General features: G+C 72.1%; 35 protein-coding genes and 3 pseudogenes. 23 read left to right on the forward strand and 15 right to left on the reverse strand.

Annotated elements, in window-relative coordinates:
* The 3 genes and pseudogenes from AB0F01_RS29615 to AB0F01_RS29625 all read left to right on the forward strand — a co-directional run.
* A pseudogene (locus AB0F01_RS29615) lies at positions 1-84 on the forward strand (IS5/IS1182 family transposase); the annotation flags it as partial.
* Positions 85-473: 389 nt separating this feature from the next.
* The gene (locus AB0F01_RS29620; RefSeq protein WP_362102024.1) at positions 474-1058 is read left to right on the forward strand and encodes an IS110 family transposase; all 585 of its coding nucleotides are present in this window, start codon (positions 474-476) and stop codon (positions 1056-1058) included.
* 14 nt (positions 1059-1072) lie between these two features.
* Positions 1073-2140 (forward strand): acyl-CoA desaturase, encoded by a 1068-nt coding sequence (locus AB0F01_RS29625; RefSeq protein ID WP_362102026.1) that lies wholly within the window; start codon positions 1073-1075, stop codon positions 2138-2140.
* A 469-nt stretch (positions 2141-2609) separates the two neighbouring features.
* Here AB0F01_RS29625 and AB0F01_RS29630 read toward each other — a convergent pair whose 3' ends face one another.
* Entirely contained in the window at positions 2610-3461 is an 852-nt protein-coding gene (locus AB0F01_RS29630; RefSeq protein WP_362102027.1) for a DUF1963 domain-containing protein, read from the reverse strand.
* A 1001-nt stretch (positions 3462-4462) separates the two neighbouring features.
* The gene (locus AB0F01_RS29635) at positions 4463-5866 is read right to left on the reverse strand and encodes an FAD-dependent oxidoreductase (RefSeq protein WP_362102029.1); all 1404 of its coding nucleotides are present in this window, start codon (positions 5864-5866) and stop codon (positions 4463-4465) included.
* Between the two features lie 503 nt (positions 5867-6369).
* Between AB0F01_RS29635 and AB0F01_RS29640 the strand changes: the two genes are divergently transcribed.
* Positions 6370-6786 carry a nuclear transport factor 2 family protein gene (locus AB0F01_RS29640; RefSeq protein WP_362102032.1) on the forward strand — a complete coding sequence of 139 codons (417 nt, stop codon included), beginning with the start codon at positions 6370-6372 and terminating at the stop codon, positions 6784-6786.
* 794 nt (positions 6787-7580) lie between these two features.
* A complete protein-coding gene (locus tag AB0F01_RS29645) occupies positions 7581-7925 on the forward strand; it encodes a MerR family transcriptional regulator (protein ID WP_362102034.1) in 345 nt (114 codons plus the stop codon).
* A 275-nt stretch (positions 7926-8200) separates the two neighbouring features.
* Here the strand turns inward: AB0F01_RS29645 and AB0F01_RS29650 are convergent, their stop codons facing one another.
* Complete coding sequence (locus AB0F01_RS29650; RefSeq protein ID WP_362102037.1) at positions 8201-9154, reverse strand: pirin family protein; 954 nt, start codon at positions 9152-9154, stop codon at positions 8201-8203.
* Between the two features lie 695 nt (positions 9155-9849).
* Positions 9850-11082 (reverse strand): FUSC family protein, encoded by a 1233-nt coding sequence (locus AB0F01_RS29655; protein ID WP_362102040.1) that lies wholly within the window; start codon positions 11080-11082, stop codon positions 9850-9852.
* Positions 11083-11195: 113 nt separating this feature from the next.
* Here AB0F01_RS29655 and AB0F01_RS29660 point away from each other — a divergent pair, with 113 nt between their 5' ends.
* From AB0F01_RS29660 to AB0F01_RS29675, 4 genes and pseudogenes are all read left to right on the forward strand, one after another.
* Positions 11196-12044 carry an SMP-30/gluconolactonase/LRE family protein gene (locus tag AB0F01_RS29660; protein ID WP_362102112.1) on the forward strand — a complete coding sequence of 283 codons (849 nt, stop codon included), beginning with the start codon at positions 11196-11198 and terminating at the stop codon, positions 12042-12044.
* The gene (locus AB0F01_RS29665) at positions 12041-13453 is read left to right on the forward strand and encodes a glucose-6-phosphate dehydrogenase (RefSeq protein WP_362102043.1); all 1413 of its coding nucleotides are present in this window, start codon (positions 12041-12043) and stop codon (positions 13451-13453) included. The genes AB0F01_RS29660 and AB0F01_RS29665 overlap by 4 nt, the downstream gene beginning before the upstream one ends.
* Positions 13454-13539: 86 nt before the next feature.
* Positions 13540-14073 (forward strand): annotated as a pseudogene (locus tag AB0F01_RS29670) (MFS transporter); the annotation flags it as partial.
* Between the two features lie 106 nt (positions 14074-14179).
* Entirely contained in the window at positions 14180-14902 is a 723-nt protein-coding gene (locus AB0F01_RS29675; RefSeq protein ID WP_362102045.1) for an MFS transporter, read from the forward strand.
* A 370-nt stretch (positions 14903-15272) separates the two neighbouring features.
* On the opposite strand, the gene AB0F01_RS29680 is transcribed toward AB0F01_RS29675, so the two are convergent.
* The 3 genes from AB0F01_RS29680 to AB0F01_RS29690 form a co-directional block, all read right to left on the reverse strand.
* Positions 15273-15797: a gluconokinase gene (locus AB0F01_RS29680; protein ID WP_362102048.1), complete on the reverse strand. Its 525-nt coding sequence runs from the start codon at positions 15795-15797 to the stop codon at positions 15273-15275.
* Between the two features lie 318 nt (positions 15798-16115).
* A complete protein-coding gene (locus AB0F01_RS29685; protein ID WP_362102051.1) occupies positions 16116-16631 on the reverse strand; it encodes a GNAT family N-acetyltransferase in 516 nt (171 codons plus the stop codon).
* 349 nt (positions 16632-16980) lie between these two features.
* Complete coding sequence (locus tag AB0F01_RS29690; RefSeq protein WP_362102053.1) at positions 16981-18369, reverse strand: hypothetical protein; 1389 nt, start codon at positions 18367-18369, stop codon at positions 16981-16983.
* A gap of 518 nt (positions 18370-18887) precedes the next feature.
* Here AB0F01_RS29690 and AB0F01_RS29695 point away from each other — a divergent pair.
* Positions 18888-19058, forward strand: coding sequence for a hypothetical protein (locus AB0F01_RS29695; RefSeq protein ID WP_362102055.1), 171 nt, complete (start codon positions 18888-18890; stop codon positions 19056-19058).
* Positions 19059-19286: 228 nt separating this feature from the next.
* On the opposite strand, the gene AB0F01_RS29700 is transcribed toward AB0F01_RS29695, so the two are convergent.
* Complete coding sequence (locus AB0F01_RS29700; RefSeq protein ID WP_362102057.1) at positions 19287-20798, reverse strand: alpha/beta fold hydrolase; 1512 nt, start codon at positions 20796-20798, stop codon at positions 19287-19289.
* 212 nt (positions 20799-21010) lie between these two features.
* On the opposite strand from AB0F01_RS29700, the gene AB0F01_RS29705 reads away from it, so the two are divergent.
* Positions 21011-21892 (forward strand): MerR family transcriptional regulator, encoded by an 882-nt coding sequence (locus AB0F01_RS29705; RefSeq protein WP_362102060.1) that lies wholly within the window; start codon positions 21011-21013, stop codon positions 21890-21892.
* A gap of 123 nt (positions 21893-22015) precedes the next feature.
* Here AB0F01_RS29705 and AB0F01_RS29710 read toward each other — a convergent pair whose 3' ends face one another.
* Positions 22016-22999: an alpha/beta hydrolase gene (locus AB0F01_RS29710; RefSeq protein WP_362102063.1), complete on the reverse strand. Its 984-nt coding sequence runs from the start codon at positions 22997-22999 to the stop codon at positions 22016-22018.
* A 305-nt stretch (positions 23000-23304) separates the two neighbouring features.
* Between AB0F01_RS29710 and AB0F01_RS29715 the strand changes: the two genes are divergently transcribed.
* The 3 genes from AB0F01_RS29715 to AB0F01_RS29725 all read left to right on the forward strand — a co-directional run bounded on the left by AB0F01_RS29715 (position 23305) and on the right by AB0F01_RS29725 (position 25759).
* A complete protein-coding gene (locus AB0F01_RS29715) occupies positions 23305-23832 on the forward strand; it encodes a DinB family protein (protein ID WP_362102066.1) in 528 nt (175 codons plus the stop codon).
* A gap of 344 nt (positions 23833-24176) precedes the next feature.
* Entirely contained in the window at positions 24177-24815 is a 639-nt protein-coding gene (locus AB0F01_RS29720; RefSeq protein WP_362102069.1) for a glyoxalase, read from the forward strand.
* Positions 24816-25423: 608 nt separating this feature from the next.
* Entirely contained in the window at positions 25424-25759 is a 336-nt protein-coding gene (locus tag AB0F01_RS29725) for a hypothetical protein (protein ID WP_362102072.1), read from the forward strand.
* A gap of 158 nt (positions 25760-25917) precedes the next feature.
* Here AB0F01_RS29725 and AB0F01_RS29730 read toward each other — a convergent pair whose 3' ends face one another.
* Positions 25918-27141 (reverse strand): hypothetical protein, encoded by a 1224-nt coding sequence (locus AB0F01_RS29730; protein ID WP_362102075.1) that lies wholly within the window; start codon positions 27139-27141, stop codon positions 25918-25920.
* Positions 27142-27520: 379 nt separating this feature from the next.
* On the opposite strand from AB0F01_RS29730, the gene AB0F01_RS29735 reads away from it, so the two are divergent.
* The 3 genes and pseudogenes from AB0F01_RS29735 to AB0F01_RS29745 all read left to right on the forward strand — a co-directional run bounded on the left by AB0F01_RS29735 (position 27521) and on the right by AB0F01_RS29745 (position 31791).
* Positions 27521-29224 (forward strand): glycosyltransferase, encoded by a 1704-nt coding sequence (locus tag AB0F01_RS29735; protein ID WP_362102077.1) that lies wholly within the window; start codon positions 27521-27523, stop codon positions 29222-29224.
* A gap of 39 nt (positions 29225-29263) precedes the next feature.
* A pseudogene (locus AB0F01_RS29740) lies at positions 29264-29554 on the forward strand (hypothetical protein); the annotation flags it as partial.
* An 869-nt stretch (positions 29555-30423) separates the two neighbouring features.
* A complete protein-coding gene (locus AB0F01_RS29745; protein WP_362102079.1) occupies positions 30424-31791 on the forward strand; it encodes a hypothetical protein in 1368 nt (455 codons plus the stop codon).
* 193 nt (positions 31792-31984) lie between these two features.
* Here the strand turns inward: AB0F01_RS29745 and AB0F01_RS29750 are convergent, their stop codons facing one another.
* The 3 genes from AB0F01_RS29750 to AB0F01_RS29760 form a co-directional block, all read right to left on the reverse strand.
* The gene (locus AB0F01_RS29750) at positions 31985-33259 is read right to left on the reverse strand and encodes a hypothetical protein (protein WP_362102081.1); all 1275 of its coding nucleotides are present in this window, start codon (positions 33257-33259) and stop codon (positions 31985-31987) included.
* Complete coding sequence (locus AB0F01_RS29755) at positions 33256-33594, reverse strand: hypothetical protein (protein ID WP_362102084.1); 339 nt, start codon at positions 33592-33594, stop codon at positions 33256-33258. Before AB0F01_RS29755 ends, AB0F01_RS29750 begins: the two co-directional genes overlap by 4 nt.
* A 495-nt stretch (positions 33595-34089) precedes the next feature.
* On the reverse strand, positions 34090-34935 hold the full coding sequence (locus AB0F01_RS29760) for an alpha/beta hydrolase (RefSeq protein ID WP_362102087.1): 846 nt from the start codon (positions 34933-34935) through the stop codon (positions 34090-34092).
* A gap of 138 nt (positions 34936-35073) precedes the next feature.
* Between AB0F01_RS29760 and AB0F01_RS29765 the strand changes: the two genes are divergently transcribed.
* The 3 genes from AB0F01_RS29765 (at position 35074) to AB0F01_RS29775 (ending at position 36957) form a co-directional block, all read left to right on the forward strand.
* Positions 35074-35682 carry a TetR/AcrR family transcriptional regulator gene (locus AB0F01_RS29765; protein ID WP_362102090.1) on the forward strand — a complete coding sequence of 203 codons (609 nt, stop codon included), beginning with the start codon at positions 35074-35076 and terminating at the stop codon, positions 35680-35682.
* 266 nt (positions 35683-35948) lie between these two features.
* Complete coding sequence (locus AB0F01_RS29770) at positions 35949-36269, forward strand: hypothetical protein (protein ID WP_362102092.1); 321 nt, start codon at positions 35949-35951, stop codon at positions 36267-36269.
* 67 nt (positions 36270-36336) lie between these two features.
* Positions 36337-36957, forward strand: a complete 621-nt coding sequence (locus AB0F01_RS29775) for a dihydrofolate reductase family protein (protein WP_362102095.1) — start codon at positions 36337-36339, stop codon at positions 36955-36957.
* 146 nt (positions 36958-37103) lie between these two features.
* Here the strand turns inward: AB0F01_RS29775 and AB0F01_RS29780 are convergent, their stop codons facing one another.
* Positions 37104-37538 carry an MmpS family transport accessory protein gene (locus AB0F01_RS29780; RefSeq protein ID WP_362102098.1) on the reverse strand — a complete coding sequence of 145 codons (435 nt, stop codon included), beginning with the start codon at positions 37536-37538 and terminating at the stop codon, positions 37104-37106.
* A gap of 403 nt (positions 37539-37941) precedes the next feature.
* Here AB0F01_RS29780 and AB0F01_RS29785 point away from each other — a divergent pair, with 403 nt between their 5' ends.
* From AB0F01_RS29785 to AB0F01_RS29795, 3 genes are all read left to right on the forward strand, one after another.
* Positions 37942-38682 (forward strand): VOC family protein, encoded by a 741-nt coding sequence (locus tag AB0F01_RS29785; RefSeq protein ID WP_362102101.1) that lies wholly within the window; start codon positions 37942-37944, stop codon positions 38680-38682.
* A 135-nt stretch (positions 38683-38817) separates the two neighbouring features.
* Positions 38818-39780, forward strand: a complete 963-nt coding sequence (locus tag AB0F01_RS29790; protein ID WP_362102103.1) for a DUF5996 family protein — start codon at positions 38818-38820, stop codon at positions 39778-39780.
* A gap of 224 nt (positions 39781-40004) precedes the next feature.
* Positions 40005-40742, forward strand: coding sequence for a nitroreductase family protein (locus tag AB0F01_RS29795; RefSeq protein ID WP_362102106.1), 738 nt, complete (start codon positions 40005-40007; stop codon positions 40740-40742).
* A gap of 272 nt (positions 40743-41014) precedes the next feature.
* On the opposite strand, the gene AB0F01_RS29800 is transcribed toward AB0F01_RS29795, so the two are convergent.
* On the reverse strand, positions 41015-41932 hold the full coding sequence (locus tag AB0F01_RS29800) for a class I SAM-dependent methyltransferase (RefSeq protein WP_362102109.1): 918 nt from the start codon (positions 41930-41932) through the stop codon (positions 41015-41017).
* Positions 41933-42746: the final 814 nt, after the last annotated feature.

The raw sequence follows: 42746 nt of genomic DNA on the forward strand, positions 1-42746 counted from the left end.
CGGATCTTCCGAAGGTCCCGGATCAGCCCCAACCGCATGACGTCAGTCACCAAAGCCGTCCTCACCCTGGAGAGGCAGCGCTGAAAACGCTCACTGTCTCCAGGTCGGCGCCGACGGCATGGGAGTCTTACCTCTCGTGGGATTGCTCTGTCCCTCCAACACACCGCGCGGACTACCCGACCGTCGCGCCCTGACGGCGCCCGGTCGCCCCCGTTATCTTCTTCGCGGTCCTGCAAGAGGGCCGCTGGCCTCCGGGCCCGGCATGACTGTTGCCCCCTGTCGATGGGATGACTTGGGGGGTAGTGTCACCGGGCCCGAGGGGTGCCGTCGGAGACGCTGATCAGAGGTCCGACCACCGTCCGACCGGGTGCAATGCCTGGCCACTCGCGGGCGGCAGGTCTGCATAACGTGGATGCGCGAGTACGACACCGGCGCCGAGGCCGGCACGGTCGACACCTCTGGGGAAGGGCGCGATGTTCGAGATCGAAGACGTGGGCGTCTTCCTGGGCCTGGACGTCGGCAAGACGGCCCACCACGGCCACGGACTCACCCCGGCCGGGAAGAAGGTCTTCGACAAGCCGCTGCCCAGCAGCGAACCGAAACTGCGGGCCGCCTTCGACAAACCGGCCGGGAAGTGCGGCACCGTCCTGGTGATCGTGGACCAGCCCGCCTCGATCGGCGCTCTGCCGCTGACCGTGGCCCGGGATGCGGGCTGCCAGGTCGCCTACCTGCCCGGACTAGCCATGCGCCGGATCGCCGACCTCTACCCCGGCGAGGCCAAGACCGACGCCAGGGAAGCGGCCGTGATCGCGGACGCGGCCCGCACCATGCCGCACACCCTGCGCTCGCTGGAGCTGACGCCACGGGCAGGGGGCGGCCTCCGAAGCCTCCGTGAGGCTTTTTGCGGAGGCGACTCGGCCCAGCACACAGCTCCGGACGCACCGGCGAATGCGCAGCTCAGGAAGCACAGAGGTAGGGACAACCCCCTGAGCCTGAGGGGGCTCGGCCCCTCTACGAGGCCTACGGCTGACAGGCTGGTGGCGGTGGGGCGGCCGTAGCCAGACTCGCCTGCATGACGATTCCTACCGACGCCACGGTCACGACGGCCCCGGCCGCCTCGCGGCCTCGCCCCGGCACCGGCAGTGACTTCGCCCGGCTGTCGCAGCGCATCACCGAGGCGGGTCTACTACGGCGGCGCCCCGGCTACTACACGGTGCGGCTCGCTCTGGTGAGCGGACTGCTGGCAGCGGGCTGGACCGCCTTCGTCACGCTGGGCGACACGTGGTGGCAGCTGGCGGTCGCCGCCTTTCTGGCCCTGATGTTCGGCCAAGTGGCTCTGGTGGCACATGACTTGGCGCACCGGCAGATCTTCCCGAAGCGCCGGGCGAGCGCGGTTTGGGGCCAACTCTTCGGCAACCTCGGCATCGGCATGAGTTACGGCTGGTGGATGAACAAGCACACCCGCCATCACGCCAACCCCAACCACGAGGAACTCGACCCCGATGTCGCCCCGGACATCCTGGTGTGGTCCACCGAGCAGGCCCGCAACAGCAATGGTCTGGCCCGCTTCATCGGCGGCCACCAGGCGTTCTTGTTCCTCCCGCTGCTGACGCTGGAGGGCTTCAACCTGCACGTGGCGAGCGTGCGGGCGCTGCGCTCACCGACGATGAAGAACCGCCTGCTGGAGGGCACACTGCTTCTCCTGCACATGGCGGCCTACCTCTCCGCGCTGTTCCTGGTGCTCTCCCCCGGCAAGGCCGTGGCGTTCCTCGCCGTGCACCAGTGCCTGTTCGGTGTGTATCTCGGCTGCACGTTCGCCCCGAACCACAAGGGCATGCCCACCCTCACCGGCGACGACCGCCCCGACTTCCTGCGCCGTCAGGTACTCACCTCCCGCAACGTACGGGGCGGCCGGCTCTCCGACGTGATGCTCGGCGGGCTCAACTACCAGATCGAGCACCACCTGTTCCCGAGCATGCCCACTCCTCATCTACGGCGGGCCCAGGCCGTCGTACGCGCCTACTGCGCGGAAATCGACGTGCCGTACCACGAAACCAGCCTGATCCAGTCCTACCGCGAGGCACTCACCCACCTGCACCGAGTGGGCGAGCCCATCAGACGTCAACACAAGGCGTCGTGACGGCAGGACGACAGAAGGCGGGTGAACAGCGCATCGGCCCACGTCGGATCCTCACCCATCGTGCTCCCGCCTTGCGCCATGGTCGTCACGACGCCGACGGACAGCGATCCGTTCCCAAGGCCCCGGCCTCCCGCCGTTCCGGTCCCGCTACGTCCGGGCGGTGGCGGAGGGCGGCGAGGCACAGCACTCCGAGGGCCGTGCAAGCCAGTAAGGCCAGCACGGCCGCGGGAGGGGGCTTCGCGTCGTTCCCGGTGGACGCGAGACCTCGGTGGGAGGAACCGCACAGGGCCGCGGCGGCTGAGGCCGGCCGATCGCGTGGACGGGCAGCGCGTCCGACGACTGGTGAACCGCAGCGATGGCTGCCGGCGACAGAGCCGCCGGGAGCCGCAGGTGAGCGGCGGTTCTCATTGACTCGGAGGCCTGCCGGGGGTGGTCAGGGGCGGGCCGACGGTGACCCGCCTCCGTGGGGTCACGGGTTCCAGGTCATGGTGGCGTGGACCCGGTCGAAGCGCCGCGCGGCCAGGTCCTGCCGGGAGATCGACCAGGAGTAGAAGGCCGCCTCCAGGCCGCGGAGGCTGTGATGCCACTGGGCGAGGCACACCCAGTCCTCGGGGCGTATGCCCGGCTCGGCCGGGGATCTCTCGCCCCGTATCTCCCGTCGCTCCGCCTCCCGTCCGGCTGCCACGCTGGGGTCCTCCACGTCGTTCTCGTCCGCGGCGTACCCGCCCAGCTGGATCCCGGTGTGGATGTCGTCGTGGGGCAGGGCCGTCCACACGTCGCGCAGCTCGCCGGCACGGGGGTGTTCGGGGAGGGGCTTGCAGTCGAAGGGGGACCCGGGGTCGTAGACCGAGGTGTGGAAGGGCAGGGAGACACTGGTCCTCAGGTGGAGTGGGCCTTCCGGGAAGTTGGCTTCGTCCGAGACGTTCCTCCATCCCGCATCGAAGTCGGGCCGGCGTTCCTCGACGGCCGTGCCCGCGGGGATGTGAAGTGCGGTGCCGAGGTTCTCCTCGTCGATCCCGTCGGGGTCCGGGTCGGCGAAGAGCAGAAGGTGGCCGTCGGCGGGCAGACCGAGGTCGGTCGCTCCCGCGGGCAGGGCGGCGAGGTCGACAGTGGCGGCCAGCTCGCACCACGGGTCGGGGACGTCGGCGGGAAGCATGAGAGGTCCGCCGAGCCGGCCCACCACCGGCCCCTCTCCTCGGGTGTCCAGGAGGGCGCAGGGGCGGGCGAGGCCCGTCCACCGCTGGATGTCGTCCGGCGGGATGCCCGCGGCGAGGGCGTTCTCACGGAACGCGTCCAGTCGGTCCAGCATCTCGGGGGTCATGGGGCTCCTGTGTTCGGGCGAGACGTTGCAACTTCCGCCCGTGTTCCCGGCGGGAGCCGATGGTGTCATGGGAGGGACTGTACGGATCGGGTGTGACAACGGGTGCGGAGCGGGCGCCGGTCGGGCCGGCCTCAGGTCCGGCACCCCCACCGGGGTCGGTTCGATGCCGCGGCCCGCTTGTAGGTCACCCACCGGCGTTGTCGTGCGAGCGAGGAGTGCCTCGTTGAGGTCGGTGCCCGTCGGTGCCCGGTGTGGTCGCTCGCCTGTCCGGCGAGGGGAGGTGGTGCGTCTGGGCGATGCCGCACATGGCGTGATGGGGGCCGGAGCACCGCGCATCGGCGGGGAGAACCGTTTCCGCGTCCGCTGGTGATCTCAAGCGGCGGAACATCCGCCATGACGGGGAGGACGCGCTGCCGCAGGGCGCGGCGCCGACCCGTCACGGACGGTTCCCGTCCTTCCCGTCACGGACGATCCCCGTCCTTCCACTCCCCGCGCGCGCTGTGAGGTGCTCCACGATGGTGCTCCGCAGCGCCACGGAAGGAGTTTCCGTGCACGGCCGTGGGTGGGAAGACGGACGGCCCGGGAGTTGGCTCGAACTGCCTGCCGTCGGTCGGTCGGTCGGTCGAGGTTGGACGGCCGGCACACCCTTCCGGCCTCGGCTTCGACGAGGACGAGGACCAGGTCGACGACGATGTCGTCCATGCCGGGAAGGCGCTTGTGCCGCTCCTTCACGATCTCCGACGCGAAGGGGGTTCCGCAAAGGGGCCTCGCGAAGGGGCCCCTCGCGAGCGCGGGCACGGCCATCCGGATCGGGCCGACAGCGGTCCGCACAGTCGCCACGGGTTCCGTTGCGGCTGTTGCCCCGGTACTTCCCGGCCGGATCGTGCTTGTCATGGCCGAGTGGTCGGTGAACTCGCCCCCCCACCACCGTGACGGCAACGGCAGTTGCCGTCTGGCGGGAACACCGGCTCGACTCAGGGGTCGTGAGCGCTTCCGTCCACTCACCCGCGCGCCGTGTCGGCGTCCAGGGTGTCGAAGAGCAGGTTGAGGCCCTCCGCCATGGTCGGGTGGGTGAAGATCGCGTCGCGGACCTCCCGGTAGGGCAGTCCGCCGAGCATGGCCATCTGCACGGCGGAGAGAACCTCCCCGGCGTGGCGGCCCAGCAGGGCGACACCGAGAATCCGGTCCGTGTCGGCGTCGACGACGGCCTTCCAGGTACCGGCCTGGTCGTGCAGCGTCTTCGCGCGCGGGATGGCGGCGACCGGGAGGCGGGCCACCTTCACGTCGTACCCCTGTGATCGGGCTTCGGCCTCCGTGAGTCCGATGCGAGCGAGTTCGGGCGTGGTGAAGACGGTGTAGGGCACGGTCCGGTCGGTGGTGACGGCGTCGTCACCGGTGAGGTTCGCGCGCAGGACCCGGAAGTCGTGCCACGAGGCGTGGGTGAACTGGGGACTGCCGGCGACGTCTCCGGCGGCCCACACGCCGTCGGCGGTGGTGCGCAGGTGATCGTCGACGACGTAACCACGGTCCGTCAGCCGTACGCCCGCCGCTCCCGGTGCGAGGCCGGCGGTGACCGGTGTCCGGCCGGTGGCGACGAGCAGCTCCTGCCCGCGCACCTCGGAGCCGTCGTCCAGGGTGACGACGATGTCGCCGTGGCCGTCCTCTCTGCGTACGGAGCTCGCACGTGCGCGGAGCCGCACCTCGACGCCCTGCGCGGTGAGCAGGCGGGCCACCTCGTCGGCCACGTCCCGGTCCTCACGCGGCAGCAACTGGTCCCGGCCCTGCAGCAACGTCACGCGGGTACCGAAGACGGCGAACATCGAGGCGAATTCGGCTCCGACGTATCCTCCGCCCAGGATCAGCAGCGTCTCGGGCAGCCGTTCCAGACGCAGGATCGTCTCCGAGTTCCACACCTCTGCCCCGGCGATGCCGGGCAGGTCCGGCATCGCCGGGGTGGTTCCGGTGTTGATGACGACGTCCCGGCCGCGTACCGTACGCGTGGATCCGTCGGCGGTGGTGATCTCGACGGTTCGTTCCCCGGTGAAGCGGGCGGAGCCGAGGACGAAGTCCATGCCGGAGGCGGCGAAAAGCTTCTGGTGGGCTCCGACCATTCCGCCCACCACGTTCTCCTTGTGTGCGCGCAGCGCCTCCAGGTCGACGGCGGGCTCAGCTCCGGTCCGGACCCCCATCCGGGCGGCGTGGCGCGCGGTGAGCAGGGTGCGGGCCGAACCCACGAGCGCCTTGGTGGGAATGCAGGCGACGTTGATGCACGTACCACCGATCTTGTCCCGCTCCACCATGACGACCGTCCAGCCGCCCTTGGCACGGTCCATCGCCAGGGACTTGCCCGCCTTGCCCCCTCCGATCACCAGCAGGTCGACGTTCTGGACGTCCTTCTCGCTCATGGAGCCTTCCACCTCTTCGCTCGCGCGGTACTCACCGGCTTCCCCTTTTTCGATCGCGTGGTACTCACCGGCTGACCTGGGCCACGCCCGGGACCGATCGTGCGCCGGCCCCGCGGACGCGGCGGGACCACTGCGGCCGAACCGCCCCTCATCGTGGGCTCCTCCCGACGCGGTGGTGCGGGATGCCCGTTGTCGGACTGATCGGGCGGAGACACCGACGGTGGTGACCGGTCCGTGGGACACCAGACCTCTTTCGGCGCCTTCTTTCGAAGCTCCGGTGCTCCGGTGCTCCGATGTTCCGTGAGTCAAAGATGGGCTCGGTGCGGTCGTGCGGCACTCGGGGCGTCACCACCGCCGCTGCGCAGTCAGCCCGAGGGAGCAGGTCGGGCACCGTGCGGCCGGGGAGTCACGGCTCGTTGGCGTCGGTCGGTGAGGCACAACTCGTGGGCGTCGGTCGGTTCCGGGGAAGGGTGACGGCCGGAATCAGCGTTTAGATTGGGACGATGGGCGACATCGGTGGCGTGCCCCATGAAGCATCCGAGAGCGACCCGGTCCACACCCGGCTCGTTGAGCTGGCCACGGGCTGGGCGGATGCCATCGTGTCCAATGATCCCGTCCGCATCGGTGGCTTCATGGCCGACGAGTGGGTCATCGTCTCCGAGTCCGGCGCCTCCGACAGGGGGCGGTTCCTGTCGCTCGTCGAATCCGGGGAGTTGACACACTCGGCCATGCGGAGCGTCAGCCGGCCGAGGATCCGGGTGTACGGCGACACCGCGGTCTCCACGGCGCGGGTGACGAACACGGCCCACTACAAGGGCCGACACTTCGAGGCCGACGAGTGGACGACCGATGTGTTCGTGAAGCGGAACGGCCGCTGGTTGTGCGTGCTGAGCCACATCACCGCGGCAGCCCCGGGCTGAGGACGCACACCGAGCACGGTGCGCAGGCTCTCGTGCACCACCCCGACGCACCGCCGACACGCGCGGGGGTCCCGTGACCTTGACGGAGTTCGATATCAGCCGTTCTCCCCCATGACCGGTTCAGCAGGGACCTGGAGACACGTGCACCGGTCACGCGGCGCCGACCCCCGCCTCAACCCGGCCCCCTGCCTCTCCATGGCCCTTGCTTGCATGGCCCTACCGGGACGTCCTTGCCTGGATCGGTCGCGGGGCCCGGGCGGGTCGTCCCGGAGAAGACTGGAGGGCTGGAGGCCTGGAGGGCTCCAGTCGGCGTCGCACCCTTCCGGCTCCGTGTGGGGCAGAGCTGCTCATGCAGGCGTGCATGAAAATCTGTGGTGTTCGCAGTAGACATTCATGCGCCGCGGGGATATCGTCGTGCACGTACCCAAGAGGGTCGAGAGTCGAGAAAGGTGCGGCGGACAGGAACGGCCGCACAGACAGGTCGAGCGGGACGTGACTCGGAGGTCGCGAGCACTACCCGCGTCATCCCGCAGTACACACCGTGTTACCGAAGGTAAGGAGCCAAGACGCCATCAGGATCGCCCGGGCCGGCCAGGCCGCCCGAGTACCGCAGGCCCCGGATTGGAAGGTGGTCCCCGGTCACGCATCCGCGATCCCCGCAGCCCCGCCCTCCCGGGCGGTACCTGCGACACAGAGAACCGGCGTCACGCGCCGGCAGATGGTGTTGAAAGCTCGGGGTCCGGGCGCCGTGTGGCGCCCGGGCCCCTCGATGCGTGTCCCGGAAGAAGAGGTCTATGCCCCCTGCCGTATCCCGTCCCATCGACAATCTCGACGATGACGACTACCCCGCCTACACCATGGGTCGGGCCGCCGAGATGCTCGGCACCACCCCCGCGTTCCTCCGCGCCCTGGGGGAACACCGCCTGATCACCCCCCTGCGTTCCGAGGGCGGCCACCGCCGCTATTCGCGGTACCAGTTGCGCATCGCCGCGCGCGCCCGCGAGCTCGTCGACCAGGGCACCGCCATCGAGGCCGCCTGCCGCATCGTCATCCTCGAAGACCAACTCGAGGAGGCTCAGCGCATCAACGAGCAACTGCGCGCACATGGTCACCGGCCGCAGCCGAAGCCGTCGGCCTGAGCCGGGGCGCACGTCCGTGGCATGCCCTGCCGAACGGCTCGGAGTGACCGTCTCGAACCCGAAGGTGACGCGTCGGACGACATAGCGGCACGGGCACGGGCACTGGAGCGTGCGCGGGAGCGCGAGCAGCCGGCGGGCCGGAGGCAGGTGGGCCGGAGGCAGGCGGGCGTCGTGGTGCGGGCGTCCGGCCCGGCTCGCGTGGCCGGGCCGCGCCTCCCGCGGACGTCGACCGGGCCCTGGGTCGGAACGTCGACCGGGCCCCGTCGGGCCCGCGGTCACTGGTTCTCTGACGTCCGCTGCCAGAAAGGGGCGGGGGCCGGGATGTAGGGCAGGGAGGTGTCCACCCGTCCGAAGCGGTCGTCCCGGCGGGCCCAGGAGGCGTGGGCGGCGTCGATCTCTTCGCGGCCTCGGCCGACGAAGTTCCACCACATCAGGATCGGTTCGGGGAAGGGCTCCCCGCCGATGAGCATGAGGCAGGTGGGTTCGCGTACGTCGAGGGGCAGCTCCTCCCGGCCCTCCCCCAGGTAGCCGAGGCGCCCCGGGTGCAAGGGCTGGCCACGCAGGGCCACGGCGCCCTGGAGGACGACCAGTGCGTACTCCCAGTCGGGTCGCAGTGGGACCGTGACCGGGGCCCGCAGGTCCAGTTCTGCTCCGACGAGCGGGGTGTCGCGGCGGGCGGGGCTGGTCAGGCCGTAGAAGTCGCCCATCAACACCGTCGCGGCACCCGCGCCGCCGTCGAGGTCGGTGCGCGGCAGCTCCGCGTGGTGCTCGAACGCCGGTGCACCGTGGCGGGTGGCTTCGGGCAGCGCGGTCCACAACTGGATGCCCTCCAGGGTGCCGCGGTAGTGGCCGGTGGCCTCCTCCGCGTGGGAGACGGCGTTTCCGGAGGTCATCAGGTTGAGCTGGCCGGGCTTGATGACCTGTTCGGAGCCGAGGCTGTCGCGGTGCAGTACCTGCCCGTCGGTCAGCCAGGTGACCGTCTGCAGACCGATGTGCGGGTGCGGGCCGACGTCGAGTCCACTGTTCTCGGTGACATCGGCCGGTCCCATGTGGTCGGCGAAGCACCAGGCCCCGACCGTGCGGCGGCCCCGGCGCGGCAGGGCCCGGCGTACGCGGATGGCGCCCACGGTCGCCTCCCGGCTGTCGGTCACCTCCAGGCACGGCGGTTCGGGATGGCCGGTGTCCGCCTGATCGGCAGGCGCGTCGACGGTGCTGACCGGTCCGCTCATCGCAAGGCCTTTCTCTCCGTGTCGTACAGGGGTGCTCCCCAGGATGGGCTTCCGGGCGGTCGCACGGCGCCCGGGACGCGCGGGTGATGCAAGTCGCCGTCTCCGCGGCTCAGGAGTCCCGAGGATGTCCCGCCCCACGGATGCGCCTTCCCCGCGGATGACCTTTCCACGACGAACGACGAGGTCTCTCCCCGCAGATGTCTGCCGTCCCACGGAATACGTGGACGGCTTCTGCATGGCCGGGGTCTCGTTCGTGCCGTACGGCGGGCCGGGCGGCTCCCCGCCCTCCTCACCCGGATGGAGGGCGGGGGCGACGAGGTGCCGTCCCGGCGACGCGCCGGAACTCGTTCGACGGCTGGTCGGAGGGCCGGTCACGCACGCCGACAGGTGGGGCGGAAGGCCGTCGGCACGCGCGCCGGGGCTTGTTCCGTCCGCGGGACGGGTCCGGCCCGCCCCGCGGCCAGGCGTGATCTTTTGCAGCGTCTCCCCTCGATCTCCCGGGCGGTGGGGTGAAGATGCGGGGGTCCGCGGCGCGGGTGACCATCGGACGGGTGGTGGCCGTGCGCCTGTCGTCCGCGAGCCACCCCGCACCTCTCAGCCCCCTTCACGCACCCTCCTACGCGCACGCCCCGGACGGAGTCACGATGCCTCGGAGTACCGGAGCACATCCCGCCCTCCCGGTCCGGCGGCCGTTGTCACGGCCCGCCGCTCCGAGTGGACGCGCGGCCGATCCTGTCCCGGACCCGTTTCGACCAGTTGACGACCCGGCCGCCCCAGCGGCGGAGTCGGCCGGGTGGCACCGCCGCAGGGGGCACCCGGCGGTCCAGGGCGCCCGTGCGGATCGCCTCGAGAGCGTCTGCGAGGTCCACGCCCGCGAAGGTGATGACGTCGGTGGCGACCGTACGCAGGCTGTAGGCCAGGAAGGTGCGCTCGGAGTCGGCCGGCCCGGACTCCGCGGTGATCCGCGTGGCGAGTTCCAGCGAGCGGTCCGCGGCGCGCTGACGCACCGTGCGGTCGTCGAGTCCGTCGGCCAGCGAGCCGACGACGTCCGCCAGGCCGCGCACCGGTTGCTCCAGCCGGCCGCGGGTGTCGGCGTCGGCCGAGGTGAGCAGGCGTGCGAAGAGCAGGCAGCTGGCGCCGAGCAGGTCGAGGTGTTCCGCGTTCTCCTTCTCACGCACGACGATCTTGTCCCCTCGCGCGAGGGCGCGCCGTGTGACGCGGGTGTTGGTCCGGCCGGCCCGGCGCAGGTCCTGGAGGCGGTCCAGGACCTGGCGGAGTTCCCCGACCGCTTGCCGGGCGAGCGTGTCGTCGTCGCGGGCGACGGCGGTGGCCAGGGTGGACAGCCCGCCGGCGATGGCCTTGAGCGCGGCCCGCTCGGCCCGGCGCAGCAGGGTGAGGGGTTCGGGCGGGAAGAGGACCTGCGAGAACACCAGGGCGATGCCGGCACCGGTCAGGGCGTCCAGCAGGCGCTGGACACCGTTCGCCTGGTCTCCCAGCGCCACGACGAGGATGGCGCTCACCGCGGCCTGGACGAGGACGATCTGTGCGCCCCGCAGCATCCGGGCGGCGGCGAGGGAGACGAAGACCGCAAGGGTCATCGTGCCCGGACCGATCCCCAGGGTGGCGAGCACGATCTGCCCGATCAGCAGTCCGAGGAACACGCCGAGGAGGAGCCGCATCGCGTGCAGGCCGCGTTCGCCGAGGTTCGCGGTCAGTGCGATGACCGCCGTGATGGGCGCGAAGTACGGGGCAGGGTGGTCGAGTGCGTAACGAGCCACCAGCCATGCCGCCCCGGCGCCGACGGTGGCCTGGAGGAGCAGCCACACGTCCAGGGCGGCCCGGCGGCAGCCGGCCACGAACCGCGATGCCGCTCGGCGGGCCGGTGCGCGCGCGGCGAACACTTTCGTGCGGGTTCGCGGCGCGCTCACCCGGCCCACTATGCCAGCCGGCCGCCTCGTACACCCGGCGGCGGCTGCCCCGGGCGAGCCGGGCCCCGGGACGGGCCCGTGCTGCGGCGCGCGGTGGAAAGGACGTGGTGATGGTGAAGGTCGACCAGGTCACCGAGCCGCTGGCGTATCACGCCGAAGGACCCGTCTGGTCCGAGGCGTGGGGCGGACTGCGGTGGCTGGACATGCTGGCGGGCGACGTGTTGTCGCTCGCCCCGGACCACAGCGTGACCCGGCGGCACATCGACACCGTCGTGGCCGCGGTCCGGCCCCGACGAGGAGGGGGTGCCGTGATCGGTGTCGAGCGCGGCTTCGCCCTCGAGGACACGAACGGAACGGTGACGGTCTTGGATTCCCTGTGGAGCGACGAAGGCGTCCGTATGAACGAGGGGGGATGCGACCCCGACGGACGCTTCTACTGCGGTTCGATGGCCTACGACGGCCGTGAGGGGGCCGGCTCGCTGTACCGCCTGGACGCGGACGGCTCGACGACGACGGTCCTGGACGAGGTGACGGTCTCCAACGGTCTGGAGTGGAGCCCGGACGGGGACCGCGCGTACTACGCGGACACCGCGACGGGGCGCGTCGACGTCTTCGACTACGACCGCGGGACGGGGCTGAGCGGGAGGCGTCCGTTCGCCTCCGTGCCGGACGGCGACGGCGGTCCGGACGGGTTGACGGTGGATGCGGAGGGCGGGGTGTGGGTCGCGCTGTACGGCGGTTCCGCGGTGCGGCGGTACGCGCCCGACGGCACCCTGGACGAGGTCGTGGAGCTGCCGGTCAGCAAGGTCACGGCGTGCACGTTCGGCGGGCCCGGCCTCGACCGGCTGTTCGTCACCACGTCGCGTGAGCACCTCGAGCCCGGGGCCGAACCGGAGGCGGGCGCGTTGTTCGCGTGCACGCCAGGGGTGCGGGGCGTGCCGGTGAGGGAGTTCGCCGGATGAGCGCCCCCGACACCCCCGCGGCGGACACGGCCGACGGGCGGACCCAGACACTGCTTATTCTCGGCGCGGGCGGTGACCTGACCCAGCGGCTGCTCCTGCCCGGCCTGGGCAACCTCGTCGCGTCGTCGGGGCTGACCGGTCTCCACCTGGTCGGCAGTGACCGGGGAGAGAGCAGTGACGAGGAGTGGCGGACGCTGGTGGCGCGGGCGTTCGAGGCGGGCGGGGCGGAGGGGCCGGCCGTCGACGCCGTCGTCCGCGACACGCGTTACGTCGTCGCGGACGCCACCGCCGAGGACGACCTGCGCCGTGTGATGGCCTCCTGCCGGGGCCGTCTGACCCTGTACTTCGCGTTGCCGCCGGCCGTCACCGTGGAGGTGTGCCGGGTGCTGGCCCGGACCGGTGTGCCCGCCGGGACGCGCCTGGTGCTCGAGAAGCCCTTCGGCACGGACGCGGCCAGCGCCACCGCGCTGAACGAACTGCTGCACGGTTTCGTGCCCGAGGACCACGTGCATCGCGTCGACCACTTCCTGGGGATGTCGACGGTGCTCAACATCCTGGGTGTCCGGTTCGCCAACCGGGTCATCGAGCCCCTGCTGACCTCGGAGCACGTCGCGGCGGTGGACATCGTGTTCGACGAGACGCTCGGTCTGGAGGGCCGGGCCGGCTTCTACGACACGACGGGCGCGCTGCGCGACATGATCCAGAGCCATCTGCTCCAGGTGCTGTCGCTGGTGGCGATGCCCGCGCCGAGCAGACTGGACCCGGTCGACGTGCGGGACGCCAAGGCGCACGTGCTGCGCGCCACGCACGTCTGGGACGACCGTCCCGAGCGGTTCAGCCGGCGTGCCCGCTACACCGCCGGAACGGTCGACGGGCGCTCGTTGCCCTCCTACACCGACGAGCCGGGCATCGACCCCGCCCGGGAGACCGAGACGCTCGCCGAGGTGGTGTTCGCGGTCGACACCTGGCAGTGGGCGGGTGTCCCGTTCCGGGTCCGTTCGGGCAAGGCGATCGGTTCGCCACGGCAGGAGGTCACCTTCTGGTTCAAGGCCCCGCAGCACGTGCCGGACGGGCTCGTCGGTGACGTGCCCGACAACCGGCTGCGTCTGGGTATCGGTCCGCACCGTCTGCAACTGGACCTGAACGTCAACGGCCCCGGCGACCCGTCGACCATTTCCCCGGTCACCCTCGACACCACGTTCGGGCCGGGCGAGCTGCTGGAGTACGGGGAGGTGCTCCGGGGCGTCCTGGAGGACGAGAAGCCGCTGTCGGTGCGCGACGACATGTCGGTGGAGTCGTGGCGCATCGTGGAACCGGTGCTGGACGCCTGGAGCGACGGGCGTGTCCCCCTCGACGAGTATCCGGCCGGCAGTGCCGGACCCGCGCATTGGGAGCAACTGCCGTCATGAGCGAACCACTGGACACACGTCCCTCGGCGCAGAGCCGGTTCGTACAGCTCACGCCGAAGGGGCTCGGGATCGTCCGCCGCTGGGCGATGGCCATCACCATCGGCAGCTTCCTGTTCGGCTTCGACACCGGGATCATCTCCGGCGCGCTGCTGTTCATCCGCGACGAGTTCGAACTGACCTCCTTCGAGCAGAGCTCGGTGGTCAGCGTCCTGCTGCTCGGTGCGGTCGCCGGTGCGCTGGGCAGCGGGAAGGTCTCGGACCGCTACGGGCGGCGTCCGCTCCTCGCCGGTCTCGGCGTGCTGTTCCTCCTCGGGATCATCGTCGCCGCGGTGGCCAATGGTTACTGGATGCTGATGCTCGGCCGCATCATCATGGGTCTCGCCGTCGGCGGGGTGTCGGCGACGGTGCCGACCTATCTCGGCGAGATGGCTCCGGCCCAGATCCGGGGCCGGGTGCTCAGTCTGAACCAGCTGCTCATCACCCTGGGCCTGCTCGCCTCCTACCTCGTGAACTGGGCGTTCGCCGACTCCGAGCAGTGGCGCGCGATGTTCTGGGTCGGCGGCATCCCCTCCGCGCTGCTGGTGCTGGTGTGCCTGTGGCTGCCCGAATCCCCGGTGTGGCAGATCAACAACGGCAAGACGGACCGGGCCCGCCGGACGCTCGACCGGGTCACCGAACCGGGCGGCGCGGACCTCGTCGTCTCCCGCTACGACGACACCGACACCGGTGGCGGGGGCAGTGGCGGTGACGGTGACGGTGACGATCGCGGTGGCGGTGGCGGAACCGGGACGGGGGGGCATGCGGGCCCTGTGGGTCCCCGCCGTACGACCCGCGCTGCTGGTGGGCGTCATCCTCGCCGCACTGCAGCAGTTCTCCGGCATCAACACGATCCTTTACTACGCGCCGACCATCATGGGCCAGGCCGGACTGTCCGCCTCGAACGCGATCTATTACTCCGTCTTCATCGGCATCGTGAACGTCATCATCACCGTGGTCTCGCTCGGCCTCGTCGACCGGATCGGGCGTCGGCCACTGCTGATCGGTTCCCTGGGCGGCATGGCGGTCTCCATCGCCCTGCTGGGGATCGCGTTCGTCGCGGATCTCAGCCCGCTCGTCATGCTCATCGCCATGATGCTGTACATCGTGGCCTTCGGGATCGGCCTGGGGCCGGTCTTCTGGGTCCTGCTCGGTGAGATCTTCCCTCCGGCCCAGCGCGCCGAGGGATCCGGTGCGGGCGCCACCGTCAACTGGCTCTCGAACTTCGTGGTGAGTCTGCTGTTCCTGCCGCTGATCTCCGCCATCGGGGAAGGCCCGACGTTCTGGATCTTCGCCGGCATCTGTGTGATCGGCGTGGGGTTCGTCGCCAAGTGGGTTCCCGAGACGCGCGGGCGGCACATCGACGAGGTGGGGCAGGACCTCCACCGGAGGTGGAACGCCCGGGCACGGTGAGGAGGTCGCTCACGGGGGCGTTGCCCGGCGGGTGGGGTACCGGTCGGCGGCGGGCCCGTCGGGGCGGAACGGTTTCGGGGTGCTGCCGTGACGGCGGAGCGGCTCCTCGTCGCGGAGGCTGTCGCCGACGGAAGCCTCCGCCGAGGCAACCGCCGACCAGACATCCCCGCGTGCCGACGAGACAGAGACATCCCCACGCGCCCAGCGGCGTAGTCCCTCAGCGCCGGCAGCGCCCGAAGGGCTCGGTACGCCTCAAGGACGGGGCGAAAGCCCGAGGGAGCCTTCGCGACGCGGGGGCGTCCGGCCCGGTGACGTCCTCGCCGGCCCAAAGCGTCCGCGGGAATGGGAGCGTCCCCGGGAATCGGGGTGCTTACGGTGCGAAGGCGTCGGCGTCCAGCTCGCGCAGCGACTCGACGACGCGGTCGGCGATCTCCTCGGGAGTACCGGACACATCGACCGTCACCCCCTTCTCGTCCGGCTCCAGCGGCTGGAGCTCAGCGATCTGGGAGGCGAGCAGTTTGGTGGGCATGAAGTGCCCCTGACGGCGGGCCAGTCGCTCCTCGATGACTTCGCGGTCTCCCGTGAGGTGCACGAACACGATGTCGGGAGCCGTGGCCCGCACCCGGTCGCGGTAGGCCCTCCGCAGCGCCGAACCGCTGATCATTCCGCCGGATTCGGTCCGGTCGCGGGCCCATTCACCGATGGTGTCCAGCCAGGGCCCGCGGTCCGCGTCGGTGAGCGGAGTGCCGCCCGACATTTTGGCGATGTTGGCCCGCGAGTGGAAGTCGTCGCCCTCGGCGAACGGGACGCCGAACCGGGACGCGAGCAGGACACCGATGGTCGTCTTACCAGTGCCGGTGACCCCCATGACCACCACGACCCGATTGCCGCTCATGATCCCCTCCGTACCAGCACGGGACGGACGGTGGGCATCGGGTGGGGGGTGCGAGGTGTCATGACGCGATCGTCTCAGGGAATCGGGACGCCGGCAGTCCTGGACCGGCTCATCGGGTACCGCGCCTCGCCGGGCCGGCACGGCTGCCGGGCCGGCACGGCTGTCGGGCCGGCACGGCTGTCGGGCGACATTCGTCGCGCTCGATGGGAGGCGCCTGTTCACCCGGCCCGGGTTCTCGTCACCGCGCCTCCCCGGCGCGCCGCACCTCTGCATCCATCTGTGGACGGCGTCCGGAGCGCCGGGGCGGAGGAACGTCGTTCAGTCGGCCGCGTCCACGAAGCCCAGCTTCCGGTTCATGGCAATCGCGGCCGCGTTGGCCGGATGGTGGAACGTGCGGACCCTGCTCGCTCCGCACTCCCGCACGAAGCCCATGGCGAACGTCTTCATGGCGATCGAGATCCCCCGGCCTCGGTACCCGGCTCGCACACCGGTCATCTCGTTGAACACGAAGCCCTCATGCCTCGATGTCGCCGCCATGCCCACCCAGTCGTCGCCCTCCACGGCGATCACGACGCCCCGCGGGTTGTAGGACGCATCCGCGAAGCGCCGCTCGGCGTACTCGTCGATAGAGAAGAACTTCCCTCGTCCCGGTATGTCTGCCGAGCATTCCTTGTTGAGTTCGTACAGTTTCCTGCGATGCTCCGGGGTGTCGCCCAGGTCCGCGAGAGTCGTCAGGCGCAGTCCGTTTAGTTGACACTCCGTCACATACCCCGCGAAACGGTCGTGGTCGAATCCGGCCACGTCGAGTTCGAGTCTCACCCACGTCTCGGACATCCCTGCCTGCCTCCGGTTGGTGCCTCGGTCCTGGTGGTCACCGCCGCGGCGGCCTGATGTGATCCTCCGTCGTGCTGCCGGTCAGGCTCGGCATGCCCGGGGCTCTGCCGGCTCATGCCCGGGCCGACCGGTGGTTCGTAGGGCATCGGGGCTGCTTCCGCTCTCCGCGTGGCTCTGCGGGTGCGGTGCCTCCTCTCGATCACCGATCGCTGCGACGGCAGCCGAGGGCGCCGCCGGTCGTGGCGCGGTCGCTCGGTCCATGGCTCGGTCACCCTGTCCATGGCTCGGTCGCCCGGTCCTCGGGAGTCGCGGCGGGTGGTCGGCGCTTCGCCGGGTCCGGACGGCAGGGTCAGTCCGCACCCTTCGCACTCTTCGCCCCCTCGTCGCCCTCGGCACCCTCGGCTCCGTCCGCGTCGTAGCGGGCGAGTGCGGGGCGTCGCGGCGTGTCGCCCCTGTCCGAGGAGTTCGGGAAGGTGACGACGCCCGCGGCGAGAACGGTCCGGGTACCGGGGATCAGTCGGGTCACGACGGCCTGGAACGGCTGGTCGAAGTCGTACTTGCGTTTCGGCTTCGGCACCTCGGACGGCTCCGGCAGCCGTTCCGGGCCGCGCAGCTTGTGCAGCTTCCCGTCCGGGGTCCGGCGCATCCTCGTGTCCAGGAGCAGGCCGCCGGCCCCGTCGGCGACGCTCGTGGCCGTCGTGAAGACCCGGCCGACGTCTGCGACGACGACCCTCGTCCACGAGGTGCCGTCCCCGGTCAGGACGATCTCCTGACTTTCCGGTTCCTCCTCCACCTCGCCGTGGTTGAAGTCGTGCCTGCCGAGTGCCCACAGGCGGTCGCCCACGGGGTCGTGCACGAGCGCGTCGAGCGAGGCGGACGGCTCCGGCGGCACGGGGTCGGGGAAGCGGTACGTGGGCGTGTCGAGTGGCTGCCAGGCGCCGTCCGACCACCGGGCCGTGGCCGGCTGCGGGTAGCAGATGTCCCGATCGCACCCGGGGTCGTGCCAACCGGCCGCCCAAGCGCGGGGAGTTCCGTCCTCGGCGGGCGCGGCGGCCAGGGCGGTGGCAGCGAAGGGGAGGGCGGGGACGTCCCAGCGTTGCCCGTCCCAGTGCAGCACCTTGCCGTAGTGGTTGACCCACAGGCCGGTTCCGGAGGCCACGCACCAGGCGGCTTCCGTCGGGCTGTACGTCCCCACGTCGCCCCGCACGGCCGGGGGTTCGGGCAGTCGCCGCCACGCTCCTCCCGTGCGGTGGAACACGGCCGGCCCGCCTCCGCCTCCCCCCGCTGCGCGCCGCGCGAGCCAGAGCTCACCGGGTGCTCCCACGGCCAGCGCCCAGGAGGAGGACGGATCGCCCGCCTTCAGTGCGTCGGGCAGTTCGGGAGCGCTCCACCGGGTGCCGTCCCAGTGCTCCAGGAACGGTGCGGAGGAGGACTTCCGTGTGCCCAGCAGCCACACGTCGTCCCGCGACGCGACGGCCATGGCCCGGTAGGACGCGCCGTCCTCCGGGGCGAGGTGCGTGTAGCGCCAGGCGCCGTCCGGCGATGCCGCGGACGCGCTGTCGGCAGCGGGCGGGGCGTCCTCGAGCCGGGCCGGGTCCGTCTGCGGACGGCCGGAAGGCGACTGCTTCTCCCCCTTCCCGCCCGGCTCGTCGCCGGTGGCGCACCCGGTCAGCACCGAGGCTCCGGCAAGTACGGCCAGGCCGAGCAGTGTGCGCCTCGTGGGCGGGGAAGCATTCATGCGCACCGACTGTAGTACCGGCTGTCCGGACGACCCGCGCGCCGGGTCGGAGCGAGCCGGGGCTCGGTGACTGCCCACGGAGAACGTGCTGACGGCGACGGGGGGAGTGTCGGGGCGGCATGATCGGCACGGCACAATGGCCGACCGGCCGTCAGGACCGAGTTCGGGGCAGAGGGGGCGGCACCAGGGTGAGACGGCGAGTTCGAAGCACGGTCCGAGGAGGCCTGGTCACGGCGATGCTGACCGCTGTGACGGCCTGCGCCCCGCCGACACCGCTGCCCCCACGGTTCTCAGGTCCTGCGCTGTCCGCGGACACGGCGGTGTCGGAGGTGCGGTCCGCTCTGGCGGCAGAGGGCGTCCGGGTACGGAGGGAACCGTCGGACGGTTCCGGACGGTGCTTGGAGCAGCTGTCCGGGCGGCATGACCCACGGACCGCGGGTGCCGCGGTGAAGGCCGCTCTCGCCCGTGCCCGTTCCGAGTACGGCTGGCGGTCGGTGCCGGGCACGCATGAGCGGACCGTGACGCTCGAGAAGGGGAACTGGCAGGCGATCGTCTTCCTGCCCGGCACACCCGCCCAGGGCATCGACGCACCGGTCTCCGTCACGCTGCTCTGCGTGGCCGACGGCAGCACGTCCCCGTCGAGCACGACGCCACCGCCCGACGAGGGACCGAGCCGGTCCGGAGCCTGAGGTCGGTCGCCCTCGGCCAACGGGCCCGGTGAACGAGGTCCCTGACTCGGGGAGGGACCGATGTCGGGACGCTGTGGGTGAGCCGGGAACGGCCGCCCCACCGCAGCCTGCGGTCGCGTATCGCCGCGCCCGGGCCCGGTGGCGGGTCGGCGCGAGGGGCGGCGGGCGCCGGGATTCCCGCTGCGAGGAACGGCACGGCGTTCACCGGGTTCACCGGGTTTGCCGGGTTCACCGGGTCAGGTGGGTCACCACCGAGCGCATCGCACGGCACACGGCCGGGCGGACCTCCTCGGGAGCGTCGACGGTCTCGAAGCCGTGGTGACCGTTCGGCACGTCGATCAGTTCGAGGTGCGCTCCGCACGCCTGCGCCTCGGTCACGAACGCGTCGACGGTGGCGGCGATCTCGGGGGTCTCCCGCCCGGCGCGGAGGAGAACGAGAGGCAGGGAGCCCGCGTGCGCGACCGCCCGCGCCGGGTGGAAGCGGCTGTCGGCCAGTCCCCAGTTGGGCATCGGCGCCAGGATCGGGTAGGAGGCGGCCAGGCAGCGCAGCCAGGCCGGGGGCCCGGCCAACCAGTCGGCGGCGAGCGGGCCGCCGCCGGAGAAGAACCACACGGCGATCCGGTCGGCGTCCACCCGGGGATCGGCCCGCACCAGGTCCACCGCGGCGCTGACGTCCTCGGCGGCACGCTCGTAGTCGGTGACGTCGTGGAGCCGGTGGTCCAGAGTGGCGCCGACCACGCCCTCGGCGGCGGCCAGGCGGGCGTATCCCACCAGCACCGGCCAGTCGCGCGGGGTCGGCCGTGCGTCCGCGGGAAGGGGCCCGCCGTGCACGAGGACCACGGCCGGCCGCGGCCCGTCGGCTTCGGGGCCGTACAGGTCGACGTGTCCCCTGCGGTCCCGGGGCACGTCGGGCACGTCCAGCGGGAAGGGGCGGAGGTGGGCGGGCACGGTGCCGGTGCCGGCCGGCCGCAGGCGGCGTCCCTCCCCCGCCGCTGCCCGCATCAGTGCGTCGGCCAGTTCCGTGGGGCGGGAGAGCATGGGCCAGTGTCCGGTGGAGAGTTCGAAGAAGGTGGTGCGGGGGTCGGTCAGGGTGGCCAGGGCCGGATCGCCGAAGTCGACGAGGCGTTGCACCAGGTCGATGCTGAGCCCGTTGAGGGTGCACAGCACTCCGGTGGTGGGCACCGCGGCCGCCCGTCCGGTCAGCCGCAGTGGCTGGAGCAGGGTGCCCAGTGGCTGCGGCGCGGCGAGCGTGGTGAGCCGGTCCAGTGCGGCGTCGGGGACGCCGGCGGTACTCCCCCAGCTCTGCCACCCCTCGCGGGTCGGCGGCGGCAGCACGCCCGCGTGGTCGCCGCGTTCGGCCCGTACGGCCAGTCGTGCGCGCAGAGCCTGGTCGGGGACGGCCGCGAGGGCCGGGGCGCCGTTCTGCGGCACCCCGCAGTCCAGGTGCACCACGCGGGCGACGCGCTCAGGACGCCGGTCCGCCGCCCCGAGCACGGGATGGATGCCGTAGTCGTGACCGACGAGGACGACGTCCCCGCCGGACACCGCGTCGATCGCGGCGGTCACGTCCGCGATGTGTGTCGCCAGATCGACACCTTCCGCAGGGGCGGGGCGGTCCGGGTCGACCGCGGTGAGCGGGACCGCGTGCACCTCGCTGCCTGCCGCGGTCAGCCGGTCGGCCGTCTCCCGCCACACGTGGGCGCCGGTGAACACGCCCGCCACCAGAACGAACACGGTCATGGCTCTCTCCGTAAGTTGTCAGGAAGTTGTCAGGCGGCGGGCGTCCCGCCGTCCGCGTACGCCGTCGCGCGTCGGCCGGGGTACGGCCCGGTCCACGCGTGCCGCTACGGTAGGAACTCCCCCGGAGGGAGGTTCAACTGTCCACCTCGCACGACGCATCGCACGACGCCCTGTGGACCATCGGTGAGCTCGCCGAGCGAGCGGGGGTCACGGTGAAGAGCGTCCGCTTCTACTCCGACCGGGGTCTGCTGCCCGAGGCGGCCCGCAGTGGCGGCGGGCACCGCCGGTACGCCCCGGAGGCACTGGAGCGGCTCCGGTTGATCCGGTCCCTGCGCGCCCTCGATCTGCCGCTGCCCGAGGTGCGCCGCGTGCTGGAGGCCGGGGGCGCGGCGGACCGCGTGCTGGAGGACGCCGTCGCGGGTCGTCTGCGCGCCGTGGGCAACGAGTTGAAGGCGTTGCGCTGGCGGGAGGCCGCGCTGCGGCTGGTGCGAGAGTGCCCGCCCGCGGAGCTGGCCGGACGGCTGCGGCTGGTCGGTTCACTCGACACTCCGCCGAGCACGGCTCCGCTGGCGCGTTTCTGGCGTGCCTGGCTCCCGGCCCGGATGCCCGCCCCGGCGACGGCCGCGTTCCTGGACGTGGCCGTTCCGCAGCCGCCCGACGAGCCGGAGCCGGCCCAGGTCCTCGCCTTCGCCCGGCTCCACGCGATGACGACGGCCCCCTGCCCCGATGGCCGGCAGCCCCGACCCGAGGTGCACCGGGCGGCCGGGGCCGACGGCGCGGCCAGGCTGTACGCGGGGCTCGCTGAGGCGTACGAGATCGCGGGCCCGCAGCTGCGCCAGGCGAAGGACCCGTACCCCGGCGAGGCGTTGGACGCCTATGTGGCGGCGTACGCGAGCGCGTACGGGGACAGGGACACCCGGCAGTTCCGCCGCCTGCTGGCCGCGCGGCTGGCGGCCGAGCCGCGGCTGACCGGGTACTGGGAGCTGACCGCGGTGGTCCGTACGGCTCCGGGCAGCCCCCCGGAGCCGACCCCCGGGCACGCGGACGAGTGGCTGCGCGCGGCACTGGAACGGGACAGCGCCGACAGGGCGTAGGGCACGGGGCGAGGCGCGGGGGCGTCGGAAGCGGGTGCGTGGCAGTTTGCGCCGCGGCACCGTGCGGTACCGGTCGGTGGCCGCGTCCTCCTGCTCGGCCTGGACCGGGTGGTCCACGTGTGGTCAGCCCGTGAGCGTGGCGAGCCAGTCGGTCAGCAGGCGGTTCACCTCATCGGGGCGCTCCTGCTGGACCCAGTGTCCGCAGCCGTCGAGGAGGTGGGATGCGGACAGGCCGGGGAGGGTGGTCGGGTGGGCGGCTACGGCGTCGGCCATCCAGGTGGTGGAGGCGTCCAGCGCGCCGCCGACGAACAGGGCCGGCTGCCTGAGGGGGGCACCGTGGTGGGCGGCGAGGTCCTCCCAGTCCCGGTCCATGCAACGGTAGCGGTTCAGCGCGCCCGTGAGCCCGGTGCGTTCGAACTCCCCGGCGTAGACGTCGAGGTCCTCGTCGCGCAGCCAGGCGGGAGAGGCAGCGGGGAAGCGGTCGCGCAGTCGGCCGCCCCGGACGACGAAGTGCGGGTCGGGCGCGTCCGGGGCCGGCATGGTGTCGGCGGACAAGGCCGCGTAGAAGCCGGCGAGCCAGCCCCGTACATCGGGCTCGATCTCCGCCTCGGCTCGGCCGGGTTCCTGGAAGTAGGAGACGTAGAACTCCTGCTCGGGGCCGCCGACTTGAACGAAGGTGTCGCTGGGCCGAGGGCCGCCGGGTGGCGCGTAGGGGACGCTCAGCAGAGCGACCGCGCGGACGACGTCCGGATGGAGCAGAGCGGTGGCGGCGGCGATGTTGGACCCCCAGTCATGACCGACGAGTACCGCGCTCTCCTCGCCGAGCGCCCGCACGACGGCGACGTTGTCCTCCACCAGCTCGACCATGCGGTAGGCATCGACCGCGGAGGGCTTGGAGGAACGGCCGTATCCGCGGACGTCGATCGCCACAGCCCGGAAACCGGCCGCGGCAAGGACCGGGAGCTGGCGGCGCCAGGAGTACCAGGACTCGGGGAAGCCGTGCAGGAGCAGGACCAGCGGACCGGTGCCCTGTTCCACCAGGTGCACGCGTCCGGCCGGTCCCTCGATGGTGCGGTGGCGTGGTGCGGTGCTCGGCTCTGACAGCACGCGGGCTCATCTCCTCGGTGCGGGGACAGGCGGGACGTTCTGCACCGATCATGCGGGGGGACGCCCGCCGGGCGAGAGGGGAGTTGCCGTTTCGGCAATGCGCCGTGTGGGCACCCTCCCCGCCTTCGGCGATCCGGCCGTGGCGGCCGTGGCGGCCGGCACAGCCGGTCGGGAGGGAGGGCCGTTCCGGGAGGGCTGGGTGAGGGGCGTCGGGAGGGAGCGGGAGGGCCCGGGCCCGGAGGGGTCTGTTCGTCACCGGCGAAGGCGTCTGTGATCCGCCGTCGGCGTTCTGCCAGGCTGTGTCCATGAAGACGACACCTGACGGACGACCGGTCCCGCCCGCGCACGCCGACGAGCGCACCATGCTGGAAGCATGGCTGGACTTCCACCGCGCGACGCTCACCCTGAAGTGTTCCGGCCTCACGGATGCCCAACTGCGGACTGCTGCCGCTTCGCCGTCGTCCATGACGTTGCTCGGCCTCGTGCAGCACATGGCCGAGATCGAACGCAACTGGTTCGCCCGTGTCTTCGCAGGCCAGGCGCTGCCGCCGGTCTTCGGGGAGGACAACCGCGACGGCTTCGCCCTCCGTCCGGAGCGAGGGCTCGACGAGGCGACGGCTGCCTGGCGGGCGGAGGTCGACCGGGGGCGTGCGCTGATCGCCGACGCCTCGCTCGACGACTCCGGCCATCTGTCCGACCAGGAAGCGGGGCACCTCGGCGATCAGGGCGTCTCCCTGCGCTGGATCCTGGTGCACATGATCGAGGAGTACGCACGGCACAACGGCCATGCGGATCTCCTCCGCGAGCAGGTCGACGGGGCCACCGGCGCCTGAACCGTCCGGGTACGGCCGACGGCGGGACGGGGACGAGCAACCGGCCGGGGTGTGCCGGGCCATCGCGTGGGGTCCCGAGAGCCCCGGACGGTTCCGAAGGGCTGATGAGGGCTCCGGGCGAGCACGGCACAGCCCCGGGAGGACAGGGCGCACCGTGGCGGAAGGGGCGCACCGTGGCGGACGGAGCGTCGTGGGCGTCAGCGGGCTCGAGGACCGTCCTCCCTCGGACAGCGGAACAGGCGGGGGCCGGTGCGGCGGCCTCCTCCCCCGGGCGTGGGCAGATCGCCGGTACCGAGCAGGAATCAAGAAGCCACCGCGGGCGGTCCACGACTAGCGTGATCGGCATGAACTCCCTCACCAGCGTCACCCTCGAAGTGGACGACCTCGACGCGGCCTCCCGCTTCTACGCCGCCGCCTTCAGTCTGGGCCCCCAGGTGCGTCTGCGGGCCTCGACCGCCCCCACCTCGGGCTTCCGCGGCTTCACCATGTCGATCACCGTGCCTCAGCCGGCCGACGTCGACAGCTTCCTCGACAGTGCCCTCCAGGCCGGGGCCACCCAGCTGAAACCCGCCGAGAAGTCCCTGTGGGGCTACGGCGGTGTCGTGCAGGCACCCGACGGCACCGTATGGCAGCTCGCCACCTCCACCAAGAAGGGCAGTGGGGCCGCCACGCGCACCATCGAGAGCCTCGTCCTCCTCCTCGGGGTCGAGGACGTCAAGGCGAGCAAGCAGTTCTACACGGAGCAGGGCCTGAAGGTGGGCAAGAGCTTCGGCGGCAAGTACGCGGAGTTCACCTCGCAGGACACCGACGCGGTCAGCCTCGCCCTGTACAAGCGCCGCGGCCTCGCCAAGGTCGCCGGAGTGGACGCGGAGGGCTCCGGCGCGCACCGCGTCATCCTCCACGGACACAGCGGAGAGTTCACCGACCCCGACGGGTTCGCCTGGACCACGAGCCCCGTTCCCGCGCCGGAAACACCGTCCTGAGCCTCGCGCCGTCCCCCGGCGCGCTCTCCGGGCGGGTGACCTGGAGCACGGGCTCGTCCGTCGCCGACGGATCTGTCGGCGCCCTCGGCATGACAGCGCTGGCTTGCCATGGCCGTTGCGAGGTGTGCGGCATCGAGTACTGCCCGGGCGGCAGTTGTTGCTGTGCAGCGCGCGGTCGTCCGTGGAACGCCCGTGACACGATCGACATGTCGCGCCCCCGTTTCCTGCTGCGGGCGGGTTCCGTTTCAGGCGGGTTCCGTTTCTCAGCACGTGACGCGCTACAGCCTCGTGGCCGCGTGGGCCATCGGCGCCGCTCCGCTCCGGCGACGCCCCGGTTCCGTCTCCGTCGCCCCGCCTGTCGTCGCTCCTCCGGTCGCCGCCCCTCCTCCCCCACGTCCTGCGGCGTGCGTCATACGCCCGTCACCGAAACTCGTAGCAGCGGGGGGTGACCGCCGCCGGCGTTCCCACCACTGCCGTACGGTGCGCTACCGCCGCGGTTTACCCGGAAGTCACACCGGCGTCCGACGCCCTCGGCGGGGGCGCTCCGTACCTTCGATGGCGACCACACAGGGTTCCCGTGCGATCGGCACGGGACAGAAGGGGGAAGCATGCTGACGAAGCGATTCGCCACCGTTCTCGGGTCCACGGCCCTCGTCCTGGCCGGCGTCGCCGGTGGGGCGGCTTCGGCGCAGGCGGCGCCAGTGCAGGCCACTCCGGTACAGATCACCGCGGGTGGTACGGCGCCCGCGTGCATCCAGCGGAGCGTCGTGAACACCCCCGACGGCGGCATGCAGGCGTGGGTGTACAACAACTGCGGCAAGACGATGCGGGTCAAGATCGTCGTCAAGAACTGGCGCGACACCTCGTGCAAGACCATCAAGAACAAGAAGAGCGCCTACTTCCGCACCGTCGGCGGCCGCTACGACCGGACGGCGGTCTGCTGATCCGCCTCACCCGTGAGCGGGGGGTGGCCCGGCGCGCAGAGTGCCGGGCCACCCCCTCTTCGTGGTGCGGTACCAACCGTCCCTCAGCGGATCCACAGAGTTACCGAGCTACCGGGCTACCGGGCTACCGGGCTACCGGGCTACCGGGCTACCGCACGCTACGCCTGCGCCCGTAACGGAGGGCACGGGCGGGACGCCCTGGCCACGAAGGGCCGGGACGCGACGGTGATCGTGACCGAAAGGGCGGCGAGAGCGGTGATCGCCACGGCGGGCGCGACGTACTGCGCGAGACCGCCCGCCATCGCCGCTGCGACACCCTGGCACGCCAGTCGGCCCGCCGACTCGACGCCCTGCACCTGCCCGCGTATCGGGGCCGGGGTCAGCGCCAGCAGCCGTTCCTGCAGCGGCAGGGTGGCCGCGAAGCCGGCGCCGGCGAGGAACACGGCGGCCGTGAGCACCGGCATGGGCGGGTGGACGGCGAACAGCAGGTAGGGGACCGCCAGCAGCAGCCGCAGGAGCAACGCTGTCCGGCCTCGCTGAGCTGCGGTGAGCAGCCGCCCGACGGTCAGGTCACCGAGGAGCATGCCCGCCGCGCCGGCGGCCAGCAGCACCCCTGCCCGGTCCGGGGCGTAGGAGATGAACAGGGCCTCGCAGCCGACGATCAGGCCGTTGGGGACCCAGAGGTTCAGCAGCAGGGCCCGGCGGCCGGGGTGGGCGAACAGGGCGGCGTTGTTCCTCCAGGTCTGCCGCGGTCCCGGACGACGGGCCAGGCGGATCGGACGTTCCCGCAGGGTGGTTGCCACGACGAGGAGCCCGGCACCGGTCAGAGCCGTCGCGACGGCGAAGAGGTCACCCGGCGTCGACGAGCGCAGGAGCAGGCCGCCGGCGGCGTAGCCGGCGACCGCGGTGCAGCCCGCCGTGATGTTCATCAACGAACGTGCCAGTGCGTACGCGGAGGCCGGCAGCAACGCGGTGACCAGTCCCATCCGGGTGCCGGTGCCGAGGGACTGGAAGAAGCCGAGCACGAGGAGCAGTCCGAACCGTGCGGCCAGTGGCAGTCCCGGAAGCGCCTGAGCGGCGACACCCGCCAGGGAGACCGACTGGAGCACCACGAGAGTGCGGCGGGGGCGGCTGCCGTCGGCGACCGACATCAGGGTCGTCGCGCCGATCACGGTGGCGAAGGTGGCGCCGTACATGCTCACGGCGGTGAGAAAGGGGGATCCGGTCTCCCGGTCGACCAGGGTGCCGAGCGCGAAGCCCGACAGGGTGCTCGCCGCGACAGTCAGCGCGAAGCTGACGTAGAGGCCCGCGAACTCGCGGTTGCGGAGCAGAGCACGGTAGGTGGTGGGCGGCGTGACGGGGATGGCGACTTCGGAGTGCATGAAAAAAGCCTCCGGGCGCCCTTGTTGGGATGCCGAAGGCCGAGGGGGTCATTCTAGCAGTGCCTGGTGCCTGTTCCACGGGGTGCCTTGCGTGTCATCTCTGGCCGTCGCCGACCCGTGGTCGCCGTTTCCCAGGCCGTCGCCGACCCATGGCCGACGCGCCGGACGCCGACGGGCCGGCCTCGGCCGTGGCGCTCATCCGCCGGTGTTGACCAGCAGGGTTCGCGCTGTCGGGCGGTGGCGCCCCGCCCGCCTCTCAACATCCGCCGCCCCAATCATTCCTTTGGCCGCATATGTGCGACACCATTTCTCCCGTAAGACATCGGTTCACGCGGTTCAAGCGATTCTCGCGGTTCAAGCGGTTCATCCAAGGAGATCAGTGACCAAGGTCAGCATCGTGGTGCCCGTGTACAACGGGGGCCGTTACCTCGAACTCTGCGCTCCGTCCCTGCTCCACCAGAGCCTCGGCGCCGACGCCTACGAGATCGTCTACGTGGACGACGGTTCCACCGACGACTCCCCGCAGCGCCTGGACCGGCTGGCCGCCGAGCACCCCCACGTCCGCGTGATCCACCAGGAGAACTCCGGCTGGCCCGGGAAGCCCCGCAATGTCGGTGTGCGGGCCGCGCGCGGCGAATACGTCCAGTTCGTCGACCAGGACGACGAACTGACCCCGCGGGCCCTCGAACGCCTCTACGACCTCGCCGTCCGCAACAACTCCGACATCGTCATGGGCAAGGTCGCCGGTACGATGCAGGGCCCCAGCAGGGTCTTCAAGCACACGGTCGAGCAGTGCACGGTCGAGGACGCGCCGCTCTTCGAGAGTCTCACCCCGCACAAGATGTTCCGACGCGACTTCCTGCTGGGGCACGGCATCGAGTTCCCGGAAGGGCCGGTCCGCCTGGAGGACCAACTGTTCATGGCCCGGGCCTACGTCCGCGCCAAGATCGTCTCCATTCTCGCGGGTCCTCCCTGCTACATCTGGAACCGCCGCGACGACGGCGGCAACACGAGCAGCCGTGCCACGACACCCGAGGACTACTACGGTCACCTGCGCACCGTCGTCGACGCCGTCAAGGAGGTCATCCCGCCGGGACCGCTCCAGGATCACCTCCTGCGCCGCTCCTACCGTGTCGAACTCCTCCGCCCGGTCAGCGAACCGCGCGTCCTGCAGCGCACCGGGCCGAACCTGGAGCGGTACTTCACCGTCGTTCGCAGCATGGCTCGTGAGAGCTTCCCGCCGGGCGTCAGGGACGGTCTGCCCGCGATCAGCCGGCTGAGGGCGCACCTGCTGGAGGAGGGGCGCCTGGACGACCTGGTCGAGCTCGCCCGCCGGACCGCGAACATCAAGCCGCGGCTCACCGTGGACCGTGTGGGCCGACGGGACGGCCGCCTTCACCTCGACGTCACGGTCGGCATGGTCCGCCCGGACGGCGAGCCCCTGACCCTGGTGGAGCGCCACGGTCGTCTGTATCTCGACCCGGAACTCCTGGCGGGCATTCCCGGCGCCGTGGACTGGGAGGTCCCCCACCCGCTCGGGCACGCGCACGGTGACGTCCTCGTCCACGACACGGCCCGGAACCGCTGGTACTTCACGGACGGTGACCTCCGCCCGTGCATCGAGGCCCTCGGCGACCACCGTCACCGCGTGGTCGTGAGGGGGCGGACCGTCATCGCCCCGGAAACGCTGGCGAACGGCGAGGCGTCGGCGCCGGGCACCTACACGGTGTGGGCCAGCGCCCAACTCCTGGGCGTCGGGCGTCGCTTGCGCGTCACCGGGCCGAACGCCCCGGCTCTGCCCACGGACGGGGTGCCCCGCACGCGGCGCGGAAGGACGGCCGCCGGCCGTTCGCCCCTGCTGGTGGTCCCCGACTGGGGCGGGCCGTCCGGTCAACTGCGCCTGTCCGTCGCCCCCGCCGACCGGACGACGACCTCCCGCCGCATCCTCCTGTCCGCTTCGGCGGCCCCCCGTCTTCGCCGTGGCGCCCGCACCATCGTCAACCACCTGCCGCCCGACGCCCGCGACAAGGTGCGGGCCCTGGCGCGCAAGGCCGATCCCTGGACCAGGGCGGGGAAGAAGTAGGCCCCAGGAGCGGCGGGCGGGCAGGGCCGGGGACGGTCGCTGCCCGCAGCCGAGAGCGTGCCGTTCCTGCTCGACCTGCTCTTCGCCCTCGACCGTCGGCCCCGCCCGTACCACAAGTACCTCGCATGGGAACTCGACCGGTATCCCCTCCCGGGCTGGGACACCGACGAGTTGCTCTCCGCGGTGGACGTCATCTCGACGACGGGTGGTGTGGCAGCACAGCAGCAGCTGTTCGGCCTGGTGGAAACGGCGGCACGACGGGCCGGGCTCGGGGCGGTGCTGGACGCGTGGGGCGAGGACCTCGACCTGCTGCGGGCGGCGCAGGACTGAGCGGGGGTGTTCTCGATGACCCGGGGGCCGAGGGTCGAGGCTGCGCGGCGACCCGACCTGCCGGACGGGCGGACGGACGGGCGGACGGACGGGCGGGTGGGCGGGCCGTGGGCGTCGGCTGACAGGCGGCCGGAGGTGCGGCGCAGCGCCCGCGGGGGCGGGCCGTCGGCGCCCGGACAGGGTGGGGAGGGAGACGGGCGCTCCCCGCACACCGGGCGCCCTCACGTCAACGCCCCGACGTCAACGTCCCACCCGTTGGCAACCTACTCGAACGGGTGAATCAGGGCCTGGGCGGGGAGGCATGGACGGGTCGGCCGTCACCGCCCATGGCGGGCATCCGACGGGGCGACCGTCCGTGGGATCCACCGGGCGGGCCCCGCGATATCACCGGACCGTGGGCCTCCCGGGGCGGTGACGCACGTGTCGGCGCGTCCGGACACCGTGCATCACGCCCTGCGTTCGGCCCTGTTGCACACCCGGAGCAGTTCCGGTACTTCCCCCTGGTGCACGGTCCCGGGCCGACGACGCCCCGTACGGTGGGACGGCGACGCGCGGTGTCCGGGCGTGCGCGAAGCGAGGGTGGGCCGGGGACGCGGAACGCGGGGAGGATGAGAAGGATGGCGGAGGTCGCTGCGAACGAGCCGGTCGAACGGGTCGCCGGCCGTCGGTGGACGGTGCGTCTCGACCCGGCGGGCCGGGGCAGCACGGTGGTGCGCGTCTCGTGCAGCCGCCCGGCCTGTGCGGAGCAGCGCCTGCCGACCCCGGCAGCCGGCCGCGCGGCGGCGGTGGCCCATCTCAAGGCTCACCTCCGTGCGGCCGCCCGGCCGAGGGCTGATGCCGACTGTGCCTGCCGCTCGGAGGGGTGCCGGATGCACCTGAGGCCGACCGACCGGCACGACCGGATGCCGTCCTGGCGGTGCGGCGGTGCGGTCGTCCTGGCCGTCGTCACCGACCGGGAGGGCCGGTGGTGGCAGGTGACGGAGTGCTGTTCGCGCTGTGCGGCCGCGACCCCCGGAGCGCAGGTCGTCGACACCTCTCCGGCCGTGGCACCCCGCACGCCCCCGGGCGCCGCGCCCCGCCCGGCGGGCCCCCGTCCCGCCGGTGATGCCACCGCTCCCCCCGAGCAGCCGTCGGCGGGGCCGGTCGGCGTACCGCAGTTCTCCCACCTCCCCGTGTCCGGGGCCCGCGCGTCCGGGGCCCGCGGGTCCGGGGCCCGCCCCGAGACGGTGCCGGAGCCGCGTTCCGGACCCCCTCGGCGCCGGCCTCCCGCGGGAAGGATCGCGCAGCGCTACATCCCGCACGATCTGCAGCCCGCCGTCCTGCGCGACGAACTCGTGGAGCTCGGCAGCCGGTTCCGCGCCTACCAGCAACGCAGCGAACCGGATCTCTCCCTGCTCGCCGACCTCCACGAGCGCAAGGCGCGCGCCTTCGCGGCCTGGGCCGACGTCAGCGGGGACATCAACCTCCGGCTGGAGGCCCGGCGCGCCGAACAGGCCGCCGCCACGGCGCGGGCGCAGCACCTGCAGCGGACCGGCGAGTCCCTGGACGGCACCACGCCGGCGGTGGCGCGGGTGCTGACCTCGCCGGCGCAGTGGGACCACGCGCGGTCCGTCCTCGCCCACGTCGCACAGCACAGCCCGCTGCCCGGCCCCGACGCGCGGCTCCTGACGCTGATGCTGACCCTGCGCGCCGCCCACTCCGGCCAGGGCAACATCGTCGGCCAGGACGTCAGTTCCCTGGGTCTGACCGGTCCCGAAGAGCTGGTCGAGCAGCTGACCGGCTGCGGCTGGCTGCGTCTTCCCGGCACCGTCGACGACCTGTTCGCCTCACGGCCGGAGAACCCCACCCCCATCACTGTCCCGAGCCTGCTGCCCGGCCCGGACGGGTCCGGCCCCTTCGCGTTCGGCAGGAAGCTGCGGCCGAAGCTGAGCGGCTGGGCGCAGAGGGTGATCTCCGACAAGAAGCTGCGCAAGGCCAAGGCGACCTCTGCGGTGCGCCTGCTCGCCCTGCAACTGGCGACCCGGACCGACGCCGAGGGGCACCTGGACGCGGGCGGGCAGGGCATCCCCCTCGCAGCCGTCTCCGCCTGGGTGGCGACGGATGCCGACGCGCTGCAGCCGATGGTCGACCTGCTGGTGCGGGCGGGGTGGCTCACGGACGACGCCGTCCTCTCCGACACGCATCTCGCCGGCCGGGTGGGCGAACGTGTCCTGCCGTTCACCTGTCCCCTCACCTGATCCGCTCACCTGATCCGCCGTTCCGGGCGGCAGGCAGGGGGACGCGGGTGCGCTCCTCTCTCGGCAAGGCGCGCCACCCTCGGGCTGTGTCTCGTGTGTCTCGGTGGGCCGGGCGCCGCCGGGGTCTGCGTCGCAGTGGCCGGCGCCGCCCGGGGCCGCGTCACGGTGGGCCGGGCGCCGCCCGCGGGCTGCGTCACGGTGCCGGGTACCCCACCTCCACCGGGCCACAGCCGATGCGTTCCGCCTCGGCGCGGACGTAGCGCGGCAGCATGTCCCGTATGAAGCCCTTGCTGTCGGTGCGGTCGACGGTCTCCACGGTCATGACCACCCTGCCCGTCTGACAGGTCAGGTGGTACGTGGCACGGTTCGGGCCGATCACTCCGCTTCCCTTCGTGCCCTTCACCGGGTCACCTCCGCTGCCCAGCTCCCTCGTGTGGATCCCCGAGACTCCCGGGTCGACGATCGTGGACATCCGCACCGCCACGTAGAGGTTCTCGCCCGCGTCGCAGGTCCGTGCCGCCCCGCCCTCACCGCTGACGCGGCTGAACTTCAGCCACTTCCGGTGCGGGGCGGGAAGCGCGAGGCCCTTCACCCCGCAGAAGGTGTCCGGCTGCGTTTCCTCCCATTCGGGCAGGTCGGACAGCTTCCCCGGTGCGGAGTACGAGCCCCGGCAACCGAGTTCACGCATGACTCCGTTGGCCGCGTCGACGACCACGCGCGCCAGGGCCGCGCGGTCTTCCCGGTCGCGCCCGGAACTGTTGTCGAAGTCGTGCTCGCCCCGCGCCACGTCCACCACAGTCGAGCCACCCGACAGGCCCGGCTTCCCCACACAACTCTGCGGCAGGGCGAGCCACGCGCGGGAGGCGGACACCATGCCGGGCAGGTCCGCGCCCAGGGCCACCATGCGGCTGGAGAGGTACTCGGCCGGCCAGATGCGACTGTCCTTGCCGTACGTGGCGTCGAGGGCGTGGACGCGGATGGTGACCTGCTCGCTCGCCTCGTCGCCCTTGAAGCTGGTGATGCGGCACTGGCCGTAATGGAGGGCGGCTCGGCTCGGGTCACGCCGCAGCCGCTGTTCCTCGACCTCCAGACGCCGGTCCCCGAAGAGCGCGGAGACGCTGCCCTCGCGGAGGGAGTCCCAGCAGGGGTCGGGCTTCAGCATCGGCAGGGTGTCGGTGCGCCACGCCACGGTACCGGCGCCCAGCAGGACGCCGACGAGGCCGGCGGCCGTGGCGGTGACGACGGTGCGGTGGCGGAGGACCCGCCGGATCCAGGACGGCCGGGCGACGCTCCGGGGCGGTGGGGCGGGCACGCCCACGCGGGGTGCGGCGGCCGGCCCGGGTGCGGGTGCGGGTTCCCCCTGCGTACCGTCGGCCGGGCGGGTGGCCGGGGCGGTCCCGGCGCCGCCGGCACCGTGCTCGGTCGCCTCGGCGGGCGTGGCGGTGGGGTCGTTGTCGTCCGTGGTCATGCCTTGCCCTCAGTCCTGCATCCGACGCGGTGGCCCACGGATGCGACGAATTTCTCGAACGACCGCTCCACGGCGGCCTTGTTGACGGCGGGGGCCCCGTTGACGCGTCCGTAGAAGACGGTCTCGCGGCCGTCGCACGTGACGCGCGCAAGACCGTCGCGCTTACCCTCCGGCAGCCGGCCGTGCCGCTCCGCGGCGCCCCCGGGCACGGGGCCGTAGTCGACGGTGACCCGTTCCCCGAAGCGCACGGAGGTCCGGGAGGCGCCGCGGTCCGAGGTCGAGGCGTACGGGCCGATCCCGGCCGCGACCAAGGTGCCGGCCGGAATCCCGGCCACGACAGAGAGGCGCTTCCGCGCGCCGGTACTCACGTTGTTCCCCCGTTGAAACAGTGAAGTCAGAGCAAGCACACCGATGTTACGTGCCGCGGTGCGGTGCCCGGGGCCGGGGTGCGGAGGGCCGCCGCACGTGGGTACGGAGGGCACGCAACCGGCCAGGCCCGGGAGGCGCGGTCCCGGGCCCCGCCGACACAAGGGGGGCCCGGGACGGATCACCACCCGCGCGACTGACCTCGATCCTCCAGCACTTCGAGCCTCTTCGGTCCGCGGCCGTCGCGACAGCGAACGCCGGGCCGGCGCTGCGATCGGCCACGGGTGCGGGGCCTGCCGCCGTCGCGCCCGATGTCAGCCGATGCGCGGGCCCCGTCGGCCGGCCGCCGCTCCTCGACGCGATCGCCGGGGCGCCCCGCAGACTCACTGCCCGGAATGCCCGGAGTACACGGAGTGCACGGAGCACCCGGAGGGCCGAGGCGCCTGCGGCGCCGTACGTGGTGACTACGGGGTCGACGTGGCGAGGAAGTCGAGGATCTCGCGCACCAGGCGTTCCGGGGCGTCCTCCATGAGGAAGTGGCCGGCGCCGGGGACGACCACGAGTTCCGCGCCGGGGATGTCGTCACGGAGCCGCTTCGCGTAGTGGAGGGGCTGCCACTGGTCCTCCTCGCCCCAAACGATACGGACGGGCATGGCCAGTCGCCCGAGCCGGTCGCTGATCTCCTCGGTGTACGTGGAGTCGTAGTGGCGGACCTGGTGCTCGAAGAAGGAGACGCGGCCGAGCGGTGAACGGTGGGGGGCCAGGTACGCCTCCAGGACGTCGCCGCTCATGCGTGCCGGGTCGGCTACGGCCATGGTGAGCTGCCCGGTCAGCAGGGTGTCGAACGCGTCCCGCGACATGGCGGTGGCCTCGTCGAGGCGTTCGTCGATGATCTTCTGCCAGGTCGGGGAGGGCCACGAGTCGTAGCTGACGGTGTCCATGATCATGAGCCGGCGCACCTGCCCGGGGTGGGCGAGCGCGAAGCGAAGGGCCACGGCACCGCCGATGTCGTGGGCCACGAGGTTCACCCGGTCGAGGTGCAGCGCGTCCATCAGGTGTCCCAGCAGGTCCGTCTGGGCGGCGACCGAGGTGTCCCGGTCGACCGGCCGCTCGGAGCGCCCGTATCCGAGCAGGTCGTAGGTGACGACCCGGCGTCCGGTCGCCTCGACGTGGGGGACGATGTGGCGCCACTCGTAGGAGTGCGAGGGCGTGCCGTGGATGAAGATCACGGGTTCGCCTCGGCCTCGGTCCCGGTCCCGGTAGGCCAGACGCACTCCGTCGACGACGAGGCTGTCGGTCAGGACGGTCATGGTGCCTTCCTCAGGTTGCTGACGTTCGGACGGAGCGCGGGGATTCCGGCCCCGAGGGGCCGCACCATCCACACTGATTAGGTAGACTAGTCTACCTAGCAGATGGACGCGAGAGGCCGGGGCGAGAGGCGGGTCGGAATGAGTGACGTCAAGCGGGTGCCGGGCACGGGCGGGGGTCGGCGGCGGCCGGCCCGGGAGCGCATCCTGGCCGCGGCGGCACGGCGCTTCTACAGCGACGGCATCACGGCGACCGGCATCGACACGATCACCGCGGACGCCGGTGTCGCCAAGATGAGCCTCTACAACAACTTCTCCTCCAAGGCGGAACTCGTGCGGGCATACCTGGAGGCGCGGCATGCGGCGTGGCGCGAGCGCTACAGCGCGCGGCTGAGCCCCGGTCAGGACCCGCGTGACCGCGTGCTGACCGTCTTCGACACGTACATCGACAGCACGCGTTCGGCCGACCACGAAGACTTCCGCGGGTGTGCGCTGCTCAACGCCGCTGCGGAGATGCCGGTGGGCAACGAGACGCGGGCCCTGGTCGGCCGGCAGAAGCAGGAGGTGGAACAGATCATGGCGGATCACCTCGCCGAGCTGCTGCCCGACCGGCCGGACACGGCCCGGACCACTGCCGCGCACCTGTCCTACCTTCTGGAGGGGGCCATCACCCGCGCCGGCCTGGAGGGTGACAGCCGCTGCCTCCGTCAGGCGCGCGCCCTGGCCTCCGAACTGCTCGACCGGCTGTGAGAACGCCCCTGGGCCTGGACGACCACGAACGTCGGTGAGGGAAGCCCGGGTGGCGCAGGCTCGGGTGGCGCAGGCTCGGGCGGTGCGGGCACCGGCTGGTACGGGCTACGACGAGCGGTGCAGGCTCCGGGCCGGTCGGCCTGTCCGCGTCGGCGGTCCTCGGGTCCGGGGCTGAGAGGGCAGCATCCGCGGGACCGTCGGGGCGGTGACGATTCCGCCGGGGCAGGTTCACCGACTTTGCGGAGCGGTGGGCTTATGGTCACGCCATGCGTCAGATGCCGTCGGCCGACATGGTCAGCCTCATCTCGTTTCTCGCGGTCCTGCTGATCTTCTTCAGCATCGACGTGCGGTCCCGGGATTCGAGCGCGTCGAAACCGTGGCACGCACGCCTTTTCGAGTGGGCTTCCCGGGTGGGGGGAATCGCCACGGCGCTCGCCCTCTCCCTGGGGTGGGTGGACCTCTTTCTGCCCGACGAGAACGACCCGATCCATGTGGTGTTCGTGGCCGTACCCGGTTCCGTCGCCGTGTTGTGTGCCATTGTGCTGGGGCTGGAAATGCTCTGGCAGCGGTGGGATCCCTCGTCGTAGGAACCTCGGCCTCGCGCTGCCCCGCACCCCGCACCCCGCACCCCGCACCCCGACGAGGAGCCACAACATGAACGCGCGCAGCGGCACGGTGCTCTGCAACATCTCGGTCTCGGTGGACGGGTACACGGCCGGCCTCGACCAGTCCGAGGAGCGGCCGTTCGGTGACGACGGCGCCGACGGCACGGGGCGCCTGCTGCACGCCTGGATGTTCGACACGCCCGAGGAGAACCGGGTGGAGGCCGAACGGATGACGCGGGCCGGGGCGTTCATCATGGGCCGTAACATGTTCGGTCCCGTACGTGGCGCGTGGGACCGGCCGTGGAACGGCTGGTGGGGTGATGATCCGCCGTTCCACGCCCCGGTGTTCGTCCTGACCCACCACGCTCGCGCACCGCAGCCGATGGAGGGCGGCACCACCTTCCACTTCGTCACCGACGGCATCGGGTCGGCCCTGGCCCGCGCCCGTTCGGCCGCGGGCGCCGCCGACGTGTCGATCATGGGCGGTGCGACCACGGTCAACCAGTACCTTGCCGCCGGGCTGGTCGACGAACTCCACCTGCACATCGCGCCGTTCACCCTGGGGGCCGGCACCCGTCTCTTCGACGGCGTACCGCCGATGCGGCTGGAGCAGCTGCGGGTGCGGTCGGCACGTCTGGTCACCCACGTGACCTACCGCGTACTGCGGTAACGGCCCGGCCGGCGGGCGCCGGTGCGATGTCCGGGCCGCTGCAAGGCCGGTGCCCCACCGCACGGTTCAGCCGGTTCCCCCGCCGCACCGCGTCATGGACTGCAGGTGCGGTGTCCGGGCGCTGATGGGGCGTCGACGCCGGTGTTTCACTGGGCGATCGGTGACACCGCCACGCAGCCGGCCGCCGACACGGCTCCCGCCCCGGACTTCTCGGCCAGCTTCTTGCCGTCGTGCAGGATCCTGCAGGTGAGCCGGCCGCCCGACGCCTCGTCGGCGTCCACCAGGACAGGGAGGACGGTGGGCGCCTCGATGCCGCGCAGCTTCACCGTCTTCCGCCACGGCAGTTCCGGATCGTCGACCGTCTCGAACTGCGGATCGCTCGCGTCGCCGCCGCCCGCGTTGAACTCGATGAAGTCCGCCTTGTCGCCGGTCACTTCGTAGGTGACCTCGTACTCCTGGTCGATCTGCCGGTCGACCTCCTCGACCAACTCGTCCTCCGCCTTCTTGGCGACCTCGTCACCGACACCGGAGCAGCCGAGCAGCAGGACGACTCCTGCCGTGGCCATGGCTATCGTGCGCATGCGACGGATGGTGCGCATGGTGGGACCCCCCAGGTAGGACGCGGCGTGCATCAGCCCGCGAACATGCTTCGACCTGCGAAGTCTAGCTGCACAGAAGGCTGGTGGGGGCACACCCGTTCGGCCGCCCGCCACGACGCGCGCCGCTCGGCGGGTGCGCCGAAGGGGCTTCCGGGGTGGTCACCGCCGCCCGCGGCACAGCGTCGGCCACGGCGGCGGCGCGGCCGGTTCCCACGGGCCGGGTCTTTTCGCTGCGTCGCTCCCGTGTGCGATCGGATCATGGTCCACGCCCGGTGCGGACATGGGCGCGGCACGGCCGGCGCAGGAGGGCAGGCGCCCGGACAGCCGCCCGGTCGACCACGTTCTCAGGACGGGCCGCCCCGCCGAGCACATAGGGTTACGCACCATGCCTCTTCGTCCCGCGCAGGTGAACATCAAGGCCGTGGATGCCCGGGCGGTCGGACGCTTCTGGGCTGAGGCCCTCGGCTGGAGCGCCTACGACGCCGGCGTGACGACCTACGTCGGTCCCGCCGGCGGCCTGGTCCGGCCGGATCCGACCGGCCTCGGCATCGACGTCGTGCCGGTCCCGGAACGGAAGACGGCCGTGAAGAACCGTGTCCACCTCGACCTCGCCACCATGTCCCGAGAGCATCAGGCGGCCCTGGTGGCCCGGGTGCGGGATCTCGGCGCGACGCCCGTCCAGATCGGCCAGGGCGACGTGCCCTGGGAGGTGCTCGCCGATCCGGAGGGCAACGAGTTCTGTGTGCTGGAGCCCCGGGACGTCTACCGGGACGCCGGGCCGATCGCCGCGGTCGTCGTCGACTGTGCGGATCCCCGGCTCATGGCCCGTTTCTGGGGCGAGGCCCTGGACTGGACGCTGCTCGACGCCACCGATCAGTACGCCGTGTTCCGGTCGGCCACGGGGAGCGGACCGTTCCTGGAGTTCCTCCGCACGCCGGACCGCAAGGCCGCGCCGGACCGGGTCCATCTCGACCTGCTGCCGGGGCCCGGCCACGACATGGCCGCCGAGGTGGCCCGCGCGCGGGGTCTCGGTGCCACCGACCTCGACCTGGGCCAGGGCGATGTCCCCTGGGTGTGCCTGTCCGACCCGGAGGACCACGAGTTCTGCGTCCTCGGGCCGCACTGAGACGCGCGGTTCCCCTCCGTTCCCCGGCGCCGCTGTCCTCGGCCGCGAACGTGCCGCAGCCGAGGGCAGCGCCCATCATGGTCGTGAGGGCCCGTCCGGCCGTCACCGAAGCCGCCGGGGGAGGAAGGGACGACCATGGAACTGTTTCCGCCCATCCCGTTCGACGAGTGGCGCGACACCAAGGAGACCCTGCACCGTTTCGCGCAGGTCGTGGGGAAGATCCGGCTCGCCTCGAGCGTCCGACGGAACCACTGGTGGAACGTGACGTTCCGCCTCACCGGGCGCGGAACCACCACCTCTCCGATGGGACAGGTGGACGGCAACCCGATCTTCACCATCGACTTCGACTTCGTCGCGCACCGCCTGGCCGTGTCCTCCCTGGACGGCCGGGAGATCTCGTTCCCGCTCGCCGGACAGTCCGTCGCGTCGTTCTACGCAGCGGTCGTGGAGGCCCTCACCACGCTGGGCGTGCGGACGCGGCCCGCACAGCCCACGCCCTTCGATCTGCCGGACTCCGGGCGGCCGTTCGGCGACGACATGGAGCACGCCACCTACGATCCCGAGCAGGCCAACCGCTACTGGCGCGTCCTCAGTCAAGTGGCCTCCGTACTGGAGGAGTTCGCCGCCGGATACTCGGGCAAGGTCAGCCCGGTGCACCACTTCTGGCACACCTTCGACATCGCCCACACCCGCTTCTCCGAGAGGCGCGTCCCACAGCCCGCGCAGACGGATCCGGTCACCCGGGAGGCGTACTCCCGTGAAGTGATCAGCTTCGGTTTCTGGTTCGGGGACGACACCTTCCCCGAGCCCGCCTTCTACGCGTACGCGGCACCCGAGCCCGCGGGTCTCGCCGACGATCCGCTGGAGCCCGCGGCGGCCCACTGGCTCGACCGGGGCAGCAGTCACCTCGCCGTGCTGCGCTACGACGACGTCCGCAAGGAGAGCGACCGGCGTGCTGCGGTGCTGGCCTTCTACGAGAGCGCCTACCGGGCCGCCGCCCGCCGCGCGGGCTGGGACGTCGATGCGCTGGCCTGCCCGGGCGGGGTCACGGACCCCGGCCTCCGGCCGTACGGGCAGGCGGGCCGGACCGCGGGCTGACCCTCCGCACCGGCGAACGTGACTGCGGGCCTCCGGCCGCTCCGTGGGGTCCGGTACCGCGTCCGCTCGGCCCGTCTCGTCGCCGCGTCCGCTCGGCCGGTCATCCCGGCGGGGTGCGGGCTCGGCGTGGCTCCACCCGCGTTCTAGCCGACGGATCGTCAAGTAGGTGAATCCGTAACCAAGATGGGGTCCTCCCTCGCGCCGTCCATCCCTAGACTGCGATCATGAACCTTGACGTCACGCCGTCCGAGGCATCGGCCGACGGCGAACCGGACCCTGCCCTCTTCGCGACCATGTCCACCATGCGGGCCATGCGCCGGCTGCGGCCCGACCCGGTACCCGAGGAACTCCTGGACCGGCTGATACAGGCCGCGGTCTGGGGCCCCAGCGGGGGCAACATGCAGCGCTACGAGTACGTCGTCGTCACCGACCCGGCGGTGATGGCCGAGCTGGCGCCGCTGTGGGAGCGCTGTGTGAACGCCTACCTGGCCACGACCGGCAAGTACGCGCCGGCCGGCATGGACGAGGCGGCGTACGGGCGCATGGTGGCCGCGATCGAGTACCAGCGCGACCACTTCGCCGAGACCCCGGCGTTGATCATCCCCTGTTACCGGTTCCCGGAGCCCAGGCTCGATCCGGAAGGGCTGCAGCGCTACGCGGAGGAGCTGGGGCCCGACGGTACGGCGCACATGGCCAAGATCGAGGAGCGCTTCAACGCCCTGGCGGAGGGGTCCTGCGTCTACCCGGGTGTGCAGAACCTGCTGCTCGCGGCGCGTGGGCTGGGCCTGGCCGCGAACATCACGATCTGGCACCTGATGCTGGAGGGCGAGTGGAAGGCCGCGCTCGGCATCCCAGAGGACATGAACACCTTCGCCGCCATCCCGGTGGGGTGGCCGCGCGGCAGGTTCGGTCCGGTCAGCCGCCGTCCGGTGGCCGACGTCGTGCACCGGAACCGCTGGTAGTACGTGCCGACTTCCCGGGCGGGGTGCTGCAGGCACCTCGCCCGGGCGATCGGCCTGGGCCCCGGGCCGTACGGGGCGGCGGCTGCGTGCCGGACGGTGACACACGCCTGCGCCTGCCTCACCGTCCGGTCGGTCCGGTGGGTCGGGGGCGGCGGGCGCCTCGGGCGAGCGTCCGTCGCGCGCCAGGAGCGCCGGCGCGGCCCGGCCGGGGGCTCAGGTTCCGCGGGGTGCGCGAACACGCCGGTGCCAGGATCAGCGGGTGGCGCGACTGGTCAGCCGGCTTCCGGCCCCGAACCGTCGGACGACACTCGCGGAGACTCCCCCGGTACGGCCCCGGGAACAGGCGCTCCCGGCCACTCGGCCGTCACCAGCCAGTGCCGGGCGACCAGGCGCACGCCGTCGTCCGTCTCGAAGGCGCGGAACGCATCGGTGGCGGCGTCCCGAGCGCGGTCGACGGCGTCGGGGGCGGCGTCGCGGAGCCAGTGGCGCATCGGTCCCCAGCCGAACAGGAAGGCGGCGGCATCGGCCGCGTCGCGGCCCCAGCCCTGGGGCACTTCGACCGGTTCCGCGGTGGCGGCCTCGAACCCGGCGTCCGACAGGACCTGTTCGGCCCGTGCCGGATCGGCGAAGGCGGTCGGACCCGTCTGCGCGGGGGCCGAGAAGTCGGGCAGCGCGACGTGTTCCGCGACGGCCTCGAAGATCACTGCCTGGTCCATCCGCAGGACGGACTGCGGGCAGACGAAGACGATCCGTCCGCCGGGCCGGAGGGCGCGCCCGATGTTCGCGAACGCGGCGACCGGATCGGCGAAGAACATGACGCCGAATCGGCTCAGCGCCACGTCGAACGACGCTTCCTCGAACGGGTACACCTGGGCATCGGCGAGGAGGTGGGTGACGTTGTCGAGGCGCTCCTCGGCGGCGCTGGCCCGGGCTCGTTCGAGCATGGGCTCGGACAGATCGACGCCCACGGCGCCGGCCGCGGTGCGCGCGGCGAGGCGGGTCAGCCGGCCGTTTCCGCAGCCGATGTCCAGGACCCGGTCCGTGGCCCGGAGGCGGGCGGCTTCGAGGAGGGGGGTGTTGGCGGGGTCGTTGAGCGCGTCGTAGCGCGCTTGGTGCTCGGCCCAGTGGCGGCCTTCGTAGCCGTTCCACGCCTCGGACTGGTGGGTGTTCACGATCCGGTTCTCGGCCATACCCCACATGGTGCCGCACCGAGCGGCAGGCGTCCCGTGCACTCGGCGCTCCGGGCGGTCACCGCTCCGGGCAGTCGGCGCTCCCGGCAGTCGGCGCTCCGGGCGGGTGGCTCCCGCGTTTCATGCGCAGCCCCGGGGGGGTGGTACGCCCGTCGTGGCCCCCGCGCCGAAGGGACGGCGCGGCCCGGCAGGCCGGTGGTGGAGCGTGGGCCCGCCGCCGACGGGAGTCCCTGCCTCTCGTGCGGTTCACGCGCTGGGGACGGTTCGGGTCGGCGGCGGGTGGTGGCAGCCGTCGCAGTAACGGACTCAGGACTGCGGGCGCTTGCCGTGGTTCGCCGCGTTCTTGCGGCGCGCCTTCTTCTTCCGGCGCCTCTTCGACGACATGGAGGACCTCCCTCAGGGCTGAGTCGGGCTGTTTCACTCCCCCGGCCGGTTCGGACCCGCCGGGGTCGACGGCCCATTGTTGCCCGTCGCGTCCGCAGTGGCCAATCGTGGTCCGGCCGCCGGCGGGCCGTCCCGTCCTGGGGCCGCGTGCCCGGGCCCCGCTGTGGCCGTTTCCGGCCGACGTAGCCCGGAATTCCTCGCCCGGGAGGCGCGTCCCTCGACGGCACCGAGGCACCGTGGGGAGTCGGCGCGGACGGGCAGGGAGCGGTGGAACGGATGGGCGGCGGGACGGCGGGTGGCGACGAGCAGGGCGGGGAGGACGGCGGACGCCCTCGGGGGGGGTGCCTCTATGTCTTCCGTCAAGGCGCCCAGGTTCGGTTTGGGGTGGTTTGGCTTGTGGGGGTCATGCGGCGAGTTCGACGTCCTCGGG

It is taken from the genome of Streptomyces sp. NPDC029526, assembly GCF_040637405.1.
In the GTDB taxonomy this organism is placed as follows: Bacteria; Actinomycetota; Actinomycetes; order Streptomycetales; family Streptomycetaceae; genus Streptomyces.

Coding starts and splice junctions, on each gene's coding strand:
- AB0F01_RS29780 (WP_362102098.1), bottom strand. CDS start 37,538: ATGCGCACGATAGCCATGGCCACGGCAGGAGTCGTCCTGCTGCTCGGC.
- AB0F01_RS29720 (WP_362102069.1), top strand. CDS start 24,177: ATGAACTCCCTCACCAGCGTCACCCTCGAAGTGGACGACCTCGACGCG.
- AB0F01_RS29620 (WP_362102024.1), top strand. CDS start 474: ATGTTCGAGATCGAAGACGTGGGCGTCTTCCTGGGCCTGGACGTCGGC.
- AB0F01_RS29685 (WP_362102051.1), bottom strand. CDS start 16,631: ATGTCCGAGACGTGGGTGAGACTCGAACTCGACGTGGCCGGATTCGAC.
- AB0F01_RS29745 (WP_362102079.1), top strand. CDS start 30,424: ATGCACCTGAGGCCGACCGACCGGCACGACCGGATGCCGTCCTGGCGG.
- AB0F01_RS29785 (WP_362102101.1), top strand. CDS start 37,942: ATGCCTCTTCGTCCCGCGCAGGTGAACATCAAGGCCGTGGATGCCCGG.
- AB0F01_RS29775 (WP_362102095.1), top strand. CDS start 36,337: ATGAACGCGCGCAGCGGCACGGTGCTCTGCAACATCTCGGTCTCGGTG.
- AB0F01_RS29650 (WP_362102037.1), bottom strand. CDS start 9,154: ATGAGCGGACCGGTCAGCACCGTCGACGCGCCTGCCGATCAGGCGGAC.
- AB0F01_RS29700 (WP_362102057.1), bottom strand. CDS start 20,798: ATGACCGTGTTCGTTCTGGTGGCGGGCGTGTTCACCGGCGCCCACGTG.
- AB0F01_RS29790 (WP_362102103.1), top strand. CDS start 38,818: ATGGAACTGTTTCCGCCCATCCCGTTCGACGAGTGGCGCGACACCAAG.
- AB0F01_RS29630 (WP_362102027.1), bottom strand. CDS start 3,461: ATGACCCCCGAGATGCTGGACCGACTGGACGCGTTCCGTGAGAACGCC.
- AB0F01_RS29635 (WP_362102029.1), bottom strand. CDS start 5,866: ATGAGCGAGAAGGACGTCCAGAACGTCGACCTGCTGGTGATCGGAGGG.
- AB0F01_RS29625 (WP_362102026.1), top strand. CDS start 1,073: ATGACGATTCCTACCGACGCCACGGTCACGACGGCCCCGGCCGCCTCG.
- AB0F01_RS29665 (WP_362102043.1), top strand. CDS start 12,041: ATGAGCGCCCCCGACACCCCCGCGGCGGACACGGCCGACGGGCGGACC.
- AB0F01_RS29715 (WP_362102066.1), top strand. CDS start 23,305: ATGAAGACGACACCTGACGGACGACCGGTCCCGCCCGCGCACGCCGAC.
- AB0F01_RS29725 (WP_362102072.1), top strand. CDS start 25,424: ATGCTGACGAAGCGATTCGCCACCGTTCTCGGGTCCACGGCCCTCGTC.
- AB0F01_RS29690 (WP_362102053.1), bottom strand. CDS start 18,369: ATGAATGCTTCCCCGCCCACGAGGCGCACACTGCTCGGCCTGGCCGTA.
- AB0F01_RS29795 (WP_362102106.1), top strand. CDS start 40,005: ATGAACCTTGACGTCACGCCGTCCGAGGCATCGGCCGACGGCGAACCG.
- AB0F01_RS29800 (WP_362102109.1), bottom strand. CDS start 41,932: ATGGCCGAGAACCGGATCGTGAACACCCACCAGTCCGAGGCGTGGAAC.
- AB0F01_RS29760 (WP_362102087.1), bottom strand. CDS start 34,935: ATGACCGTCCTGACCGACAGCCTCGTCGTCGACGGAGTGCGTCTGGCC.
- AB0F01_RS29730 (WP_362102075.1), bottom strand. CDS start 27,141: ATGCACTCCGAAGTCGCCATCCCCGTCACGCCGCCCACCACCTACCGT.
- AB0F01_RS29770 (WP_362102092.1), top strand. CDS start 35,949: ATGCGTCAGATGCCGTCGGCCGACATGGTCAGCCTCATCTCGTTTCTC.
- AB0F01_RS29680 (WP_362102048.1), bottom strand. CDS start 15,797: ATGAGCGGCAATCGGGTCGTGGTGGTCATGGGGGTCACCGGCACTGGT.
- AB0F01_RS29765 (WP_362102090.1), top strand. CDS start 35,074: ATGAGTGACGTCAAGCGGGTGCCGGGCACGGGCGGGGGTCGGCGGCGG.
- AB0F01_RS29640 (WP_362102032.1), top strand. CDS start 6,370: ATGGGCGACATCGGTGGCGTGCCCCATGAAGCATCCGAGAGCGACCCG.
- AB0F01_RS29645 (WP_362102034.1), top strand. CDS start 7,581: ATGCCCCCTGCCGTATCCCGTCCCATCGACAATCTCGACGATGACGAC.
- AB0F01_RS29750 (WP_362102081.1), bottom strand. CDS start 33,259: ATGACCACGGACGACAACGACCCCACCGCCACGCCCGCCGAGGCGACC.